Here is a 55,973-nt window from a genome sequence, read left to right on the forward strand (position 1 = left end):
TGACTTCCTGCGCCGGCTGGGCTCGCGGGCGCACCGCCTGCAGCCGATTCGCGAGGAGCTGGACGCCGGGCTGGCGCCGGCGCTGTCCAGCGACTCGTTCGTGTCCAGCCTGCGCCCGCTGGAGACGATCACCAACGCCGTCACCCGCCGCACCCGGGAGGGCGGGGACATCGGCGCCGAACAGGCCATGACGCTGCCGGAGGCGCTGCGCGCGCACACCCTGGACGCGGCGTACGCGCTGGGCATGGAGGACCGGATCGGCTCGCTGACCCCGGGCAAGCTGGCCGACATCGTGGTCCTGGACGCCGACCTGGAGGCGCAGCCGCCGGACCGGATCCGCGAGCTGGGCGTCCGGCTGACCGTCCTCGACGGCCGGGTCGCCACCGAGTGACTTCGGCCACTCCCGGCGGCCCGCGCGGTCGTGGTTGTCGGGGTCGCGCGGCAGGCTGAGCGGCGTGGGGGAGCCGCGAACTGAGAACGCCGGCGCGCGCGAGGTGCTCCGGCTGGCGGTGCCGGCGCTGCTGGTGCTCGCCGCCGAGCCGCTGTACCTGCTGGTGGACACGGCGGTGGTGGGGCACCTGGGCGCGGTGCCGCTGGCCGGGCTGGCGATCGGCGCGGTGCTGCTCGCCCAGGTGTCGACCCAGCTGACGTTCCTGTCCTACGGCACCACCGCCCGGGCGGCGCGGCTGCACGGCGCCGGGCGGCGCACCGACGCGATCGTGGAGGGCGTGCAGTCGACCTGGCTGGCGCTGGGCATCGGGGTGCTGCTGGTGGTCATCGGGCAGCTGGTGGCCGGCCCGGTCGCCAGGGGGCTGGCCGGTGGGACCGGTCCGGTGGCGGACGCGGCGATCTCCTGGCTGCGGGTGGCGCTGTTCGGCGCGCCGCTGGTGCTGGTCACCATGGCCGGCAACGGCTGGATGCGCGGGCTGCAGGACACCGCCCGCCCGATGCGCTACGTGCTGGTCGGCAACGGGCTCTCCGCGCTGGCCTGCCCGCTGCTGGTGTACGGGCCGGGGCCGCTGCCGGAGCTGGGGATGGTCGGCTCGGCGGTGGCCAACGTGGCCGGGCAGGTGGTCGCGGCCGTGCTGTTCGGCAGGGCGCTGCTCTCCGAGCGGGTGTCGCTGGCGCCGGTGCCGGCGGTGCTGCGCGGCCAGCTCACCATGGGCCGCGACCTGGTGCTGCGCAGCCTCGGCTTCCAGGCCTGCTACCTGTCCGCCGCCGCGGTCGCGGCCCGCTTCGGCGCCGCCCCGGTCGCGGCGCACCAGGTGGTGCTGCAGCTGTGGAACTTCCAGGCCCTGGTGCTGGACTCGCTGGCCATCGCGGCGCAGTCGCTGATCGGCGCGACGCTCGGGGCCGGCGGCGCGAGCCGGGCGCACGCGCTGGCCTGGCGGGTGACCCGCTACGGGCTGGTGCTGGGGTGCGCGTTCGGAGTGATCTTCGCCGCGCTGGCCGGGGTGCTGCCGCGCGCGTTCACCAACGACCAGGCGGTGCTCGACGCGATGCCGGTGGCCTGGTGGTTCTTCGTGGCGCTGCAGCCGATCGCGGGCGTGGTGTTCGCGCTGGACGGGGTGCTGCTCGGCGCCGGGGACGCGGGCTTCCTGCGTACCGCCACGCTGCTCGGCGCCGGCCTCGGTTTCCTGCCGCTGATCTGGGCTTCCCTGGCGTTCGGCTGGGGGCTGGCCGGCATCTGGACCGGCCTGGCTATGTTCATGCTGGTCAGGCTGGCCAGCGTGGTCGCGCGCACCCACTCCGGATCGTGGGCGGTGCTCGGCGCGGTGCGCTCCTGACCAGTCGGAGCGCCCCGTCTCGGTACCGGAGTGATCATGTCGCTGACCAGCTACGTTCGTCGGCTCGCGGCGGGAGAGCGGCACTGCAAGGTGATCGTCGAGGTGGCCGACCTCGGCGCGGCGGGCTGGCGTCGGCTCACCGCCGACCCGGAGCTGCGCTGGCGTCGGATCACCGGCGCCCGGCTGGGCACCGCCGCGCTGCGCCGCCGCCGGGGGCGGGCCGAGCCGGCGCCCAGGACCGACGCCGCCGCACCGGTCCCCGCCCTGCTGGAGGCCTCCGGGGTGGCCACCGGGAGCGCCTCGGTGGCCAAGCAGCGGCTGGCCGCCAAGGCGGTGGCCCGATTACACGCCGCAGGCCTGGACGGCACGGTGGTCGGCGCGGCCACCGCCGACCCCGCCACCGCCCGGCCCGAGCCGGCCGCCGAGGAGCTGGCCTGGCCGGCCTCGCCGGACGTGCTGATCTTCGGCCCGGCCGAGCCGGACGAGCTGAACCGGCGGTTCGCGGTGGCCGCGTCGGCCTGGTCGCTGGACGTCGACGCCGCGCGCCCGCCGGTGGTCCCGGAGCCGGGCGAGCGCCGCCGCCGCGCCCGGATCGACGTGCTCGCCGGGCTGTGCGTGCTGCCGCTGCTGGTCATGCTGGTGGCCACCGTCGGGCCGTGGCTGGACCAGCGGACCTGGGTGCTGCTGCTGGCCGCGTCGATGCTGTGCGTGCTGGTGGCCCTGCTGGTTGTGCACCTGCTGGCCGGCCGGCGCCGGTCGCTGGCGCGGGTGCGCGGGCGGGCGCTGGCGCTGTCCGTCGCGCTGCTGGTGTTGCTGGTGGCGGCCAGGGTGGCGGCGCGCATCCCGGTGCCGCCGTTGGTTGTGATCATCTTCTCGGCGGTGCTGCTGGCCGTGCTCACCCCGGTCGCGCTGCGGCTGCTGCCGGCCGAGGTGCCGGTGCGGGCGGTGGCCGTCGGCGTGCCGTTGGCCCTGGTGCTGGTCGCCGCGCCGGTGGGGGACCTGCTCGACGCCGTCTACCTGGACCGGCTGGGACTGCGCGCCACCGACGTCTCCCTCACGTTCGCGCAGCGCTGGTGGTCCGGGGCGTTCTTCGCGGTCACGGCGCTGGCCGGGCTGGCGCTGGCCGGGGCGTTCTGGGGGTGGCTGCGCGGGCTGGACGCGACCGGCCGGCGGCGCGAGCTGCCGCCGGCCTCGATGGTCGCGCTGTTCGGGACGGTGTACGCGGCGGCGCTGCTGGCGCTGTCCGCGAGCGTGGCCTGGCACCAGGCCGGCCCGGCGCCCGGCGAGCTGCCCGGCCGGTGGGGCGGCATCGAGCCGGTCTGGGTCTGCTGGTCGCCCCCGACCCCGACCCCGCCACCGGGCGCGGGCGCGGTGCCGTATGCGGGATGGGCGCCGCCGCCGACCCGCACGGCGGTGGCCTGGGTGGGCAGCGCCGACGGCCGGCAGGCGCTGTGGTCCCCGGAGGCGGGCGGGGCCACCGTGGCCGACCCGATCCAGCTGCGCCTCCACGACGGCCCCGGCCCCTGCTGAGAATCACAGCTCGCCTGTGTAGTTTCTAACGCCTTTCGTCAAAACTGCACAGCTAAGCTGTGTATATGACCGCCGCACTGCAGGCCGAAACCGCCCACGAGCTGCGCACCAGCGTGATGCGGCTGGCCCGGCGGCTGCGACACGAGCGGCGGGCCCACGGCCTAGGGCTGACCAAGGTGACCTTCCTCGGCCACCTGGACCGCTCCGGCCCGGCCACCACCAGCGAGCTGGCCGCCGTGGAGGGGATCGCCCAGCAGTCCGCCGCCCGCGCCGTGGCCGACCTGGTGGACGCCGGCCTGGTGATCCGCGAGCCGGACCCCCGCGACGGCCGGCAGGTGCTGCTGCGGGTGAGCCAGGCCGGCCGGGAGCTGCTGGAGTCCGACCGGGCACGGCGTGACGCCTGGCTGGCCACCGCGATGGCCGAGCGGCTGACCGACGTGGAGCGCGACCTGCTCGCGCTGGCCGGCCGGCTGCTGGACCGGCTGGCGGCGGAGCCGGAGTGACCCGCGCCGCCACCAGGACCGGAACGACGGCGAGGCCGCTGTTCCTCGCGACGATCCTGCTCGGCACCGTGCTGCAGCCGCTCAACTCGTCGATGATCGCCGTCGCGCTGGTGTCCATCCGCACCGAGTTCGACGCCGGCGCGGCGGCGTCCTGGCTGGTCTCCGGCCTGTACATCACCACCGCGGTGGCCGCGCCGGCGATGGGCCGGCTCGCCGACCTGGTCGGCGCCAGGAGGGTGTACCTGGCCGGCATGACGCTGGTCGGGCTGGCCAGCGCGGCCACCCCGTTCGTGCCCGGGCTGGGCTGGCTGATCGCGATCCGGGTGCTGCTCGGCGTGGGCACCGCCGCCCAGTACCCGGCCGCCGTCGCGCTGCTGCGTGCCGACACCGACCGGCGCGGCGGCTCGGCCACCGGCACGTTGGGCCTGCTGGCGGTCAGCGGTCAGGTCACCGTGGCGCTGGGCCCCAGCCTGGGCGGGGTGCTGGTCGGCGCGTTCGGCTGGCAGGCGGTGTTCCTGGCCAACCTGCCGATGGTGGCGCTGGGCAGCGCGCTGGCCCTGCGCGCGCTGCCTCCGGGCCGCGCCCACCCGGGCGGGCACCTGCTGCGGCGGCTGGACATACCGGGGATGGCGGCGTTCACCGTCGCGATGACCGCGCTGATGGCGCTGCTGCTCTCGCTGACCACCGGCGTGCGGTGGTGGCTGCTGCCGGTGTTCCTGGCCGCGCTCGCGGCGCTGGTCTGGCGCGAGCTGCGCGCCGCCGAGCCGTTCCTGGACCTGCGCGCCCTGGCCGGCAACACCGCGCTGACCGGCACCTACCTGCGCGTCGGCCTGACGTACACGGCGTTCTACCTGATCTTCTACGGGCTGCCGCAGTGGCTGGAGCAGGGCCGGCGCCTTGACGTCACGCTCACCGGCCTGGTGATGCTGCCGCTGGCCGCGTTCGGCGCCGCCACCGTGCTCGCGGCCACCCGGCTGGAGCGCCGGCGCGGCCCCCGGCCGTTGCTGATCGTCGGCTCGGCGGCGCTGCTGCTCGGCGGGCTGCTGCTGGCCGGGCCGCTGCACTCCGGGACCGCGCTGTGGCTGCTGGTCGCGGTGAGCGCGCTGCTCGGGCTGCCGAACGGGTTCAACAACGTGGGCAACCAGACCGAGATGTTCCGGGCGGCAGACCGACGGTCGGTCGGTGCCGCGTCCGGGCTGTACCGGACCTCCCAGTACATAGGCGCGAACCTGGCCGCCGCCGTACTCGAACTGACCTTCGCCGGCCCGCCCTCCGACCCCGGCCTGCACCGGATGGGCCTGGTGGTGGCCGCCGCCTCCGCCGTCCTCCTGACCGCCGCGATCCTCAACCGCCGCCGATAACGCCGGCCCCGACCACGACTCCGCCGCACCAGCCGCTCGCGTTCGTACCGCTCCTTTCCCATGATCATCAGGTCATCACGGTTGTTATAGCGGCCTCGAAACAACGCTGGTGGCCTGATGATCAAGGAGCTGGTGCGGACGGTGCGTGTGGTACGGGCGAAGTGCTCAGGTGTGTGCGGGCTCGGTTGCGGTGTCCCGCGTGGAGCCGTGGCTGAGCGCGAGCATCGCCTCGTCCACCAGCCGTGGGTCGTCCAGCACCGCCTGGAACCGGGCGTCGTCCCGCTCGCCCTGCAGCTTCGCGATGACCATGGTGGCCACCCCGTTGCCGATGCAGTTGGTCAGCGCGCGGCCCTCGCTCATCACCCGGTCGATGCCGACCACTATCGCGATGCCGATCGAGATCGCCTCCGGCGGGAAGAACTCGCCGCCGAAGGCCTGCAGCGAGGCGGCCAGGGTGACCAGGCCGGCTCCGGTGATGCCCGCGGCGCCCTTGGAGGTGAGCACCATCAGCGCGAGCAGCGCGATCTGGGTGCCGACCGGCATGTGCACGCCGCCCGCCTGCAGGATGAACAGCGCACCCATGCTCAGGTAGATGCAGGTGCCGTCCAGGTTGAACGAGTAGCCGGTGGGAATCACCACGCCGACCGTCTGCCGCGACGCCCCGGCGGACTCCAGCTTGGTGAGCAGCCGGGGCAGCACCGTCTCCGAGGACGAGGTGCCCACGATGATCAACAGCTCGTCCTTGATCAGCCGGATGAACTTGAAGACGTTGAACCCGCTCCACGCGGCCACCGCACCCAGCGCCACCACCACGAACACCGCGCAGGTCGCCCAGAACGTGACCATGAGCTTGAGCAGGTTGCCCAGCGCCCCGCCGCCGAAGACGGCCACCGTGTAGGCCATCCCGCCGAACGCGCCGACCGGGGCCGCCCACATGATGATCCGGATCAGCGCGAAGATGACCTTGCTGATCAGGTCGACCGCGCCGACCACCCGCTCGCGCAGCGCCGGCGCGAGCATCGAGATCGCGCACGCGGTGAGGATCGCCAGCACCACCACCTGCAGCAGCTGGTTGCTCACGAACGGGCCCAGGAAACTGCTGGGGAACAGGTCCTTGCTGATGAACTCGACCACGCCGGCGTCCTGGGTGGCGTTGCCCATCTGGGACTGGGCCTGCTTGAGGTCCGCCGGGCTGGGCGCGGCGGCGAACCCGGCCCCCGGTTGGACGATGTTGGCCACCACCAGGCCGAGCGCCAGCGAGACGATCGTGGCGAGCAGGAAGTAGACCAGCGCGCGCAGCGCCAGCCCACCGGCGCGGGCCAGGTTGCCCAGCGAGGCGATGCCCACCACGATGGTGCAGAAGATCACCGGCCCGGTGATGATCTTGATGAGCTGGACGAAGAGATCCGCCAGCCACTTGGTGTTCTTCGCCACCCCGGGCGCGACGAGGCCGAGCACGATGCCGCCCGCGATCGCCACCAGGATCCAGAACCACAGCTTGCGGTAGGCGCGGCCGCCGGGGGTTGGCGTCGCGGAAGCGTCGGTGGTGGCTTGGTCGGACATGCCGCCTCCTCGTGGCGTGGTTGCGGTCACATTAGGTAATCGAACGGTCGCGCGCGAGCATTCTTTACCGCCACCGAAGGTCCCTGCCACACCTAGTGCAGCATGGCGGCATGACGATCGCGCCCGGTCTCGTGGTGGTGGACAAGCCGGCCGGCATGACCTCGCACGACGTGGTCGGCCGGCTGCGCCGGCTGCTGGGCACCCGCAAGATCGGGCACGCCGGCACCCTGGACCCGATGGCCACCGGCGTGCTGGTGCTCGGCGTCGGCAGGGCCACCCGGCTGCTCGGCCACCTCGCGCTGGACACCAAGGCGTACGCCGCGACCGTCCGCCTCGGCGTCACGACCAGCACCGACGACGCCGAGGGCGACGAGCTGGCGCGCGCGGACGCCGGCGCGGCGGCGAACGTCGGCGAGGGCGCGGTCCGGGCCGGGATGGCCGAGCTGACCGGCGCGATCGAGCAGGTGCCCAGCGCGGTCAGCGCGATCAAGGTGAACGGCGAGCGGGCCTACGCCAGGGTGCGCGCCGGCGAGCGCGTCGAGCTGGCGGCCCGGCCGGTCACGGTCGCGGAGTTCGCCCTGGACGCGATCCGCCGCGGCCCCGACCACACCGACCTGGACGTGCGCGTCGAGTGCTCCTCCGGCACCTACGTGCGCGCGCTCGCCCGCGACCTGGGCGCCGGCCTCGGCGTCGGCGGCCACCTCACCGCGCTGCGCCGCACCCGGGTCGGCCCGTTCCACCTGGACGCCGCGCGCACCCTGGACCAACTGGCCGAGCGGCCGGAGCTGACCCATCCGCTGGACGCCGCGGTGGCCACCGCCTTCCGGCTGCGCACCGCATCCCCCGACGAGGCGGCCGCCCTGTCCCACGGCCGGCCGCTCGACACGGCCGGCATCGACGGCGTCTACGCGGTGATCGATCCGGACGGGCGCGCGCTGGCGCTGGTCAAGGAGGCGGACGGGCGGGCGAAGCCGGTGCTGGTGCTGGCCCCGGCCGGGGCGTCGCAGGCGCCTGCGTAGGCTCGTTGTCGTGCTGCGCTGGCGAGGCCTGGAGGACGTGCCCACTGGCTGGGGGCGCAGCGTGGTCACCGTCGGAGTGTTCGACGGGGTGCACCGGGGGCACCAGAAGCTGATCAGGCGCGCGGTCTCGGTCGCGGCCGAGCGAGGGCTGCCGTCGGTGCTGGTCACCTTCGACCCGCATCCCACCGAGGTGATCCGCCCCGGCCACCACCCCGCGCAGCTGACCACGCTGGCCCGCCGTGCCGAACTGGTTGCCGAGCTGGGCGTCTCGGCGTTCTGCGTGCTGCCGTTCAGCACCGAGATGGCCAAGATGCCCGCCGACGAGTTCGCCCACGAGGTGCTGGTGGAGCGGCTGCACGCGGCGGCGGTCGTGGTGGGGGAGAACTTCACCTTCGGGCACGGCGCGCGCGGTGACGTGCCGCTGCTGCGCCAGTACGGGCGGCGGTTCGGCTTCGGCGTCGAGGGCCTGCAACTGATCACGGACACCAACGACCCGCACGACGGCGTGACCTACTCCTCGACCTACATCCGGTCCTGCATCGACGGCGGCGACGTGGCGCTGGCCGCGCAGGCGCTGGGCCGCCCGCACCGGGTGGAGGGCGTGGTGGTCCGGGGCGACCGGCGGGGGCACGAGCTGGGCTTCCCGACCGCGAACGTGGAGCCGCCGCGCTACTCCGCCGTGCCCGCCGACGGCATCTACGCGTCCTGGTTCGTGCACGGCGGCCGGCGGCTGCCGGCGGCCACCTCGATCGGCACCAACCCCACGTTCTCCGGCCGCCAGCGCACGGTGGAGGCGTACGTGCTGGACGTGGACGAGGACTACTACGGCCACCACGTGGCGCTCGACTTCGTCGACCGGCTGCGCGGCATGGACCGCTTCGACAGCGTCCCCGCGCTGGTCGAGCAGATGGGCCGGGACGTGGCCAGGGTCCGCGAGCTGCTCGCTCCCTGAGATATCGGCCCCGGTTTCCCCGTTTCGCCCCGCCGGGCCGGTCGCGGCTGCGAGCATGCAGGTGCGCGGGGGCGTGGAGGAACGGGGTCAGTGTGACACTGGACAACCGGGCACATCACGACCCGCTCCGGCCGGCGGCCAAGGCCACCGGGGAGCCGGCCGAGCGCGCCGTGTTCGCGCGCAACATGGCCAGGCAGCGGGAGATCTACGGCGAGCCGCTGGGCGACCGGATCCGCCGGATGCAGACGGTGCTCGGGGTGTCCCAGGCCCGGCTGGCCGACGGGCTGGGCCTGAGCACCGCCATGCTCAGCCAGCTGGTGTCCGCGCGCCGGGTCAAGATCGGCGACCCGGCGGTGCTGGCCAGGATGGCGCTGCTGGACCGCTACGTGCGGCGGCTCTCGCCCGGCGAGCAGGTGCGGGCCGAGGAGCTGCTCGCCCACGTCAAGCAGAGCCGCCCGCACCTGGGCATGCCCGGGTCGGCGGCGCCCAGGGACCCGGCCGAGATGCTGCGCGCGGTGGCCGAGCCGGCCCAGCTGGCCGCGGCCGCGAGCGTGCTCGGGCCGCGCTTCCCGGCGATCGCCGAGCTGTTGCGCCGCGCGGCCGTCACCTCCTCGGACCGGCGGTCGGGATGAGGCTGTTCACCGCGCTGTGGCCGCCGCCCGAGGTGACGGCCGGGCTGGCGGCCGAGCTGGACGGCCACCCGGACTGGCCGCCGGAGGGATGGCGCCCGGTGCCGAGCGAGGACTGGCTGGTCACGCTGCACGTCCACGGCGCCGCCGAGCCAGGTGTGCTGGCCCGGCGGCTGGAGTCGGCGGCCGTCGGGCTCGCGGCGCCGGCGCTGCGGATGGCCGGCGTGGTGTCCTTCGGCGGGGTGGCGGCGCTGCGGGTGCTGCCCTCGGGCACGGCGGACGCCGACGCGCTGGCCGCGCTGGTGCTGGCCGCCGGTGGCGACCCCGCCGGCTTCCGGGGCCACATCACGCTGGCGCGCACCTCCCGGCGCCGGGACGCGCCGCCGGCCCGGGGTCCGCTGGCCACCCACCGGGGCCCGTGGTGGCGCCCGGCCGAGGTGTGCCTGGCATACTCCGAGCTCGGCGTCGGCCAGCCCCGGTACGCGGTGCTGCACCGCGTACCACTGGCGGTCCCACTGGCGGTCCCACTGGGGGAGGCGCCGCGCCACGCCGCCCCGAGCCGGTCCGCGTCGGCGGGCGGATAGCACCTGCTAGCCTTGACATTCGGGTACGGCTGCGGTCCGTGGCGGCCGACCTCGGCATCGACATCGAGATGCCCCGCGCCGGCCGAGTCCGGGCGCGGACCGCACGGCACAGCACAGAATCGAGGAGTACCCCGCCCGTGGCACTTTCCGCCGCCGAGAAGAAGACCATCCTCACCGACTACGGCGTGCACGAGTCGGACACCGGTTCGCCGGAAGCCCAGGTCGCGTTGCTGACCAAGCGCATCGTCGGCCTCACCGAACACCTCAAGCAGCACAAGCACGACCACCACTCGCGTCGAGGCCTGCTGCTCATGGTCGGCCGCCGCCGGCGGCTGCTGCAGTACCTCAGGAAGGTAGACGTGTCCCGCTACCGCTCGCTGATCGAGCGGCTCGGGCTGCGTCGATGACGTAACCGGTGGGGGGAGCGCGGGCAAGCGCTCCCCCCACCGGCATAAAGAACTACACAAGGCCAACGGGCCGCCGCGGTCTCCGGACGGACACATCCGATCCGCCGGTCCTCGGTAGTGGTCTCCGGAAGGCGGTACGACACCGCGCGGGGACTTCGATCGAAGACCGGCCTCGCTCCGGACCTCGCGGTCGGCCTCAGCACAGAGGAGCGATCGCTTCATGTCAGATCCCACCCGAGAAGGGGTGCACGAGACCACCGCGGTCATCGACAACGGCAGTTTCGGCACCAGGACCGTCCGGTTCGAGACCGGCCGGCTGGCCCGCCAGGCCGCCGGCTCCGTCGCCGCCTACCTGGACGACGAGACCATGCTGCTGTCCGCCACCACGGCGTCCAAGCAGCCCAAGGAACAGTTCGACTTCTTCCCGTTGACCATCGACGTGGAGGAGCGGATGTACGCGGCCGGGCGCATCCCCGGCTCGTTCTTCCGCCGCGAGGGCCGCCCGTCCACCGACGCCATCCTGGCCTGCCGGCTCATCGACCGGCCGCTGCGCCCGACCTTCGTGGACGGCCTGCGCAACGAGGTCCAGGTCGTGATCACGGTGCTCTCGCTGCACCCGCAGGACCCCTACGACGTGCTGGCCATCAACGCCGCGTCGGCGTCCACCCAGATCTCCGGGCTGCCCTTCTCCGGGCCGGTCGGCGGCGTCCGGGTGGCCCTGATCGACGGCCAGTGGGTCGCCTTCCCGACCTACGAGCAGCTCGAGCGCGCCGTGTTCGACATGGTCGTGGCGGGCCGCATCGCCGACACCGATGTGGCGATCATGATGGTCGAGGCGGAGGCCACCGAGCGGACGATCGAGCTGGTCGAGGGCGGCGCCACCGCGCCCACCGAGGAGGTCGTGGCCGCCGGCCTGGAGGCCGCCAAGCCGTTCATCCGCGTCCTGTGCGAGGCGCAGCAGGAGCTGTACCAGGCCGCCGCGAAGCCGACCGCCGAGTTCCCGACCTACCCGGCCTACCAGCCCGACGCGCTGGAGGCCGTCTCCGACGCGATCTCCGGCGAGCTGGCGCAGGCGCTGACCATCGGCGACAAGCAGGCCCGCGAGGCCCGGCTGGACGAGCTCAAGGCCGAGGTGCTGGACCGGCTCGGCGAGAAGTTCGAGGGCCGGGAGAAGGAGCTGGGCGGCGCGCTGCGGGCGGTCACCAAGAAGCTGGTCCGCCAGCGCATCCTGCGCGAGAAGGTCCGCATCGACGGGCGCGGCATCACCGACATCCGGCCGCTGTCCGCCGAGGTCGAGGTGGTGCCCAGGGCGCACGGCTCGGCGCTGTTCGAGCGCGGCGAGACCCAGATCATGGGCGTCACCACGCTGAACATGCTGCGCATGGAACAGCAGCTGGACACGCTGTCCCCGGAGACGCGCAAGCGCTACATGCACAACTACAACTTCCCGCCGTACTCCACCGGTGAGACCGGCCGGGTCGGCTCGCCCAAGCGCCGCGAGATCGGCCACGGCGCGCTGGCCGAGCGGGCGCTGCTGCCGGTGCTGCCCAGCCGGGAGGCGTTCCCGTACGCCATCCGCCAGGTCTCCGAGGCGCTGGGCTCGAACGGCTCGACGTCCATGGGCTCGGTGTGCGCGTCCACGCTGTCGCTGCTCAACGCCGGCGTGCCGCTGCTGGCCCCGGTGGCCGGCATCGCCATGGGCCTGGTCTCCGACGAGGTGGGCGGCCAGAAGGAGTTCGTCGCGCTGACCGACATCCTCGGCGCCGAGGACGCCTACGGCGACATGGACTTCAAGGTCGCCGGCACCAAGGACTTCGTGACCGCGCTGCAGCTGGACACCAAGCTGGACGGCATCCCGTCCGAGGTGCTGGCCAAGGCGCTGGCGCAGGCCCGCGACGCCCGGCTGACCATCCTGTCCGTGCTCGCCGAGGCGATCGACCAGCCGGACGAGATGAGCCCGTACGCCCCGCGGGTGACCAGCGTGAAGATCCCGGTGGACAAGATCGGCGAGGTCATCGGCCCGAAGGGCAAGATGATCAACTCGATCACCGAGGAGACCGGCGCGGACATCTCCATCGAGGACGACGGCACCATCTACGTGGGCGCGGCCGACGGCCCGTCCGCCGAGGCCGCCATCGCCAAGATCAACGCGATCGCCAACCCGCAGCTGCCGAAGGTGGGCGAGCGGTTCCTCGGCACGGTGGTCAAGACCGCCGCGTTCGGGGCGTTCGTCTCGCTGGTGCCCGGCAAGGACGGCCTGGTGCACATCTCCAAGCTGGGCAACGGCAAGCGCATCGGCAAGGTCGAGGACGTGGTCAAGGTCGGCGACAAGCTGCGCGTCGAGGTGGTGGACATCGACAACCGGGGCAAGGTCTCGCTGGTCCCGGTGGTCGAGGAGACCGCCTCTGCCGAACCAGCCGTGGAGTCGACCGAGCCGGCCGCCGCGGAACCCAGTGAGGGGACGCCGGTCAGTTGACGCTGCTCGCACCGTCGGGATCGACGCCCGGCGGCGCGGGCACCCCGGAGCCCGACTCGGTCACCCGGAGCACGCTGGACGGCGGGCTCCGGGTGGTCACCGAGCGGGTGCCGGGGGTGTGCTCGGCGTCGGTCGGGGTCTGGATCGCGGCCGGCTCCCGGCACGAGACCGTCGGCGAGGCCGGCGCCGCCCACTACCTGGAACACCTGCTGTTCAAGGGCACCGCCCGCCGCTCCGCCATCCAGATCGCCGAGGAGATCGACGCGGTCGGCGGTGAGCTCAACGCGTTCACCGCCAAGGACCACACCTGCTTCTTCGCCCACGTGCTCGACTCCGACCTGCCGCTCGCGGTGGATCTGCTCTCCGACGTGGTGACCGCCGCGACCATGGCGCCCGCCGCGGTCGAGCTGGAGCGCGCGGTGGTGCTCGAAGAGATCGCGATGCGCGCCGACGACCCGGAGGACCTGCTCGGCGAGGTGTTCGACACCGCGCTGTTCGGCGAGCACCCGCTGGGCCGGCCGGTGATCGGTACCCAGGCCTCCATCGAGGCGATGACCAGGGACCGGCTGCACGCGTTCTGGCGCCGGCACTACACCCCGCCCCGGATGGTGGTGGCCGCCGCCGGGAACGTCGAGCACGAGCGGATGGTGGAGCTGGTCTCCGACGCGTTCCCGGCCGGCGTTGATCCGGCCGCGGACACGCCCGCCGACTTCGGTGGCCCGCCGACCACCCGGCCAGGGCTGACCCTGCTCGGCGAGGACACCGAGCAGGCGCACCTGATGCTCGGCGTGCCCGGCCTCGGCCGCGACGACCCGCACCGGGTGGCCCTCGACGTGCTCAACACCGCGCTCGGCGGAGGGCTGAGCTCACGCCTCTTCCAGGAGGTCCGCGAGCAACGCGGCCTGGCGTACTCCGTCTACTCCGGGACCACCAACTACGCCGATGCCGGCCAGCTCGCGGTCTACGCCGGCTGCCAGCCCGACCGGCTCGGCGAGGTCGTCGAGGTGACCCGCCGCGTCCTGTCCGAGGTGGCCGGCGGCGCGCTCACCGCCGCCGAGGTGACCAGGGCCAAGGGCGCGATGCGCGGCGGCCTGGTGCTCGGGCTGGAGGACACCGGCTCCCGGATGAACCGGATCGGACGCCTCGAGATCGACCACGGCCGGCAGCGCTCGCTGCGGGAGAGCCTGGACCGGATCGACGCCGTCGACCTCGACGAGGTGGCCACCGTGGCCGCCGAGGTCCTGACCCGCCCGCTCACCGCCGCCGTGGTCGGCCCTTACCGCACAGTCGACGACCTGCCGAATGCGCTGACGCTCCTCTGACCCCTAGCCACAGCTGTGATCACAGTCGATGATGATCTGTGGCGCACGCCACAAGGGGCGGGATCGGACGGGGGCCGGGCATGGCACGGTCGGTCGGGATCATCGGGGCGGGTCAGGCCGGCATCGTGTTGGGCGCCGAGCTGTTGCGCCGCGGTTTCGCCGTCACGCTGTACTCCGACCGCACGCCCGAGGACTACCTCGCGGACCGGGGCCGGCCGACCGCGTGCCTGTTCGGCGAGCAGGTGGTGCACGAGCGTGAGCTGGGGCTGAACTTCTGGGAGGGCACCGCGCCCAGCATCGAGCGCATCCACCTCGACCTGTGCGCCCCGGACAAGCTGATCCTGTTCTCCGTCATCGCCTCGCCCCGGCTGCCGGCATTGGCCGTCGACCAGCGGCTGAAGTTCTCCCGGGGCCTGCGCGAGCTGGCGGCCCGGGGCGCGTCGGTGGTGGTCGAGAAGGTGTCGGTGGAGCGGCTGGACGCGCTGGCCGCCGAGCACGACCTGGCGGTGGTCACGGTCGGCCACGGAGGCGGCCCGTCCCTGTTCGCCCGCGACCCGGCGCGCAGCGTGCTCGACAGGCCCCGGCGCAACGTGTTCATGGTGAACATCCGCGACTACGACCTGGCCGCCGGGGTCGGCCACAAGCAGCTGAAGTTCTCGTTCGTCCCCGGCGTGGTGGAGATGTTCTGGGTGCCGTTCCTGGACAAGGACGCGGGCGTCTGCCTGAGCATCGTGCTCGAGGCCGTGCCCGGCGGCGCGGCGGACCGGTTCACCGCCGTCGAGTCGGCCGACCAGGGCGTGGACGTGCTGCGCGGCCTGGTCCGCGACCTGTTGCCCTGGGAGGCCCGGTTCCTCGCGCCCGCCTCGGCGACCAGCCCGGTCACCTGGCTGACCGGCGCGATCACGCCGACCGTCCGTGACCCCGTCGCCCGGCTGCCGTCCGGCCGGCACGTCCTGGGCCTTGGTGACGCGGTCATCCTGAACGACCCGCTGGCCGGGCAGGGCGCGAACAACGCCACCCGGATGGCGCGGTTCTTCGCCGAGCGGCTGGAGGAGCGGGGGGACGAGGCCTTCGGCGCCGACTGGCTGGCCTCCACGTTCGACCAGTTCTGGGCGTACGGCCGGTTCGTCAACCTGTTCTCCAACGCCATGCTCGAGCCGCTCGCCGGCTTCCAGCGCGAGCTGCTGCTCGCGGCCTCCCGCCACCCCGACATCGGCACCGCGTTCTTCGACGGCTTCGGCGACCCGACCGCGCTGTTCCCGTGGTTCGCCGAGCCCGGCGCGGCGCGGGCGTTCCTGCGCGAGCACGGGGTGCGCGGTTCGGACCTGCTGCGCTACAAGCTCGGCGTGGCCCGCAAGGTCATCGGGCACAAGATCGCGAGCGGGGCGGCATACTCCCGGGCATGAGCGTATGGCCGACGGTGGTGGCGGCGGTGCTGGTGGCCGTCGGCCTGCTGGGGATCGTGGTGACGGTGATCCCCGGCCTGCTGCTGGTGGTGGCCGGCATCGCGGTGTGGGCGGTGCCCCGCAACGACGTGGTCGGCTGGACGGTGCTGGGCGCGGCGGTCGGCATCGCCGTGCTCGGCACCATCGCGAAGTTCCTGCTTCCCGGGCGCGCGCTGCGGGCGGCCGGGGTGCCGGGGCGCACGCTGCTGGCCGGCGCGGTGCTCGGCATCGTCGGGTTCTTCGTGATCCCGGTGATCGGGCTGTTCCTCGGCTTCGTGCTCGGGGTCTACCTGGCCGAGCTGGCCCGGCCGCGGTCACACGACCAGGCCTGGCCGTCCACCAAGGAGGCGCTGCGCGCGGTGGGCTGGAGCATCCTGATCGAGCTTGCCGCCGGGCTGCTGGCCACCGCGGCCTGGATCGTCGGGATGGTCGTCGGGTGACGACTAGGCTGCCGGGATCGTCGGCGGATGTGGAGGTGTGCGGGTGAGCGAGGACCCGATCCAGGTCGCGGTGCTGGGCGCCCGGGGGCGGATGGGCGTCGAGGTCTGCCGGGCGGTGGAGGCAGCCGAGGGCCTGGACCTGGTCGCGATGGTGGACGTCGGCGACTGGCTGTTCAACGTCGCCGACGCGGGCGCCCAGGTGGTCGTCGACTTCACCCGCCCGGACGTGGTGCTGGACAACATCAGGTTCTGCATCGACCACGACATCGCGTGCGTGGTCGGCACCAGCGGTTTCGACGCGGAGAGGCTGGCCACCGTGCGCGGCTGGCTGGAGCACAAGCCCGCGCTCGGCGCGCTGGTCGCGCCCAACTTCGGCGTCGGCGCGGTGCTCGGCATGCACTTCGCCCGCCTCGCCGCCCGGTTCTTCGACTCCGCCGAGGTGATCGAGCTGCACCACGCCGGCAAGGTCGACGCCCCCTCCGGCACCGCCGCGCACACCGCCTCCCAGATCGCCGCCGCCCGCGCCGCCGCCTCCTCCCCACCCATGCCCGACGCCACCACCCAAGAACTCCCCGGCGCAAGAGGCGCCCTGGTAGACGGCGTGCACGTGCACTCCGTCCGCATCCCCGGCCTGGTCGCCCACCAAGAAGTCGTGTTCGGCACCGAAGGCGAGACCCTGACCATCCGCCACGACTCGTTCAACCGCTCGTCCTTCATGCCCGGCGTCCTCATGGGCATCCGCCACGTCCTCACCCACCCCGGCCTGACGGTGGGGCTGGAGCCCATACTCTTCGGCGAGTCGGGGATTTCGTCAGGGTGAGTCGGGATATTTGTCAGGCGCGGGGCCGGCTCAAGGCGGCCGCCGTAGATCGTGTAGGCAAGAGCGATGGCAGTCGCCTCCGTCCGTCCCGCGACCGTCGATGACGTCGACGAGATAGTCCGCATCCAGGCCATCACCTGGCGTACCGCGTACGCCGAGTTCGTCCCCGAGCAGGCGTTGGCGCGGCTGTCCGACCCGGCCGCCCGCGAGGCGTGGACGGCGGCGCTCGCCGCGGGGGAAGGACACCACGTGCTGGTGGCCACCGAGGGCGAGTGGACGGTCGGGTTCTGCGCCGCGGCGCCGGCCCGGGCGGACGACCCGGAGGCGCCGGCCGGTCGCGGGCAGATCGTGACGGTTCTGGTCGAGCCGAGGTGGGGGCGGCGGGGCCACGGCCGGCGGCTACTGGGCGCGGCCTTCGAGGCGCTGGCCGCCGGCGGGGCCACCGAGGGCGTCGCGTGGGTGCCGGAGCCGGACGTGGCATCGCGGGCCTGCTACGACCGGATCGGCTGGGACCCGGACGGCATGGTCCGCACCCTGGATGCCGGCGACCGCGAGCTTCGGGAGATAAGGCTGGCCGGTCCGCTGCGGATCGAGAACCGCGACCCTCGCCGGCACGCGGCGCAGGGCTGACAGAACTCCCGACTCACCCTGACAAAATCCCCGACTCGCGGACGGGTTTTGTCGGGGTGGGGTGTGAGGATGGCGGGCGTGGATACGATCACCGCGGGGGCGGCGAAGCGGAGTGTGCTGGCCGCTCAGGGGTTCGCCGAGGGGCGGCCGGTGGGGGCGGTCACGAGGCGGCATCTGGGGCGGTTGCTCGGGCGGCTGCGGTTGCTTCAGTTGGACTCCGTGAATGTGGCGGTGCGGGCGCATTACATGCCGGTGTTCAGTCGGCTCGGCGGGTATTCGAGGGAGCTGTTGGACGGGGCGGCGTGGGCGCATTCGGCGCGCCGGCCTCGGCTGCTGGTGGAGTACTGGGCGCACGAGGCGTCGCTGCTGCCGGTGGAGGACTGGCCGCTGCTGTTGTCCAAGGCGAAGCGGCCGGGCTGGTGGCGGCACTACCGCGAGCTGGTGGAGCGGGAGTCCGCGCTGGTCGACGAGGTGCTCGCGGCGGTCAAGGAGGTCGGGCCGGTGGGCGCCGGCACGCTGGAGGAGCTGCTCGGCGGGCCGGGGCAGGCGCGGGTCAAGGGCGGCTCGTGGTGGAACCGGTCGGACGTCAAGCGGATCTGCGAGTACCTGTTCGGCACCGGCGAGCTGACCACCGGCGCCCGGGTGAACTTCCAGCGGCTCTACGACCTGCCGGAGCGGGTGCTGCCGCCGAGCGTGCTGGCCGCCGCGCCGGTCGACCCAGACGAGGCGGCCCGGCAGCTGATCGCGCAGGCGGCCGCCGCGCTCGGTGTCGCGACGGAAACCGACCTGCGCGACTACTACCGCCTCGGGCCGGAGGTGAGCCGCCGCGCGGTGCACGACCTGGTCGCGGACGGCCAGTTGGAGCGGGTCGAGGTCCGGGGCTGGGCCAAGCCCGGTTACCGGACGCCGGGCGCGCGGATGCCACGCAAGATCAGGGCGAGGGCGCTGCTGTGCCCGTTCGACCCGCTGGTCTGGGAGCGCTCGCGCACCGAGCGGATCTTCGACTTCCGGTACCGGATCGAGATCTACACCCCGGCGGAGAAGCGCGAGCACGGGTACTACGTGTTCCCGTTCCTGCTCGGTGACTCGCTGGTCGGGCGGGTCGACCTGAAGGCCGACCGGGCCGCCGGCGTGCTGCGGGTGCCCGGCGCGTTCAGCGAGCCGGGCACGCGGACCGAGGAGGTCGCCACCGAGCTGGCCGAGGAGCTGCGGCTGATGGCCGACTGGCTGGAGCTGGACGACGTGCTGGTGGGCGAGCGAGGCGATCTGATCGCCCCGCTCGCCCGGGCGTTGGCCACTCGGCCGGCTGGCTAGCCGGCCGCCCCCGTCGGGCTCAAAGCCCTGGTCACCAGGACGTCGCCGTTGCCGGTCCGGCCCCGGATGCGCAGCTTCGCCGGGCCGGTCGCGGGCGCGGTGTCCTCCACCTGCAGCTCGCTGCGGACCCGGCCGGAGCCCGAGCTCAGGTCCAGCTCCGCCGCCGCCCCGGGATGCACCCCGACCCGCAGGTTGCCCGAGCCGGTGGTCAGCTCGAGCTGGCCGGCCTCGGCGTCGTCGACCACCAGGTCGCCGGAGCCGCTCTTGGCGAACACATCGCCCCGGACCACGCCCAGCCGCAGGTCACCGCTGCCGGCGCGGACCTGCCCGGGGCCGTCGATCCCGGCCAGCGACAGGTCGCCGGACCCGGTCCTGGCCTGGGTACGGCCGGCGATCGGGCCCACGGTGGCCCGCCCCGAGCCCGTCTTCAGGTCGACGTCGCCGTCCACGGCACCGAGCGTGATGTCGCCGGATCCGGTCTGGACGGTCGCCGCGCCGGCGCGCCCGGTCACGGTGATCTCGCCGGCCCCGGTCCGCAGCGTGAGCCCCGACCCGGCCGGCGCGCGCACCGTGACCACCAGCGGCACCACTCGCAGCGGCAGCGACGTGGGCGAGCGCACCACCAGCCGTCGCCCGGGCTCGGACCAGGTCACCTCGCACGCCCGCACCGCCTCGACGTTCAGGTCCTGCCCGGACAGCCCGCGCAGGTCGACGTCGCCGAGACCGCCGAACGGGAAGTCACGCCCGCTCAGGTCGAACTCCCGGCCGCCGATCCGGATCGACCCGGACGAGGTGGTCGCCCCGCCGATCCAGTTCAGCAGCCCGGACAGGCCCTTGGTCCAGCTGCCCCGGCTCTCGTCCGCGCGGATCTCCACCGCGACCTGGTCGGCGTCATCGTCGAGGTTCACGGTGAGCTGCCCGATGTCGACGGACAGGTCCAGCTCGGCCGGGCCCGCGCACGGCCAGCTCTCGGAGCGGACCTCGGTCGTGTTGGCGCCGTCGGTTGCCGTGTCGTCGGGGTTCTCGTCTTGTGGAGCGTTCTCGGTCATGATCCCGCCTCTCAGCCCTGTACCCAGCCGCGCAGCCGGCGCTCGTCGTCGCGCTTGCGGCCTCGACTCCAGTCGCCCCAGTCCTGGGGCGGCGCGCCGTGCAGCGCGCCCTGCACCGCCTGCGAGATCCAGGCATTGAGCGACATGCCCTGCGCCGCGGCCGCGTGCTCGGCCCGGTTCTTGATCTGTTCCATCAGCCGGAGCGTGATCCGGCTGATGTCGCCGACGTCCGCGGTAGGCGGCGGTGGCGGTGCGTCCGTCGGGGTGGGCCGGGTCGGCTGGGTCACGGCGACCCGAACCTGGCGGCCATCCAGCCGGACCTCCACCACCTGGTCGCCATCCAGAGCCTCGGTGACCTCCGCGGCCAGGTCGGCCAGCGCGTTCATCACGGCCAGCCGGGCGGCGGGTTCGATCGCGGCGGCCAGCAGCGCGGCGGTGCGTTGGGTCTGCTCGTCGCCGGCCGCGGCGGCGGACACGAGATCCTCCCGCAGCGCCGTGACGTAAGGCGTGACATCCATGACACCACTATGGCGTCACGGATGACGTCATGCAACCAAATTCCGACGTCTCATTGATGTCAAGCTCCCGGGGGATACGCTGGCCCGCATGCCTGACACAGCTCCGTTGAGGGTCCAACTGGTCGCCAAGACCGAGTTCATGCCGCCGGCCGACGTGCCGTGGGAGACCGATGCGGATGGTGGCCAGGCGCTGTGTGAGTTTGCCGGGCGGGCCTGTTACCAGTCATGGAAAAAACCCAACCCGGCCACCGCCACGAACGCCGGGTACCTGCGGCACATCCTGGAGGTCGGGCACCTGAGCGTGCTCGAACACGGGACCGTCACGTTCTACCTGACCGGAGTGTCCCGCTCGCTGACCCACGAGCTGATCCGGCACCGGCACTTCTCGTACTCCCAGCTGTCCCAGCGGTACGTGCCAGGGCGCGGCGCCGCCGTGGTCGAGCCCGAGGTGATTGCCTCCGACCCGGAGCTGCACGCCGCGTTCGTCGAGGCCGCCGAGGCCGCCGAGAAGGCGTACGACCAGCTGCTCACAGGGCTGAACCAGCGGTTCGCCGACGTGCCGAACGCGACGCTGCGTCGCAAGCAGGCTCGCCAGGCCGCCCGGTCCGTGCTGCCGAACGCCACCGAGACCAAGATCGTGGTGACCGGCAACTACCGCGCCTGGCGGCACTTCATCGCGATGCGCGCGACCGAGCACGCCGACGTGGAGATCCGCGAGCTGGCCATCGAGTGCCTGCGCCAGCTCCAGCACGCGGTGCCCAACGTGTTCGCCGACTTCGAGATCGGCACCCTGGAGGACGGCAGCGAGATCGCCTCTAGCCCGCTCGTCACCGAAGGCTAAGGGCGTGTCACCGAGACCGGGCGTAGTGACCGAGGAGAGCCGCGAGCGGGCCGCGCTGTGCGTGACGTTCGAGCGGGTCGGGCCGGGGGCGCCCACGCTGTGCTCCGGCCGTAGCACCGGCGAGCTGCTGGCGTACCTGCTGGTCGGGGAGCGGCGGTTCGTGACCAGCCTGCTCGGCCTGGTGATCCCGCCGCTGGCCCGCCGGGCCGAGGCGAGGATGTACCGCCGCCCCTGGCTGGAGATGGTGGAGCTGCTGCGCACCGGGCCGGCGTGGCTGTTACCGGGGGGTCGGCCGGGCGACGGGCTGGACTTCCTCAAGCTGTTCGTGCACCACGAGGACGTCCTGCGCGCGAGGCGGGGATGGACGCCCCGACCGGTCGACCCGCATCGGGACGAGGTGCTCTGGCGCGCCGCGATCCGCCTCGCCCGGCTGGCCTACCAGCGCAGCAACGTCGGCGTGGTGCTCCGGCGCCCGGACGGGGCATCCCAACAGGTGCGCAAGGGGACGAAGATGGTCACCGTGGTCGGTGAGCCGGGGGAGCTGGTGCTGCACATGTGCGGGCGGTCGGAGGCGCTGGTGAGCTTCGACGGCGACCCGGTGCACATCGCGGCCTCGCTCGGGGCGCGGCCGAGGACGTTGTTCGGCGGGGCGTCGCGTCCGGCGCGAGGGGTGCCGGGATGAGGCTGGTACCCGCCGAGCGGGCGGCGCTGTGCGACCTGTTCGAGACGACCGGCCCGGACGCGCCGACCGTGCTCCCCGGCTGGGACGCCCGCGAGCTGTTGGCCCACCTGCTCGTGCGAGAACGGCAGCCGCTGGCCGCGCCGGGCATCCTGCTGCCGCCGCTCGCCGGGCTCACCGAACGGGCCATGCGCGGCTACGACGACGTGCCGTGGCAGCGGCGGGTGGAGATGTTGCGCGCCGGCCCGCCGCCGTGGTCGCCGTACCGGATCGGGGCGGTGGACGAGCAGGCGAACCTGGTCGAGTTCGTGGTGCACCACGAGGACCTGGCGCGCGCGCAGCCCGAGTGGCGGCCGCGCCCGTCCGACCCGGACCGGGAGGAGGCGCTGTGGTCGCGGCTGCGGCTGATGGCGCGGGTCATGTACCGCAAGAGCCCGGTCGGCGTGCGGCTGCGTCATCCCACCCGGGAGCGCGGGGCGGAGATCGCGGCCAGGCCCGGCCGGGGCCGGGTGACGGTGACCGGGCCGCCCGGTGAGCTGATCCTGCACGCGTTCGGACGGGGCATGGCCCGGGTCGAGCTGGACGGCGCGCCCGCCGACGTGGAGGCGCTCGGCCGTACTCCGCGCGGGCTCTAGCCGCCGAACTCCCCAGCCCGAACCCCATCCGCGAGTCGGGCGTGCTGGCACACGGTTCGAGACTGGTCGGTGGCCTCGAGGTGTGCCGAAAACCGCGACTCACTGTGCTGGGACGCCCGACTCGCCGGTGTGGGGAGCGGTGGTCGGGGGCGGGCGGTATCATGTAAGTCAATGCGCGCCTTCAGGTGGACTGGCGGCGCGGCGTGTGGCGGGGCGCCCCGACGTCCTCGGCCGCACCCAGACCACGTCGCCGCTGCTGAGCTGGCGACACCGAGCCGGCCGGTGAAGCCGGTTACGACACGGCCGGCACACGCCGGCTCCGACCCGGCCGGCATGACGCCGGCCATGAGGTGGCCAGCACAGCCGGCCATGAGACGGCCGGTACCACCGGCCAGGACATGGCCGACACCGCGGGCGACGACATGGCTGGCTCACCGGCTACGACACGGCCGGTCACCCCGGCCACGAAAGTTGTTGCCCAGTGACACGTTCTTCCACATCTGACAGGCGATCCGCCCGCCAAGCCGCCGACCCGGAGCCCGACCGGCTGCCGGTCGCCGCACCGCCCGAGCTGCCCGAGGGCGGCCTGCGGGTGGTCGCGCTCGGCGGCATCGGCGAGATCGGCCGCAACATGACGGTCTTCGAGTACGCGGGCCGGTTGCTGATCGTCGACTGTGGGGTGCTCTTCCCGTCCGACGACTCGCCGGGCGTCGACCTGATCCTGCCCGACCTGCGCGCCATCGAGAACCGGCTCGACGACATCGACGCGCTGGTGCTCACCCACGGCCACGAGGACCACATCGGCGCCGTCCCGTTCCTGCTGCGGCTGCGCCCCGACCTGCCGATCGTCGGATCCAAGTTCACGCTCGCGCTGGTCGCCGCCAAGTGCAAGGAGCACCGGCTCACCCCGCACCTGCGCGAGGTGCGCGAGGGCCAGCGGACCCGGCACGGCGACTTCGAGTGCGAGTTCTTCGCCGTCAACCATTCCATCCCGGACGCGCTCGCGGTGGCCATCCGCACCCCCGCCGGCTTGGTGCTGCACACCGGGGACATCAAGCTCGACCAGCTTCCCCTGGACGGCCGGCTGACCGACCTGGCCGGCTTCTCCCGGCTCGGTGACGAAGGTGTCGACCTGTTCCTGGTCGACTCCACGAACGCCGACGTCCCCGGGTTCGTCATCTCCGAGCGGGAGATCGGTCCGGTGCTGGACGGGGTGTTCGACAAGTCCCCGCAGCGGATCATCGTGGCCTGCTTCGCCAGCCACGTGCACCGGGTGCAGCAGGTGCTGGACGCGGCAGCGGCGCGGGGCCGGCGGGTCTGCCTGGTCGGGCGCTCGATGCTGCGCAACATGTCGCTGGCCGCGGACATGGGCATCCTGCGGGTGCCGGACGGGCTGCTGGTCGACCTGGACGAGGCGATGCTGCTGCCGGACCGCGAGCTGGTGCTGGTCTCCACCGGGTCGCAGGGGGAGCCGCTGTCCGCGCTGTCCCGGATGGCTCGCGGCGAGCACCGGCAGGTGCGGATCAAGCCGGACGACACGGTGATCCTGTCCTCGTCGCTGATCCCGGGCAACGAGACGGCGGTGTTCGGCGTGATCAACGGGCTGACCCGGCTGGGCGCGCGGGTGGTGCACCAGGGCACCGCGAAGGTGCACGTGTCCGGTCACTCGCCGGCCGGTGAGCTGCTGTTCCTCTACAACGCGGTGCGGCCGAGCAACGTCATGCCGGTGCACGGCGAGTGGCGGCACCTGCGCGCGAACGGCGCGCTGGCCACCCAGACCGGGGTGCCGGAGGACTCCGTGGTGCTGGCCGAGGACGGCGTGGTCGTCGACCTGGTGGACGGCAAGGCTCGGATCAGCGGGCGGGTCGAGGTCGGCCGGGTGTACGTGGACGGGCTGGCCGTGGGCGACATCGGCGAGTCCACGCTCGGCGACCGGCTGGTGCTCGGCGAGGGCGGGTTCATCGCCATCACGGTGGCGGTGGACAGCACGTCAGGGCGGGCGGTGACCGTGCCGACGGTGTCCGGGCGGGGGTTCTCCGACGACCCGAAGGCGCTGGACGCGGTGGTCCCGCTGATCGAGGCCGAGCTGTCGCGCACCGAGGCGGAGGGCATCACCGACACGCACCGGATCGCGCAGGCGGTGCGCCGCGTGGTCGGCAGGTGGGTGTCGGACACCTACCGGCGGCGTCCGATGATCGTTCCCACCGTCATCCCGGTCTGACGTCAAAACCCGGGCGCGGGCTCCGACCCACCGGTGACGGCGCCCGCCCGGGGTGCCGAAGAGGAGACGGACCATGCAGTTCCTACTGATCATGCACGTGAACCCGGCCATCTGGGAGTCGCTGACCGAGGACGAGCGCAACGCCGTGATGACCGGGCACGGCAAGTTCATCGAGACGGTCAAGGCCAGCGGCGAGATGATCAACACCCAGGCCCTGGCCGGCCCTGAGGAGAGCGCCGTGGTGCGGGTCAAGGACGGCAGGCAGGTGGTCACCGACGGGCCGTACCTGGAGGCCAAGGAGCACCTCGGCGGGTTCTACCTGATCGAGTGCGCCAGCCGGGAGCGCGCCTACGAGCTGGCCGCGATGATCCCGGACGCCGCCGTGCCCGGGCTGGGCGTCGAGGTGCGGCGGGTGATCTTCGCCGACGGACAACCGGTGTGACCAGCGGCCGGCGCCTCGAGGACCTGGTGCGGGAGGCCGCGCCCAAGGTCCTCGGGGCGCTCGTCCGCCGCTACGGGCACTTCGACGAGTGCGAGGACGCGGTGCAGGAGGCGCTGCTCGCGGCCAGCGTGCAGTGGCCCCGCGACGGCGTGCCGGACAGCCCGTCCGCCTGGCTGACCGCCGTGGCGTCCCGCCGGCTGATCGACCAGGTCCGGGGCGAGGCGGCGCGGCGGCGGCGCGAGGAGACGGTGGCCGCCCGCTCGCCCGTCGTCGACACAACTGACGAGCCCCGGCCCGGCGACCGGGACGACACGCTGACCCTGCTGTTCCTGTGCTGCCACCCGGTGCTCACCCCGAGCACGCAGATCGCGCTCACCCTCCGCGCGGTCGGCGGCCTGACCACCGAGCAGATCGCGCGGGCGTTTCTCGTCCCCGAACAGACCATGGGCGCCCGGATCAGCCGGGCCAAGCAGCGGATCCGCTCCGCCGGCGCCGAGTTCCGCCCGCCACCTCCCGAGGAGTGGCCCGAACGGCTGCGGGTGGTGCTGCACGTGCTCTACCTGATCTTCAACGAGGGCTATACGGCCAGCTCGGGGCCGTCGCTGGAGCGCCACGAGCTGGCCGCCGAGGCGATCCGGCTGACCAGGGCGCTGCACCGGCGGTTGTCCGAGGACGGCGAGGTCGCCGGCCTGCTGGCGCTGATGCTGCTCACCGACGCGCGGCGCCCGGCGCGCACCGGCCCGGACGGCGGCCTGGTCCCGCTGGCCGAGCAGGACCGCGACCTCTGGGACCGCGCGCTCATCACCGAGGGCACCGGGCTGGTCACCAACGCGATGTCGCGCGGCCCGCTCGGCCCGTACCAACTGCAGGCCGCGATCGCCGCCGTGCACGTGGACGCGAAGAGCGCCGAGGACACCGACTGGCGCCAGATCCAGGTGCTGTACCAGATCCTGGAGCGGATCGCGCCCAACCCGATGGTCACGCTCAACCGGGCCATCGCGGTGGCCATGACCGACGGCCCGGCGGCCGGGCTCGCGCTGCTGGCCACGCTGGACGAGGACGGCCGGCTGGCCGGCCACCACCGGCTGCCCGCCGTGCGCGCCCACCTGCTGGAGATGGCCGGCGACCGCGACGCCGCCCGCGACAGCTACCAACTGGCCGCCCGGCGCACCGCGAGCCTGCCCGAACAGCGCTACCTGACCGCCCGCGCCGCCCGCCTCACCTGAGGTTGCGTCGACCACTCGGGTGGGGGTTGCGGGCGTTCTGGCTAGGCTGTCCGGGTGGTGGACGCGAACAAGCCCGTGTTGATCCTGGTGGGGCCGCCGGGCTCCGGGAAGAGCACGGTGGGTCGGCGGGTGGCGCACCGGCTGGCGTGCGGTTTCAAGGACTTCGACGACGACCTGCAGGAAGCCCACGGGCTGGCCGCCGGTGAGCTGGTGGTCGAGCTGGGTCGGGAGCGGTTCCAGGAGCTCGAGGTGGAGCTGCTGCGCACCGTGCTGACCGAGTTCGACGGCGTGCTGGCGCTGGGCGGTGGCACCCCCACCGCGCCGGGCGCCGCCGAGCTGCTGGCCGGGCACCGGGTGGTGTTCCTCGACGTCGACCTGGAGAACCTGCTCAAGCGCGAGGGCCTGGTTCCGCTGCACCCGTGGCTGCTGCCGAACCCCCGCGCGCACCTGCGCCAGCTGCTCACCGAGCGCCGGCCGGTGTACGAGTCCGTCGCCACCGCCACCGTGCCCACCAGCGGCCGCGACCCACAGGACGTGGTGGACGACGTGCTGCGGGCGCTGTCCGTGGCCGGCCACCCGATCGCGCCATGATTGCCACCGAACCCGCCCGGATCCAGGTCAACGCCGAAAGCCCGTACCAGGTCGTCATCGGGCGCGGCATCCCCGACGGCGAGCTGCTGGCCGCGCTGCCCGGCGCCGCCCGCGCCGTGATCGTGCACCAGCCCCCGCTGGCCGAGCGCGCCGAGGAGCTGCGCGCCCGGCTGGCCGAGGCCGGCCTGGACGCGCACCGCGCCGAGGTGCCGGACGCGGAGGAGGGCAAGACGCTCGGCGTCACCGGGTTCTGCTGGGAGGTGTGCGGCCAGGTCGGGTTGTCGCGGCGGGACGCGGTGATCGGGCTCGGCGGCGGCGCGGTGACCGACCTGGCCGGGTTCGTCGCGGCCACCTGGATGCGCGGCATCAGGGTGGTGCACGTGCCGACCACGCTGCTGGCCATGGTGGACGCCGCGGTCGGCGGCAAGACCGGCATCAACACCGGCGCCGGCAAGAACCTGGTGGGTGCGTTCCACGAGCCGGCCGCCGTGCTCGTCGACCTGGACACGCTGCGCACGCTGCCGCCGCACGAGCTGCGCCCGGGCATGGCCGAGGTGGTCAAGGCCGGTTTCATCGCCGACCCCGCGATCCTGGAGCTGGTCGAGGCCGACCCGGAGCGCGCCCTGGACCCGGCCGGCGACGCGCTGCCCGAGCTGGTCCGCCGCTCCATCCAGGTCAAGGCCGACGTGGTGTCGGCCGACCTGCGCGAGTCCAGCCTGCGCGAGATCCTCAACTACGGGCACACCCTCGGCCACGCCATCGAGCGCCGCGAGGACTACCGCTGGCGCCACGGCGACGCGGTGAGCGTCGGGCTGGTGTTCGCCGCCGAGCTGGCCCGCGCCGCCGGCCGCCTGGACGACGCCACCGCCGACCGGCACCGCACCGTGCTGCGCGCCCTCGGGCTGCCGGTCGGCTACCGGCCCGACGCGCTGCCCGAGCTGGTGGACAGCATGGCCCTGGACAAGAAGGCAAAGGCCGGGATGCTCCGGTTCGTGGTGCTCGACGGCCTGGCCAAGCCGGGCCGGCTGGAGGGACCCGACCCCGAGCTGCTGGCCGCCGCGTACGCCGCAACCTGTGGAGAGGACTGATGAACGGCCCGATGATCGGGCGCGCGCTCGTGCTCAACGGCCCCAACCTCGGCCGCCTGGGCACCCGCGAGCCGGATGTCTACGGCAAGACCACCTATGACGACCTGGCCGAGATGTGCCGGCGGGTGGGGAACGACCTGGACCTGGCCGTCGCGGTCCGGCAGACCGACGACGAGTTCGAGATGCTCCAGTGGCTGCACGAGGCCGCCGACTCGGGCACGGCGGTGGTGCTCAACGCGGGGGCGTGGACGCACTACTCGATCGCCGTGCGCGACGCCTGCTCCATGCTCACCGGCCCGCTCATCGAGGTGCACATCAGCAACGTGCACGCCCGCGAGCAGTTCCGCCGGCACAGCGTGATCAGCGACGTGGCCACCGGCGTGATCCTCGGCCTGGGCGTACGCGGCTACGCGCTGGCGCTGCGCTGGATCGCCGAGCACTACCACGCGACCACCGCCCAGGCCTGAACACGGCCTAGCCGAACATCGACCGGAACTCGTCCAGCGTGCTGGCCCGGAACACCATGTTGGTCCGGCGCACCTCGGACAGCGCCGCCCTGGGCTCCGCGGAGTACAGGTGCCCGGGGTGCACGATCGGGTCGCCGGTGAGCTCGGCCAGCCGGCGCAGGCTGGTGTACATCGCGTCCGGGTCACCGCCCGGGAAGTCGGTGCGCCCGCAGCCCTGCAGGAACAGGGTGTCACCGGCCACCAGCTTGCCGTCCACCAGGAAGCACTGGCTGCCCGGGGTGTGGCCGGGGGTGTGCAGCAGCCGGATCGGCAGCTCACCGACGCGGATCTCCTCGTCGTTGTCGTGCTCGGTGAGGTCGGAGGCGGACACCCCGGTGGAGCGGCGCACCCACTCGGCCTCCTCGCGGTTGACGTGCACCGGCACCGGCTGCTTGCCGAGCAGCTCGGCCAGCCCGGACAGCGGGTGACCCATCAGGTCGCCGCCGACGTGGTCCGGGTGGTGGTGGGTGACCAGCACGCCGGCCAGCGTCATGTCGTCGGCGGCGAGCGTGTCGAGCAGCTCCTCCGGCGCGTACGCCGGGTCGACGACCACCGCCTGCCGGGTGTCCTCGTCGCCGATCAGGTAGGAGAAGTTGACCATCTGGGTGGCGACCGGGTCGCCCACCGCGAAGTCCCGCCCGGACAGCAGTTGCCGGAAGTACACGCCCATGCGCCTCAGCTTAGGGTCGGCCGCCCGTACGCCGCGCGCACCTCCGGGGTGTAGAACTCGTCCCACCCGGGCGCCCGCGGCGCCTCGCCGAGGGCGTGCGCCAGCCGGTCCAGGTACCAGTGCCAGCCGGGGCCGGCGTCGGCGGCCTGGTCGGCCCCGAACAGCGACTGGACGAACAGCAGGCTGCTCCCGGTCTCGGTGGCCGACAGCTCGAGCTCGATCCGCCACGGCCCGTCCGGCGACGGGAAGTCCACCGCGAGCAGCCGTGGCGGGTCGCAGGCCACGATCGTCACGTCCTCGGGCTCCATCGGCTCGGGCTCGTGCAGGAGCTGGAACTTCACCGTGCCACCCACCCTGGGCTCGCCGCTCCAGGTCCCGACCCACCGGGCCAGCCGATCCGGCTCGGTGACCGCCGACCACAGGTCCTCGACCGGCACCGAGTGGTCCCGCCGAAACTCCAGCCGAGTCTGACCGTCCGTACCCACCACCCGCCCGAGCGGGCTGCTTCTCTCGTCCACCACGCATCCTCCCTGGTCAGGACCCGTGAGTGGTTAGAGGTGCCATAGCACCTCTAACCACTCACGGGTGGTGTAGTGCAGTTTTAAGGTACGACTTATATAGGTGTCAACTTAGGATACGGTAGTCTGGGTCGGTGGAGCGGCTGCCGAAGAAGGTGTACGAGCGCGAGCTGTTGCGGCTTCAGGGGCAGTTGGTCGAGCTGCAGGAGTGGGTGCGTGAGAGCGGCGCGCGGTTGGTCGTGGTGTTCGAGGGGCGGGACGCGGCGGGCAAGGGTGGAGCGATCAAGAGGGTCTCGCAGTACCTGAACCCCAGGGTGTGCCGGATCGTGGCGCTGCCGGCGCCGACCGAGCGCGAGCGCACCCAGTGGTACTTCCAGCGCTACATCGAGCACCTGCCGGCGGCCGGCGAGATCGTGCTGTTCGACCGGAGCTGGTACAACCGGGCCGGCGTGGAGCGGGTGATGGGGTTCTGCACGCCCCGGGAGTACACCCGGTTCCTGCAGCAGGCGCCGGTGTTCGAGCGGCTGCTCGTGGAGGACGGCATCCTGCTGCGCAAGTACTGGTTCTCGGTCAGCGACGGCGAGCAGGAGCGGCGGTTCCAGTCGAGGCTGGACGACCCGATGCGGCGGTGGAAGCTCTCCGCGATGGACCTGGAGTCGGTGACCCGGTGGGAGGACTACTCCCGGGCGAAGGACGAGATGTTCTTCCACACCGACATCCCGGAGGCGCCGTGGGCGGTGGTGGAGTCCGAGGACAAGCGCTCCGCGCGGATCAACATGATCGCCCACCTGCTGTCCACCGTGCCGTACCACCACGTCGAGCACCCGAAGCTCACGCTGCCGCCGCGCCCGCCCGGCACCGGCTACCAGCGCCCGCCGCGCGACATGTTCACCTCCGTGCCCGACCACGCCGCGAGCTTGCTGGACTAGGCATATCCGGGCCTAGGCTGGCTGGCATGACTGCCGCCGCGCGCCGGGACGCGCTCCGTGAGCTGGTACGGGCCGCCGAGCTGGACGCCCTGCTGGTCACCGACATCGTCAACGTGCGGTACCTGACCGGGTTCACCGGGTCGAACGCGGCGCTGCTGGTCTCCGCCGAGGGCGACACGAGCACCCGGCTGGCCACGGACGGCCGGTACACCACGCAGGCCGCCGCCGAGGTGCCCGACCTGGAGCGGGTGATCGACCGGGCCTGCGACCGCGCGCTGGTGACCTCGGCGGGGGAGGCGGGGGTGCGCAGGTTGGGGTTCGAGTCGGGGCACCTGACGGTGGACGCGCACGCGGCGCTGGTCGCGGTCGCCTCCAAGGAGACGGAAGGGCTGGAGCTGCGCCGCGCGCCCGGGCTGGTGCAGCGGCTGCGCGCGGTGAAGGACGAGGACGAGATCGACGCGCTGCGCGACGCCTGCGCGTGTGCCGACGCCGCGCTGGCCGACCTGATCGCGGCCGGCGGGCTGCGGCCCGGGCGCACCGAGCGGGAGGTCGCCATCGACCTGGAGCGGCGGATGCGCGAGCACGGCGCGGACGGCCCCTCGTTCGACACCATCATCGCGGCCGGCGCGAACTCCGCGATCCCGCACCACCGTCCCACCGACGCCGTCCTCGCCCAGGGCGACCTGGTCAAGATGGACTTCGGCGCGCTGCGCGGCGGCTACCACTCGGACATGACCCGCACGGTCGTGCTGGGCCCGCCCGCCGACTGGCAGCGCGAGCTGTACGACCTGGTCGCGGCGGCGCAGGCGGCCGGGCGCGAGGCGCTGGCGGTCGGGGCCGAGGTCGCCGGCGTGGACGCCGCCGCGCGCACCGTGATCGCCGACGCCGGCCGGGGCGCGGAGTTCTCCCACGGGCTCGGGCACGGGGTGGGCCTGCAGATCCACGAGGCTCCGGCGCTGTCCGCCACCGGCGCGGGTACCCTGGTTGCCGGCATGACGGTCACCGTCGAACCGGGCGTCTATCTCGCCGGCCGGGGTGGTGTCCGTATCGAAGACACGCTCGTGGTCCGCGCGGACGGTGCCGAGCTGCTCACCCGAACCGGCAAGGAGCTGCTCGCGCTGTAGCGCGCCCGAACTTCTGGAGGAGATGAACCGGTGAGGGCGCGGACGAAGGCCCGCAAGCGCGCGCTGGACATCCTCTTCGAGTCCGAGGCGCGCGGGGCGGACCCCCTGGAAGTGCTCGCCGAGCGGCGCGCCACCGAGGACGCGCCGCCGGTGTCGGACTACGCCGCGCTGCTGGTCGAGGGCGTCACCGGGCAGCGGGAGCGGATCGACCAGCTGCTGGCCGAGCACTCCGAGGGCTGGTCGGTGGCGCGGATGCCGGCGGTGGACCGGGCGCTGCTGCGCATCGCGCTCTACGAGCTGCTCTGGGTCGACGAGATCGACGACCCGGTGGCCATCACCGAGGCGGTGGAGCTGGCCCGCACGCTGTCCACCGACGACTCGCCCCGGTTCGTCAACGGCGTGCTCGGCCGGATCGCCGACCTGGCCGAGCACATCCGCCCCGGCCTGGCACCCCACACGCCGGAGAACTACCCCGTCCCGCCCGCCTGACGGGGCTCCTGCAGCCCGGCGAGCATCTCGTCGCGGTAGTAGGCGAGGTGGGTCCGCCAGACCTCCGACGCCGCGTCGGCGTCCCCCTCGGCAATGTGTTCGATCACTTGACGCACCTCGTTGACGTGGCCTTCGCGGGCCGACGCCGGCATCAGCGCGTGCCTGCGGAGCTCGACCCAGCGGGGGGACTCCGTGTGCTTGAGGGCGTCCTCGAGGGCGTCGGCGAGGATCGGGTTGCGGGCGGCGCGCGCGATCGCCCGGTGGACCGGGAGGTCGCTGTGGTACTGCGCGGTCCGTTCGTACTCGTCGTCGAGCGCCCGGCCGGCGGCGCGTAGCTGCTCCAGGTCCTCCGGGTAGCGCTTCCGCGCGGCCAGCGCGGCGAGCTGTGGCTCGATGGCCAGGCGCGCCTCGAACACCTGGGTCGGCGTGACCTCGACGCCCCAGGTGGCCACCTGCTCGGGCACCGCGATGACGACGGTCCCGCGACCCTGGTGCGACTCGACGACGCCGGCCAGCTCGAGCGCGGCCAGCGCCTCGCGCACCGTGGGGCGGCTGACCTTGAGCTGCCTGGCCAGCTCGCGTTCGGGCGGCAGCCGCTGGTGCTGCTTGACGCTGCCGTGGCGCAGCGCGTTGACGATCTGGTCGGCGGCCTGCGCGGCGGCGCTGCGCACGGCGACGGGAGTGAACACGCCGTCGCTGTCTTCCTGGTCGAGCATGGGAAAAGTATAGAGCACTTGACAGGTGGCCTGGCCAATATTCATGCTCATCTCCATGAATTGGTCAGGCAACCTGTCAAGCCTGGATGCGAACGGTGACGAGGACGGCGCGCTGTACGGCGCGCAGACCCGGCGAGCCCTGGCCAACTTCGCCGTCGGCGGTCCCCGGCTGGCGGACTTCCCCGACCTGGTGCGGGGCCTGGCCCTGGTCAAGATGGCGGCCGCCTCGACGAACGCCCGGCTGGGCGTGCTGGACCGCGAGGTCGCCGGCGCGATCGTCGCGGCGGCGGAGCGGGTGTCGCGGGGCGAGCACCTCGGCGAGTTCGTCGTGCCGGTGGTTCAGGGCGGGGGCGGCACGTCGACGCACATGAACGCGAACGAGGTGCTCGCCGGGCTGGCGTCACGGGAGCTGGCGCGGCGCGGGATCGATCGTCCGGTGCACCCGAACGACCACGTCAACGCGGGTCAGTCGACCAACGACGTGATGCCGACGGCGATCGCGCTGGCGGTGCGAGCGGTCGCGGACCGGGCGGCTCCCGAGCTGTGGCACCTGATCGAGTCGCTGGAGGCGAAGGCGGAGCAGTTCGCCGGCCTGGAGCACCTGGGCCGGACCTGCCTGCGCGACGCCGTCGCGGCACCGGTCTCGGCGGTGCACCGGTCGCACGCCTTCGGTGTCCGCCGGGGCGTCGAGGCGCTGGCCGGCGCGGTGGACAAGCTCCTGGCGGTGCCGCTGGGCGCGACGGCGGTGGGGACGGGTGTGGGCGCCGAGGACGGGTTCGGGCCGGCCGCGGTGGCGGAGCTCGCGCGGCTGTCCGGCTACCCGTTGACCGAGGCGCCGGACCGGTTCTACGCGCTGTCGTCGCTGGAGCCGCTGGTGGGCGTGGCGGAGGCGGTGGACCACTGCGCGCGGGCGGTCGCGCGGGTCGGGGCCGACCTGCGGCTGCTGTCCTCGGGTCCGGTCGGCGGGATCGGGGAGGTGGAGCTGCCGGCGGTCCAGGCGGGCAGCTCGATCATGCCGGGCAAGGTCAACCCGGTGCTGCCCGAGCTGGTCATGCAGATCTCCTTCCAGGTCGCCGGCGAGGCGACCAGCGCGCGCCTGGCCGCCGGGGCCGGAGAGCTCGACGTCTCGGCGATGGCGCCGGTGGTCACCGCCGGCCTGCTCGGCGGGCTGGAACGGCTCGGGGCCGGGGCGCGGCTGTTCGCCGACCGCTGCGTGGCCGGCCTCGGCTGGAACGCCGAGAACGTCCGGGCGAACCTCGCGGGCTCGCTGACCGCCGCGGTCGTGGCGGCCAGGGCCGATGGCTACGACGTTGTTGCCAACCGAGGGCGTGATGCGAACGCCCGCAGATCCCACCTGGAGTAGCGATGTCAGCTCGGAGAATTGCGCTCGTCACAGCCGTGCTCGCCGTGCTCGGCATGCTGGGCGCGGCGGCCTGTGCCGACCCGGGAACCGGGCCGGCGAGCCCCGGTGCGGCCGGCCCGGCCGCGCCGCCCGCCGTGCGAGCCGATCCGAGCGTGGTCGCGCTGGTGCCCGACGACATCAGAACCCGAGGGTCGCTGGTGTTCGCGACCAGCGCCCCGTCGGCGCCGATCGTGTTCTTCAAGGAGGACAACACGACGCTCACCGGCTACACCATCGACCTCGGCAACGCCATCGCCGCCACGATGGGGCTGCGGATGGACTGGCGGAACGTCTCGTTCGACTCGATGCTGCCGGGCCTCGCCGGCGGCAAGTACGACGGCGCGATGACGTCGCTGAGCATCGAGCACGAGCGGCTGCGCAGCGTCGACTTCGTGTCCTACTACCTGTCCGGCGGCGGCTTCCTGATCAAGAAGGGATCCGGCATCGCGATCAACTCGTTCGAGCAGCTCTGCGGGTACCGGGTCGCCGTCAAGAAGGGCGTCAGCCAGCTCGACGCGCTCACCAAGACCAACGAGCACTGTGCCGCCAGTGCCAAGAAGCCGATCGAGATCCTGCAGGTTCCCACCGACAACGCGCTCGCGCTGGCCATGCAGTCGGACCGGGCGGACGTGGGCGTGGCCGACAAGCCCCAGGCCCTCTACATGGCGACCCAGTCGCGGGGGAACCTCTGCGTGGTCTCCACCTACCAGACGCCGCACAGCATCGCGGGCATCGCCGTGCCCAAGGGCTCGCCGCTGCGTCCGGCGCTGCGCGCCGCGGTGAACTCGCTGCTCAGGTCCGGCGCCTACGAACAGGTCTCCAGGGCCTGGGGCACCGGTGCCGCGGACGCGGGGGCCACGCTCTCGGCCGAGTACCAGCAGGTCGCGGCGCCGTGGGGGGTCGGACCGGACGGCGTCGTCATCGAGTCGAAGATCTTCACCGATCCGGCCGCGATCCCGCCCGGCCACTCGCGCTACTACTACCAGTCGGTTCGCCAGGGATGTGCGTGAGCGATGGGACACGTTGAGCAGAGCCTGCGTTCGGATCCGCGTGACCTGAGCATTCGGGCGGTCCCGCTGCGGCGGCCCTGGCGGCGGCTGGCCGCGTGCGTGCTCGCGGTGCTGATCGCGTCGGGCCTGTGGTCGGTGGTGACGAACCGCAGGTTCGGGTGGGACGTGGTCGGCGAGTGGCTGACCGCGCGGACCATCATGCGCGGGCTGTTGGTGACCCTCGAGCTGACGGCGATGGCGATGGCGGCCGGCATCGCGCTCGGCGTGGTGCTGGCGATCATGCGGGGCTCGCGCAACCGGCTGCTCTCGGGGTTCTCCGCCGGGTTCATCTGGTTCTTCCGGGGCACCCCGTTGCTGGTCCAGCTGCTGTTCTGGTTCAACCTCAGCGCCGTGTACCCCCGGATCGGGATCGGTGTCCCGTTCGGCGGCCCCGACTTTGTCTCGGTGAACGCCAACGACGTCATCACCCCGATGATGGCCGCGTTCCTGGGCCTGGCCCTGCACGAGGCCGCCTACATGGCCGAGATCGTCCGGGCCGGCATCCTCTCGGTGCCCCGGGGCCAGGTGCAGGCGGCCACCGCGCTGGGCATGTCCGGCCTGCAGACGATGTGGAAGATCGTGCTCCCGCAGGCCATGCGCGTGATCGTGCCGCCCACCGGGAACCAGACGATCTCGATGCTGAAGACCACGTCGCTGGTCAGCGTGCTGGCGATCCCCGACCTGCTCTACAGCGCGCAGATCGTCTACGCGCGCACGTTCCAGACGATCCCGCTGCTGATCGTCGCGACGATCATCTACCTGGTCGTGGTGTCGCTGCTGACGGTCGTCCAGTCACGGATCGAACGGAAGTTCTCACCCGACGGCGACTCCGTGCGCCCCCGGCCGAGCGTGGTGGCGCCGTGAACGGGGCCGAGGTGCTGGTCCGGGCCGAGCAGGTGCGGATGAGCTACCAGCGCCACGAGGTGCTCAAGGGGATCGACCTGGAGGTGCATCGCGGCGAGGTGATGTGCATGGTCGGGCCCTCCGGGTCGGGCAAGAGCACGTTCCTGCGGTGCGTGAACCACCTCGAACGGATCCAGCACGGCCGGATCTGGGTCGACGGCACGCTGGTCGGCTACCGGCAGCACGGCGACACGCTGCACGAGCTGCCCGAACGCGAGCAGTGCGCGCAGCGGGCGGAGATCGGGATGGTGTTCCAGGAGTTCAACCTGTTCGGGCACTACACCGCGGTGGAGAACGTCATGGCCGCGCCGATGCTGGTCCGGCGTGAGTCGAGGGAGGCGGCGCACGCCAACGCGGTCCGGTTGCTGCGCCGCGTCGGGCTCGGGGACAAGGTCGACGCCTACCCGCGCTGGCTGTCCGGGGGCCAGCAGCAGCGGGTGGCCATCGCCAGGGCGCTGGCGATGCGGCCCAAGCTCATGCTGTTCGACGAGCCCACCTCGGCGCTCGATCCCGAGCTGGTCGGCGAGGTCCTCGACGTGATCAGGGACCTGGCCAAGGACGGGCTCACGATGATCATCGTCACGCACGAGATCGGCTTCGCGCGCGAGGTCGGTGACTCGCTGGTGTTCGTGGACGACGGCGTGGTGGTCGAGGCCGGCCCGCCGGCGCAGGTCATCGGCTCGCCGCGACACCAGCGAACGCAAGCATTCCTTTCCAAGGTCATCTGAGGAGTCCATCGGTGCGGAACACGAACAGCTACGACATCGCGGTGCTCGGCCTGGGTGCGGTCGGGTCCATGGCCGCATGGCGGGCGGCGGCCAGGGGCGCCAGGGTCATCGGGTTCGAACGCTACGACATCGCTCACGCCCACGGCTCGTCGCACGGCGGGTCCCGGATCTTCCGGCAGACCCTGTTCGAGGGCACGGAGTACGTGCCGTTGGTCAACCGCGCTCGGCCGCTGTGGAACCGGCTGGAGCGGGAGTCGGGCGCCGCGCTGTTCCAGGTCTCGGGCGGGCTGTGCATCGGGCCGGAGGACAGCGCGCTGATCGCCAACGCGCTGGCCTCCGCGCGCATCGGCGGGTTCGAGCACGAGCTGTTGGAACCAGACGAGCTGGCCGGGCGGTTCCCCCAGCACGCCGCGATCCCGGAGGACTTCGCGGTGTTCGAGCCGGGCGCCGGGGTGCTCGACCCGGAGGCGTGCATCCGGGCGGCGGTGCGGCTGGCCACCGGGCACGGCGCCGAGATCGCGCCGCGCACCGAGGTGACCGCGATCGAGCACGACGAGTCGGGGGTCAGCATCCGGACCGGCGCGGACAGCTTCCGGGCCCGGCGCGCGATCGTCGCCACCGGCGCCTGGTTCACCGACCTGCTTCCCGACCTCGCGTTGCCGTTGAAGGTGCAGCGCTCGCCGCTGGTCTGGTTCACCGGCGCGGACCGGCCGGCCTATCGCCCCGAGCGGTTCCCGGTGTTCATCCGGCGCAGCGGCGAGCTGGACGGCTGGGGCATCCCGGACGTCGACGGCAACGGGGTGAAGATCGGGGCCGGGCCGTCCGCGCCGAAGCCGTGGCTTCAACGCCCGGAGGACAACGGCTATCCGATCGACGAACGCGACACCGACCCGGTGGAGAAGTTCTGCGCGGCGGCGTTCCCCGGGCTCAACCCGGTGGCGGCCTCGGCGGCGCCGTGCATGAACTCCCGCACCACCGACCGCGACTTCGTGCTCGGCGTGACCCGGCGCGCGCCGTCGCTGGTGCTCGCCGGCGGGTTCTCCGGGCACGGGTTCAAGCACGCGAGCGCGAGCGCGGACGTCTGCGTGGACCTCGCGCTGGACGGCGCCAGCGACGTGCCGCTGAGCCGGTTCTCGCCGGACCGGTTCTCGTCCGGCCAGGGGGAGGGGCAGTAGTGGAGTACCGCACGCTCGGCCGCACCGCGCTGCGGGTCAGCCCGATCGGGTTGGGCACCATGAACTTCGGGCCGGTCACGCCCGAGGACGAGGCCCGTGCGCTGCTGAGCGCGGCGCACGACGCCGGGGTCAACCTCATCGACACCGCCGACGTCTACGGCGCGGACGCCAACCGCGTCGTGGGCGACGTGTCCGAGCGCAAGGGCCTCACCGAGCGGATCATCGGCGGCTGGCTCGCCGAGGACCCGGGCCGCCGCGACGACGTCGTCCTGGTCACCAAGGCGTACGGCCGAACCGGCCCCGGCCCGAATGACATGTACCTCTCGGCCAAACACCTGCACAGCGCGTGCGAGGCCTCCCTGCGGCGGCTGCGGACCGACCACATCGACGTGTTCATGCTCCACCACGTCGATCGCGCGGCACCGTGGGACGAGATCTGGGAGGTTCTCGACGACCTGCGCCGGCAGGGAAAGATCCGCTACGCGGCGACGAGCAACTTCGCCGGCTGGCAGCTCGTCCAGGGGCAGGAGGCCGCGATCCGGCGCGGCCTGCTCGGCATCGTCGCCGAGGAGTCGATCTACAACCTGATGGAGCGGACGGTCGAGCTGGAGCTGCTGCCGGCCTGCGCGGCCTACGGCATCGGTGTTCTCCCGTACAGCCCGCTGAACTCCGGCCTGCTGGCCGGCATCCTGGCCAAGGCTCAGTCCGCGCAACGCAGCGCCAGCGCACGCGCCGTGGACGGCCTGGCCCGCCACCGCGACGGCCTCGGCGAGTACGAGAAGCTCTGCCGGGAGCTCGGCGCCGACCCGGCGGTCGTGGCGCAGGCATGGCTGCTCACCCGGCCCTCGGTGACCGCGCCGATCGTCGGCGCGCGCACCATGCGCCACCTCACCGACGGCATCGCGGCCGCCGAACTCGCGCTCACCGCTCCGGAGCTGGCCCGGCTCGACGAGATCTTCCCGGGCCCGGGCCCTGCGCCGGAGGCGTACGCCTGGTAGCCCGGTGGGCGGCCACCCGGTGCCGGGTGCCGCACGCCGCGGCCGAGCACCAGCGCCGGGGCCGGGGGCCGGTGTCCAGGAACAGCTTGCGGCAGTCCGGCGCGTCACAGCGGCGGACCCGGCCGATCAGCTCGCCCCCGACCAGGTCCATGCCGTCCCGCACGATCACGCTGAGCAGCGGGCTCAGCTCGGCCGGCCGGCTCCACTCGACGACCGCGCCGACCCTGCCGGCCGTGACGCTCGGCGACGGCGGTGCGACCGAGGCCACCCGGTTGAGCAGCGCGACATCGCCGCCGGGCGGAGCGCCGTCGACCTGGGCGGCGATGAGCCCGTACAGCGCCTCCCGGACCTCACGCGCCGCGGCCAGGTCACCGTCCGTGGGCGCCAGCCGCTGCGCCGGCAGGCCCGCCTCCAGCAGCCAGCGGCGCAGCGCGGCCGGATCGGTGAGCCGCTCGACGTGCTCGGCCGGCCGGTGACCGACGGTGCCCAGGAAGTCGAGGCTGAGCCGGCCGGCGGTGAACAGCCAGCCCGAGAGGTCTGCCTTGCGCGGGGCCATGCTCGCAATGTAACACTTTAAAGCGTTACATCAGTCGTGAAGGGACCCGATCATGCCGATCGAGCACATGGCCGACGAGTACGGCCGGGACGCGCGCAACCGCCTCGCCGATGCCGCCGACCCCTCGCCGGACGGGGCCGGGGCCGCGCTGGAGTCGTTCTACTACGCGCTGAACAACCGCGACGCCGACGCACTCGCCCAGGTCTGGTCCAACCACCCGTTGGCCCAGCTCAACAACCCCGTGGGCGGCATCCTGCGCGGCGGTGACGCCGTCACCGGGCTGTACCGGAAGATCTTCACCGGGCCGGTGCGGTTGTGGGTGCGGTTCGCCGACATCGTGGCGTACACCGGCGGCGAGCACGCCGTCTTCGCCGGCCGGGAGACCGGTGAGTACACCGACCCGGCCGGCGTGGCCGCGCCCGTGGCAATCCGGACCTCCCGGTACTTCCGCTACGAAGACGGCCGCTGGCGCCAGTACCACCATCACGGCAGCATCGACGATCCTCAGATGCTGGCTGCGTACCAGCTCGCGATCAGTCCTCCCTGATCGGACGGGCCTCTGGAGGGAGCACGCCCCAGTCGACGAGCTGCTCGGTGAGCTCGCCCGGGGACATGTCGTAGATGATGGCCAGTGACCGTAGGTCTTCGGTGCGGATGGACAACACCTTGCCGTTGTAGTCCCCGCGCTGGCTCTGGATCGCCGCCGCGTAGCGCGCCAGCGGGCCGACCTTGTCCGCGGGCAGCTGCTGCAGCCGCTCCAGGTTGATCACGATCTTGGTGGCCGGCTCGGCGCCCGACGGGACACGGCCCTCGGGCAGCAGTTCGGCGACCGGCACCCCGTAGAAGTCGGCCAGCTCGGCCAGCTTCTGCACGGTGACCGCTCGGTCGCCGCGCTCGTAGGACCCGACGACCACGGCCTTCCAGCGGCCGCCAGACTTCTGCTCGACGCCGTGCAGCGACAGGCCTTGCTGCTGCCGAATGGCACGGAGCTTGGAGCCCAGTGCCTTGGCGTAGTCGCCCATGTGGCGAATCTCCGTTTCAGATTGCCCCGGCTGGCCATCCTGGCGGTGGAGCGTGGGGCATAGTGATCGATACGCAGAGTAATCATGCGCTCGTTTCCGTCACTAGGTCAAGCTGGTCTCTGTCCGGCCCCTGGCGTTGTGTCGGACTCCACCCGGTCGGTTGATTGCCAACGGCCGCGTGCCGCCCGAAAGGGTGGCCCGTCCTGGTAGCGTCGAGGCGTCCTTTAAGGCCCGTCCCGTGAGGCGGGAAAGGGAAGGAGTTTCCGCGTGGCGTCTCCCCGGCGCGCGCGCGGCGCGAAGTCGACGACGGCGGGCACCGAGCTGCTCTCCGCGTCCGACGTCGCCCGCACCGTTGCGCGCATCGCCCACCAGATCATCGAGAAGACCGCGTTCGAACCGGCGCGCGCCGACACAGTGGTGCTGCTCGGGCTGCCCACCCGGGGCGCCCCGCTGGCCCGCCGGCTCGGCGCCGCGATCGCCGAGTTCGCCGGCGCGGCGCCCGCCGTCGGCACCCTCGACGCCACCCTCTACCGCGACGACCTGCGCCGTCGCCCGGCCCGCTCGCTGGAGCCCACCTCCATCCCGGACGGCGGCGTGGACGACCGGCTGGTGGTGCTGGTCGACGACGTGCTGTTCTCCGGGCGGACGGTGCGGGCCGCGCTGGACGCGCTGCGCGACCACGGCCGCCCGCGCGCGGTGCAGCTGGCCGTGCTGGTCGACCGGGGCCACCGCGAGCTGCCGATCCGCGCGGACTACGTGGGAAAGAACGTGCCGACCTCGCGCGCGGAACAGGTGGACGTGCTGCTGTCCGAGGTGGACGGGCGGGACGCGGTGTTGCTGCGTCGTGGTGAGGGGGGCTCGGAATGAAGCACCTGCTGTCCATCGCGGACCTGGACGCGGCCACCGCCACCCTGCTGCTGGACACCGCCGACCGGCTCAAGCAGGCGCTGCTCGGCCGCGAGGTGCGCAAGCTGCCGACGTTGCGGGGACGCACGGTGATCACGCTGTTCTACGAGGACTCGACGCGGACCAGGGTGTCCTTCGAGATCGCCGGCAAGTGGATGAGCGCGGACGTGATCAACGTCAGCGCGCGCGGATCGTCGGTGTCCAAGGGGGAGTCGCTGCGGGATACTGCCGCCACCCTGGCCGCCGCCGGCGCGGACTGCGTGGTGATCCGTCATCCGTCATCGGGCGCGGCACATCGGATCGCGGCGTGGGCGGGGCGCGACGGCGGGCCGGCGGTGGTGAATGCCGGTGACGGCACGCACGAGCATCCGACCCAGGCGCTGCTGGACGCGGCCACCCTGCGGGACCGGTTGGGGTCCGTGGCGGGCAAGCGGATCGGGATCGTCGGCGACGTCACGCACAGCAGGGTGGCGCGGTCGAACGTGCTGTTGCTGGCCACCTTGGGCGCGGAGGTGGTGCTGGTGGCGCCGCCCACGCTGCTGCCGGTGGGGGTGGCGGACTGGCCGTGCCGGGTGAGTCATCACCTGGACGCCGAGCTGCCCGCGATGGACGCGGTGATGATGCTGCGGGTGCAGGCGGAACGCATGAGGGGCGGGTTCTTTCCGTCCGCGCGGGAGTATGCGATCGGGTACGGGCTGTCCGAGCGGCGGCTGGCGATGCTGCCGGAGGACGCGGTGGTGCTGCACCCCGGGCCGATGGTGCGCGGGATGGAGATCGCGCCGGCGGTCGCGGACTCGCCACGGGCGGCGGTGCTGGAGCAGGTGCGCAACGGGGTGCACGTGCGGATGGCCGTGCTCTACCACCTGCTGGCCGGCGCTCCGGAGGTCGCGGCGTGAGTGTGTTGATCAAGAACGCCCGGCCGTACGGCGAGGGCGAGCCGGTGGACCTGCTGCTGCGTGACGGGCTCATCGCGGAGATCGGTTCCGGTCTCGACGCGGACGACGATACCGAGGTGATCGACGCCGACGGGCTGGTCGCGCTGCCCGGGTTCGTCGACCTGCACGTCCACCTGCGCGAACCGGGCGGGGAGGACGCCGAGACCATCGAGACCGGATCGGCGGCGGCCGCGCTGGGCGGGTTCACCGCCGTGTTCGCGATGCCCAACACCGACCCGGTGGCGGACAACGCGGTGGTCACCGAGCACGTGTACCGGCGCGGCGCCGAGGTCGGGCTGGTGGACGTGCACCCGGTCGGCGCGGTGACGGTCGGGCTGGCCGGCGAGCGGCTGGCCGAGCTGGGCACCATGGCCGCGAGCGCGGCCGGGGTGCGGATGTTCTCCGACGACGGGCACTGCGTGCACGACCCGCTGCTGATGCGCCGCGCGCTGGAGTACTCCACGGCGCTGGACGCGGTGATCGCCCAGCACGCCGAGGACCACCGGCTGACCGACGGCGCGCAGGCCCACGAAGGGGTGGTCGCCGCCCGCCTCGGCCTGGCCGGCTGGCCCGCCGCCGCCGAGGAGACCATCGTGGCCCGCGACTGCGCGCTGGCCCGCGACGCCGGCGCCGCGCTGCACGTGTGCCACGTCTCGTCGGCGCGCACCGTGGAGGTGCTGCGCGCGGCCAAGGCGGCGGGCACCAGGGTCACCGCCGAGGTGGCCCCGCACCACCTGCTGCTCACCGACGCCGCGCTGACCAGCTACGACCCGGTGAACAAGGTCAACCCGCCGCTGCGCACCGGGGCGGACACGGCGGCCATGCGCCGGGCGCTGGCCGACGGAGTGATCGACTGCGTGGCCACCGACCACGCCCCGCACCCGCCGCAGGCCAAGGACTGCGAGTGGGCGGCGGCGCGGCCTGGCATGCTCGGACTGGAGACGGCGCTGTCGGTGCTGGTGCACACGATGGTGGAGCCGGGCTTGCTGGACTGGCGCGGGGTGGCGAGGGTGCTCTCCGAGCGGCCCGCCGAGATCGGCGGGCTGGCCGGGCAGGGTCGCCCGGTCGAGGTCGGCGAGCCCGCCACGCTGACGTTGGTGGACCCGGACGCCCAGTGGACGGTGCGGGGCGCCCGGCTGGCCAGCCTGGCCGACAACACGCCGTACGAAGGCATGCGGCTGCCGGCGCGGGTGGTGGCCACGGTGTTGCGCGGACGAGTCACGGCGCGCGACGGGGAGGTGAGGAAGTGACCGACGCGGCACTGTTGGTGCTGGAGGACGGCCGGGTGTTCACCGGGGAGCCGTTCGGCGCGCGCGGCGCGGCGCTCGGCGAGGCGGTGTTCACCACCGGGATGACCGGCTACCAGGAGACCCTGACCGACCCGTCCTACCACGGCCAGATCGTGGTGCAGACCGCCCCGCAGATCGGCAACACCGGGTGGAACGACGAGGACGACGAGTCCAGCGGCATCCAGGTCGCCGGCTACGCGGTGCGCGACCCCGCCCGCGCCCCGTCCAACTGGCGGGCCACCGGCAGCCTCGGCGACGCGCTGGCCCGCCAGGGCGTGGTCGGCATCGCCGGCATCGACACCCGCACCCTCGTCCGTCACCTGCGTGAACGGGGCGCGATGCGCGCCGGGGTGTTCTCCGGAGACGCGCTGGACACCACCGACCGGCTGGTGGCGCGGGTCAACGACAGCCCGAAGATGGAGGGCGCCGACCTCTACGGCGCGGTCACCACGAAACAGACCTACGTGGTCCCGGCGGACGGCGAGCGCCGGTTCCGGGTGGCCGCCCTGGACGTCGGGATCAAGTTCAACACCCCGAGGATGATGGCCCAGCGCGGCATCGAGACCCACGTGCTGCCGGCCGACTCCCCGCTGGCCGCGATCGAGGAGATCCGCCCGGACGGCGTGTTCATCGCCAACGGCCCCGGCGACCCGGCCACCGCCGACAAGCCGGTCGCGCTCACCCGCGAGGTGCTGGAGCGGGGGACGCCGGTGTTCGGCATCTGCTTCGGCAACCAGATCCTGGCCCGCGCGCTGGGCCGGGGCACGTACAAGATGCGCTACGGCCACCGCGGCATCAACATCCCGGTGGTCGAGCACGCCACCGGCCGGGTGGCGATCACCTCGCAGAACCACGGGTTCGCGGTGACCGGCGAGGCGGGGGAGGAGTTCGACACCCCGTTCGGTCGCGCGCGGGTCACCCACACCTGCCCGAACGACGGCTGCGTGGAGGGCCTGGCGCTGGACAGCGGCCGGGCGTTCAGCGTCCAGTACCACCCGGAGGCGGCGGCCGGCCCGCACGACGCGGCGGATCTCTTCGACAGGTTCGTCGACCAGATGGCGGGTGCTCGCTGATGCCCAGACGAGACGACCTGCGGCACGTGCTGGTGATCGGCTCCGGGCCGATCGTGATCGGGCAGGCCTGCGAGTTCGACTACTCCGGCACCCAGGCCTGCCGGGTGCTGGCCGAGGAGGGCATCCGGGTCAGCCTGGTGAACTCCAACCCGGCCACGATCATGACCGACCCGGAGTTCGCCGACGCCACCTACGTCGAGCCGATCACCCCGGAGTTCGTGGCCAAGGTGATCGCCGCCGAGCGCCCGGACGCGCTGCTGGCCACCCTGGGCGGGCAGACCGCCCTGAACACCGCCGTGGCACTGCACGAGCAGGGCGTGCTGGAACGCTACGGCGTTGAATTGATCGGTGCTGATATCAATGCGATCCAGCGCGGCGAGGACCGGCTGAAGTTCAAGGACATCGTGCTGTCCATCGGCGGCGACGTGCCGCGCAGCCGGGTCTGCCACTCCATGGAGGAGGTGCGGGCGGCCACCGAGGAGCTGGGGCTGCCGGTGGTGCTGCGGCCTTCGTTCACCATGGGCGGGCTCGGTTCCGGGCTCGCGCACACGCCCGACGAGCTGGAGCGCCTGGCGTCGATCGGCCTGGACGCATCGCCGGTCACGGAGATCCTCGTCGAGGAGAGCGTGCTCGGGTGGAAGGAGTACGAGCTCGAGCTGATGCGCGACCGCAACGACAACGTGGTGGTCATCTGCTCGATCGAGAACGTCGACCCGATGGGCGTGCACACCGGCGACTCGATCACCGTGGCGCCGGCCATGACGCTGACCGACCGCGAGTACCAGCGCATGCGCGACGTGGGCATCGCGGTGCTGCGCGCGGTGGGGGTGGACACCGGCGGGTGCAACATCCAGTTCGCGGTGCACCCGGAGACCGGCCGGCTGGTGGTCATCGAGATGAACCCGAGGGTGTCGCGCTCGTCCGCGCTGGCCTCCAAGGCCACCGGGTTCCCCATCGCCAAGATCGCCACCAAGCTGGCGGTCGGCTACAGCCTCGACGAGATCCGCAACGACATCACCGGCGAGACCCCCGCCAGCTTCGAGCCGGCGCTGGACTACGTGGTGGTCAAGGTGCCCCGGTTCGCGTTCGAGAAGTTCCCCGGCGCGGACCCGAGGCTGACCACCACCATGAAGAGCGTCGGCGAGGCGATGGCGCTCGGCCGCTCGTTCGGCGAGGCGCTGGGCAAGGCGCTGCGCTCGATGGAGACCTCGGCCGCCGGGTTCTGGACCAGGAAGGACCCGGACGGCGCGACCGTCGAGGAGGCGCTGGACGCCGTCACCGTCGCCACCGACGGGCGGCTCTACGCGGTGGAGCGCGCGTTGCGGCTGGGCGCCTCGGTGGCGGACGTGGCCGGGCGCAGTGGCATCGACCCGTGGTTCGTGGACGAGATCGCGGCGCTGGTGGAGCTCCGCGGGGAGATCGAAACCGCGCCCGTGCTGGACGGCGGGCTGCTGCGCAGGGCCAAGCGGGCGGGGCTGTCCGACCGGCAGGTGGCCGCGCTGCGCCCCGAGCTGGCCGGGGAGAACGGCGTGCGGCTGCTGCGCCACCGGCTGGGCGTGCGCCCGGTGTACAAGACGGTGGACACCTGCGCCGCCGAGTTCGCCGCCCGCACCCCGTACCACTACAGCGCCTACGAGACCGACCCGGCGGCCGAGTCCGAGATCGCCCCGCAGACCGACCGCCCGAAGGTGCTGATCCTGGGCTCCGGGCCGAACCGGATCGGGCAGGGCATCGAGTTCGACTACTCGTGCGTGCACGCGGTCATGGCGCTGCGCGAGGCCGGCTACGAGACCGTCATGGTCAACTGCAACCCGGAGACGGTGTCCACCGACTACGACACCGCCGACCGGCTCTACTTCGAGCCGCTCACCTTCGAGGACGTCCTCGAGGTGGTGCACGCCGAGCGGGAGTCCGGCGCCGGCGGGCCCGGCGTGGTCGGGGTCATCGTGCAGCTCGGCGGGCAGACCCCGCTCGGGCTGGCACAACGGCTGGCCGACGCCGGGGTGCCCGTGGTCGGCACCTCGCCGGAGGCGATCAACCTGGCCGAGGACCGGGGCGCGTTCGGCGCCGTGCTCGCCGAGGCCGGGCTGCCCGCGCCCCGGTACGGCACCGCCACCTCCTTCGAGGAGGCGCGCCGGATCGCCACCGAGATCGGCTACCCGGTGCTGGTCCGGCCGTCCTACGTGCTGGGCGGGCGCGGCATGGAGATCGTCTACGACGAGCAGACCCTGCGCGGGTACATCGAGCGGGCCACCGAGGTCAGCCCGGAGCACCCGGTGCTGGTGGACAGCTTCCTCGACGACGCCATCGAGATCGACGTGGACGCGCTGTGCGACGGCGAGGACGTCTACCTCGGCGGCGTGATGGAACACATCGAGGAGGCCGGGGTGCACTCCGGCGACTCGGCGTGCGCGCTGCCGCCGGTCACGCTCGGGCGGGCCGACCTGGACGCGGTGCGGCACAGCACGGCGGCGATCGCGCACGGCATCGGCGTGCGCGGGCTGCTGAACGTGCAGTACGCGCTGCACGGCGACACGCTGTACGTCCTGGAGGCCAACCCCCGCGCGTCGCGCACCGTCCCGTTCGTGTCCAAGGCCACCGCCGTACCCCTGGCCAAGGCGGCCGCCCGCATCATGCTCGGCGCCACCATCGCCGAGCTGCGCGCCGAAGGCCTGCTGCCGGCGACCGGGGACGGCGGCGCGCTGCCCGACGTGGTGGACGGCCCGGTCGCCGTCAAGGAGGCCGTGCTGCCCTTCCACCGGTTCCGCACCCCGGAGGGCCAGGGGGTGGACTCGCTGCTCGGCCCGGAGATGAAGTCCACCGGCGAGGTGATGGGCATCGACGTCGCCTTCGGCACCGCGTTCGCCAAGTCGCAGGCCGCCGCCTACGGCTCGCTGCCGACCGGCGGGCGGGTGTTCGTCTCGGTGGCCAACCGGGACAAGCGCGCGATGATCTTCCCGGTGAAGCGGCTGGCCGACCTCGGCTTCGAGGTCCTGGCCACGGTCGGAACGGCCGACGTCCTGCGCCGCAACGGCATCGCCGTGACCGTGGTCCGCAAGCACTTCGAAGGCCCGGACAACATCGTCGACCTGATCCAGGACGGCGGAGTCGACATGATCATCAACACCCCCTACGGCAACCCCGGCCCCCGCGTGGACGGCTACGAGATCCGCACCGCCGCCGTAGCCCGAGGCGTCCCCTGCCTAACCACCGTCCAAGCGGCCGCCGCCGCCGTCCAAGGCATAGAGGCCCTGACGAGAGGCGAACTAACCGTCCGCTCGCTCCAAGACCTCCACGCCGCCCTAGGCAAGGCGCGCACCTGATGGGCTCGCACACCCGGTTCGTGCCTCGCACACCGGTTCCAGCACGTGTGCGGCGTACACAGTGGGTGTGCGAGCCCCCTGGAAACGAGCGCCCATGAGCGCGAGCGCGAGCTTTGGGGAGCGGCTGGTGGCGGCGGTGGCGCTGTACGGGCCGCTGTGCGCGGGCATCGACCCGCATCGGGAGCTGCTCGCGGCGTGGGGGCTCGGGGACGATCCGCGCGGACTGGAGCGGTTCTCGCGGGCGGTGGTGGCCGCGCTGGCCGGGCAGGTGGCGCTGGTCAAGCCGCAGTCGGCGTTCTACGAGCGGCACGGCTCGGCGGGCATCGCCGCGCTGGAGCGCACGCTCGCGGACGCTCGCGACGCCGGCCTGCTCACCCTGCTGGACGTCAAGCGCGGCGACATCGGCTCCACCATGGGCGGCTACGCGGACGCCTACCTGACCGACGGCGCCCCGCTGGCCGCCGACGCGGTGACCCTCTCGCCGTACCTCGGCTTCGGCTCCCTCCGTCCGGCGCTGGATGCCGCGCAAGCCTCCGGGCGCGGGGTGTTCGTGTTGGCCAGGACGTCGAACCCGGACGGGGCCGAGGTGCAGCTGGCCCGGTCGGAAGCGGGCCGGGTGGCGCAGGTCATGGTGGACGCCGCCGCTGCGGTGAACGCCGGGCGAACACCGCTCGGCGACGTGGGTGTGGTGGTCGGCGCCACCATCGACCACGGATTGGCGCTGAAGGACCTGAACGGGCCGGTGCTGGCGCCGGGCCTGGGCGCGCAGGGCGCCACCCCGGCCGACCTCAGAGAACGATTTTCCCAGGTCAACGGCCTGATTCTGCCGGCGGTGTCCCGCTCGCTGCTCGGCGCGGGGCCCGACGAGACAGCCTTGCGCGAGGCCGCCGCGCGGTGGCGGGAGGAACTCGCCGGCATCCCGCTCAGCGGGTCGAACGGCGCGCCTGGTTGACGGCGAAGGCGCTGGTCACCGACGATGCGGGGCGTGGGGGAATCCACAGTGACGTTGTGCGCTCCGAGCCCGAATTGTTTACCGGAAAAGTTCCGGGCGGGCATCGTGAGTGATGGGTCTCGGCGTTTGCGCCGAGGCCACGGACGTATGCGCCGAATGGCGTGCAGGCCGCTGACCTGGCTCTCAGGGGTACCCCCGTTGCGAGCCGGTCGAGGTCTGTGAGTACGTTCGAGTCCACCTAGAAGAGCACTACCAGCTTGTACATCACGGAGGAGATCGTGGCCCTTCCCCAGCTCACCGAAGAACAGCGGGCCGCCGCTTTGGAGAAGGCCGCGGCCGCTCGCAAGGTTCGGGCCGAGCTCAAGGACCGCCTCAAGCGCGGCGGGACCAACCTCAAGGAGGTCCTCGACCAGTCCGACTCGAACGAGGTGCTCGGCAAGATGAAGGTCTCGGCACTGCTCGAGGCCCTGCCGGGCGTGGGCAAGGTCCGTGCTCAGCAGATCATGGAGCGCCTGGAGATTGCCCCGAGCCGCCGGCTGCGCGGCCTCGGCGAGCGGCAGCGCAAGGCTCTGCTCGCTGACTTCGACTCGGAGTGACCGAAGGAGCCGTGAGGGGCCGGCTGGTCGTTCTGGCCGGCCCCTCCGGCGTCGGGAAGTCGACGGTGGTGGCTGCACTGCGTCGGGAACTTCCCAGGCTGTACTTCAGCGTGTCCGCGACGACACGTGCGCCGCGCCCCGGCGAGGTCGAGGGGCGCGACTACCACTTCGTCGACGACGCCGAGTTCGACCGCATGGTCGCCGAAGGCGCGTTGCTGGAGTGGGCGGAGATCCACGGCGGCCTGCACCGTTCGGGCACACCGGCCCGGCCGGTGGACGAGCACCTCGCTGCCGGTGACCCGGTCCTCGTCGAGGTCGACCTGACCGGGGCGCGGTCCGTCAAGGCCGCCCGCCCGGACTCGGTGACGGTGTTCCTCGCCCCGCCGAGCTGGGACGACCTGGTCCAGCGCCTGTCCGGGCGGGGGACCGAGCCGCCCGAGGTCGTCCGGCGCAGGTTGGCCACCGCGCGCGAGGAACTGGCCGCTCGCGGCGAGTTCGACGTGTCGGTGGTCAACGACGAGCCGGACCGGGTGGTCCGGCGATTGGTAAACTTGGTGACAGGCGTCCCCGACGGGGGACCTGCCCGCCTCAGTTCTTGACCCCCTGCAGGGAGCCTTTGTAGTGAGCATGCCGCTGACCGACACCTCGACGCTGAGCGCGCCCGAGGGCATCACCAACCCACCGATCGACGAACTGCTGAACAAGGCGAGTTCGAAGTACGCCCTGGTCATCTACGCGGCCAAGCGCGCCCGCCAGATCAACGACTACTACTCCCAGCTCGGCGAGGGCCTGCTGGAGTACGTCGGCCCGCTGGTCGAGCCGGGTCCGCGGGAGAAGCCGCTGTCCATCGCCATGCGCGAGATCCACGACGGGCTGCTGGAACACACCGAGGGCGAGTGACCACAGAGCCCCGGAATCTCATCCTGGGCGTAGCCGGCGGGATCGCCGCCTACAAGGCGTGCGAGCTGCTCCGCCGGCTCACCGAGTCCGGGCACCGGGTTCGGGTCATCCCGACCGAGTCCGCGCTCAAGTTCGTCGGCGCCGCCACCTTCGAGGCACTGTCGCACCAGCCGGTGCACACCGGCGTGTTCCACGACGTGCCCGAGGTGGCGCACGTGCGCCTGGGCCAGCACGCCGAGCTGGTCGTGGTCGCCCCGGCCACCGCCGACCTGCTGGCCAGGGTGGCGCACGGGCGCGCCGACGACCTGCTCACCGCGAGCCTGCTCACCGCCCGCTGCCCGGTGCTGCTGGTGCCCGCCATGCACACCGAGATGTGGGAGCACCCGGCCACCCGGGACAACGTGGCGCTGCTGCGCTCCCGGGGCGTGATCGTGATGGAGCCCGCGTCCGGCCGGCTGACCGGCGTGGACACCGGGCCGGGGCGGCTGCCCGAGCCGGTGGAGATCGCCGAGCTGGCCAGGCTGCTGCTGGAGCGGCCGGACGCGCTGCCCCGGGACCTGACCGGGCGCCGGGTGGTGGTGTCCGCCGGTGGCACCCGCGAGCCGCTGGACCCGGTGCGCTTCCTCGGCAACCGCTCGTCCGGGCGGCAGGGCTACGCGCTGGCCGCCGTCGCCGCGCAACGGGGCGCCGAGGTCACCCTGGTGGCCGCGCACACCGACGACCTGGTGGCGCCGGCCGGGGTGCGGATGGTCGGCGTGGGCACGGCCGCCGAGCTGCGCGACGCCATGCTGGCCGAGGCCAAGCGGGCCGACGTGCTGGTCATGGCGGCCGCCGTGGCGGACTTCCGGCCCGCGAGCCTCACCGACCACAAGATCAAGAAGACCGACGCGGGCCCGCCGAGCGTGGAGCTGGTGACCAACCCGGACATCCTGGTGGAGCTGGTCGGCCTGCGCCGCGAGGGGCAGCTGGTGGTCGGGTTCGCGGCGGAGACCGGCGACGCGTCCGGCGACGTGCTGCACCACGGCCGGGCCAAGCTCGCCCGCAAGGGCTGCGACCTGCTGGTGGTCAACGCCGTGGGGGAGGGCCGCACGTTCGGCCAGCCCGACAACGCCGGCTGGCTGCTGGGCGGCGGCCCGGGGATCAGCACAGAGGTGGAGCTGCCCGCCGGGTCCAAGGCGCTGTTGGCCTCGCGGGTGTGGGACGCGGTCGCGGCGCGCCTGAGCTGAACGAACGACGGCCCCGCCGGTGCTGGTCACCGGGCGGGGCCGTCGGATGTTTCGAGCGGGGGCGGACTACAGGCCGCCGAGAGCGCCGCCCGAGTCATCGTCGTCGTCGTCCTTCTTCTTCTTGCTGTCGCTCGGCTTGGCGCTGCCGCTCGAGCCGACCTCGCGCTTCTTGCCGTTGATGTAGTCCATGGAGATCCACCCCTGCTTGTTCACGGAGTGGGCGAAGTTGCTGCGCGTCTCGTCAACGGTGATCTTCTCGTTGGGCGCGCAGGACCCGATCACGGGCGCCGACAGGTTCGGCTGGGACCGCACCCGTACCTGGTCGGTGCACGACACCTCCTGGGTGCCCGCCGCCATCGCCGGCCAGGCGGTCACCACCAGCGCGGTGGTCGCGGCGACGGCGCCCGCGCCGGTCAGCGCGGCCAGGCGTCCTGTCACTCGAAGCTTGGGCATGCTCGTTACCTCTCTCGGAAACGTCGCGGGGTCCGCGTTCACTCGCTTCAACGACGCCGCTCGCGTTGGGTAACGCCCCTATCTCGTTCAGTGTTCATTTGGGGCTGGCCCCAAGCATGTCGGTTGTGATACCGGCTTCGTGCCCAACGACGATCACGCGCGGGTCGACTAGGCTCGGTGCCTGGCGGACTGGTCACAACAGGACAGGGGTATCGGAGTGGCGAGCGGCAGCCGGCGGTTGTTCACCAGCGAGTCGGTGACCGAGGGTCACCCGGACAAGATGTGCGACGCGATCAGCGACTCCGTACTGGACGCGTTGTTGGCCCAGGACTCGCGCAGCCGGGTCGCCGTTGAGACAATGGTCACAACCGGTCAGGTGCACGTGGCCGGCGAGGTCACCACGTCCGGTTACGTGGACATTCCCACGCTGGTGCGCGAGCGCATCCTGGACATCGGCTACGACTCCTCGGCGAAGGGGTTCGACGGCCACTCCTGCGGCGTGAACATCGCGATCGGCGCCCAGTCGGCGGACATCGCGCAGGGCGTGGACACCGCCTACGAGGCGCGGGTCGAGGCGGCCGAGGACCTGATCGCCCGGCAGGGCGCGGGCGACCAGGGGCTGATGTTCGGCTACGCCTGCACCGACACCCCGGAGCTGATGCCGCTGCCGATCGCGCTGGCGCACCGGCTGGCCCGCCGGCTGGCCGAGGTGCGCAAGTCCGGCATGCTCGACTACCTGCGCCCGGACGGCAAGACGCAGGTCACCATCGAGTACGCGGGCGACCAGGCGGTCCGGGTGGACACCGTGGTGGTGTCCAGCCAGCACGCCGAGGACGTCGACCTGGACGGCGTCATGGTGGGCGACATCCGCCGGCAGGTGGTCGAGCCGGAGCTGGCCGAGCTGAAGCTGGACACCTCCGACGCCCGGCTGCTGGTCAACCCGACCGGCCGGTTCGTCATCGGCGGCCCGATGGGCGACGCCGGGCTGACCGGTCGCAAGATCATCGTGGACACCTACGGCGGGATGGCCAGGCACGGCGGCGGCGCGTTCTCCGGCAAGGACCCGTCGAAGGTGGACCGCTCGGCCGCGTACGCGATGCGCTGGGTGGCCAAGAACGTGGTGGCCGCCGGGCTGGCGCAGCGGGTCGAGGTGCAGGTGGCCTACGCGATCGGCAAGGCCGCCCCGGTCGGGCTGTTCGTGGAGACCTTCGGCACCGAGGTGGTGGACCCGACGAAGATCCAGGGCGCCATCGCCGACGTGTTCGACCTGCGGCCGGCCGCGCTGATCCGGGACATGGACCTGCTGCGCCCGATCTACGGGCCGACCGCCGCGTACGGCCACTTCGGCCGCGCCGACCTGGACCTGCCGTGGGAACGGGTGGATCGGGCCGACGCGCTGAAGTCCGCCGCCGGGGCGTAGCGCGCGCTCTGGTAAACCGAGAGGTGTGACGGCGGCCCGGACCAAGCGGCGAGGTGAGCGGCGGGAGGCGGCCGAGCTCCCGGTGGCGCAGGTCGCCGTGGACGTGCCGCTGGCGCACCTGGACCGGCCGTTCGACTACCTGGTGCCGGACACCATGGACGCCGACGTGAGCCCGGGTGTCCGGGTTCGGGTGCGGTTTTCCGGGCAGTTGGTGGACGGCGTGGTGCTGGGCCGGCTGGCGCGCTCGGAGCATCAGGGCCGGCTGAGCTGGCTGGAGCGGGTGATCTCCGCCGAGCCGGTGCTCTCCGAGGAGATGGTCGCGCTGTGCCGCACCGTCGCCGACCGGTACGCCGGTACGTTCGCCGACGTGGTGCGCCTGGCGGTGCCGCCCCGGCACGCCCGCACCGAGGCGGAGCAGGTCGCGCCGGTCGCCGTTCCGACACCGGCGCCGCCGAACCCGGACGCTTGGGCCCGGTACGGCCACGGCGAAGCGCTGCTGGCCGCCGTGGCCGCCGGCCGGGGGGCGCACGCGGTCTGGCAGCCCACGCCGGGGGAGGACTGGCCGGCCCGGCTGGCCGAGCTGGCCGCCGCCTCGGTGGCCGCCGGCCGGGCTGCGCTGTTCGTCGTCCCCGACCAGCGCGACGTGGCCCGGCTGCAGGCCGCCTGCGCCGAGCGGATCGACCCGGCGGCGGTGGTCACGCTGACCGCCGAGCTGGGCCCGGCGCGGCGCTACCGGAGCTGGCTGGCCGCGCGCCGGGGGCAGGCCCGGGTGGTGGTGGGCACCCGGGCGGCCGCGTTCGCTCCGGTCACGGACGCGGGCCTGCTGGTGATCTGGGACGACGGCGAGGACGTGCACGCCGAGCCGCGCGCGCCGTACCCGCATGCGCGCGACGTGCTGGTCTACCGGTCGCACCAGACCGGGGCCGCGCTGCTGGTGGCCGGTTTCGCCCGGACCGCGGAGGCGCAGCTGCTGGTGGAGTCCGGCTGGGCGCGCGAGGTGCGGGCGGACCGGGCGCGGGTGCGCGCGGTGGCGCCCCGGATCGCCCCGGTGGGGGACAGCGAGGCGGAGCTGTCCCGCGACCCGCTGGCCCACGCCGCCCGGCTGCCGAAGGTCGCCTTCGATACCGCCCGGGCCGCGCTGGCCAGGGACGAGCCGGTGCTGATCCAGGTCCCGCGCGCCGGGTACGTGCCCGGGCTGGCCTGCGGCGCCTGCCGGGAGACCGCCCGCTGCCGGCGATGCGCCGGGCCGCTGGGCCTGCCCGTCTCGCCCCGGGCGATGACGCCCGACGACCGCGAGCAGGCCGCCTCGCCGACCTGCCGCTGGTGCGGCGTGGCCGAGCCGGCGTTCCGGTGCTCGGCGTGCGGCTCGCGGCGGCTGCGGGCCACGGTGGTCGGGGCCCGGCGCACCGCTGAGGAGCTCGGGCGGGCCTTCCCCGACACGCCGGTGCGCGGCTCCGGCGGCGGCACCGAGGTGCTGTCCACCGTGCCGGCGGGCGCGGCGCTGGTGGTGGCGACGCCCGGCGCGGAGCCGTGGGTGGACGGCGCGGCGGGCGGCGCCGGCTACGGCACCGCGCTGCTGCTGGACGGCTGGGCGCTGCTGTCCCGGCCGGACCTGAGGGTGGCCGAGGAGACGCTGCGCCGCTGGATGGCCGCCGCCGCCCTGGTGCGGCCGGCCGACGCCGGCGGGCGGGTGGTGGTGGCCGCCGACGCCGGGCTGGCCCTCGTGCAGGCGCTGGTCCGCTGGGACCCGGCCGGCCACGCCGCCGCCGAGCTGGCCGCCCGAGCCGAGGTCGGGTTCCCGCCCGCCGTGCGGATGGCCGCCGTGGACGCGATCCCCGACGCGCTGGCCGAGTTCCTGGAGACCGTCGAACTGCCCGCGTCCGCCGAGGTGCTGGGCCCCGTCGAGCTGGACGAGCGCGCCGCCGACCCGCCCAAGGAGCGGGCGCTGATCAGGGTGCCCCAGGCCGACGCCCGCGCGCTCGCCGCCGCGCTGGTCGCCGCCCAGGCCGCCCGCACCGCCCGCAAGGCCCCCGACCCGGTCCG

At 73.1% G+C, this 55,973-nt stretch carries 57 protein-coding genes (2 of these 57 cut by a window edge); 48 read left to right on the top strand and 9 right to left on the bottom strand.

What is annotated here, in order from left to right:
- The 5 genes from N912_RS0113970 to N912_RS0113990 all read left to right on the top strand — a co-directional run.
- Positions 1-391 carry the 3' end of an amidohydrolase gene (locus tag N912_RS0113970; protein ID WP_028922918.1) on the top strand. The gene continues 1,211 nt to the left of window position 1, outside the view, so the window shows 391 of its 1,602 coding nt (coding positions 1,212-1,602); its start codon lies beyond the left edge, outside the window; it ends in the stop codon at positions 389-391.
- Positions 392-446: 55 nt separating this feature from the next.
- Positions 447-1,787, top strand: coding sequence for an MATE family efflux transporter (locus N912_RS0113975; RefSeq protein WP_051580298.1), 1,341 nt, complete (start codon positions 447-449; stop codon positions 1,785-1,787).
- 36 nt (positions 1,788-1,823) lie between these two features.
- Entirely contained in the window at positions 1,824-3,317 is a 1,494-nt protein-coding gene (locus tag N912_RS0113980; protein WP_156993545.1) for a hypothetical protein, read from the top strand.
- Positions 3,318-3,382: 65 nt separating this feature from the next.
- The gene (locus N912_RS0113985; protein ID WP_028922921.1) at positions 3,383-3,820 is read left to right on the top strand and encodes a MarR family winged helix-turn-helix transcriptional regulator; all 438 of its coding nucleotides are present in this window, start codon (positions 3,383-3,385) and stop codon (positions 3,818-3,820) included.
- Complete coding sequence (locus N912_RS0113990) at positions 3,817-5,181, top strand: MFS transporter (RefSeq protein ID WP_028922922.1); 1,365 nt, start codon at positions 3,817-3,819, stop codon at positions 5,179-5,181. Before N912_RS0113985 ends, N912_RS0113990 begins: the two co-directional genes overlap by 4 nt.
- 165 nt (positions 5,182-5,346) lie before the next feature.
- On the opposite strand, the gene N912_RS51775 is transcribed toward N912_RS0113990, so the two are convergent.
- Positions 5,347-6,744 (bottom strand): cation:dicarboxylate symporter family transporter, encoded by a 1,398-nt coding sequence (locus N912_RS51775; RefSeq protein WP_037064359.1) that lies wholly within the window; start codon positions 6,742-6,744, stop codon positions 5,347-5,349.
- A 110-nt stretch (positions 6,745-6,854) separates the two neighbouring features.
- On the opposite strand from N912_RS51775, the gene truB reads away from it, so the two are divergent.
- The 12 genes from truB to N912_RS0114055 all read left to right on the top strand — a co-directional run bounded on the left by truB (position 6,855) and on the right by N912_RS0114055 (position 18,782).
- A complete protein-coding gene (truB, locus tag N912_RS0114000) occupies positions 6,855-7,763 on the top strand; it encodes a tRNA pseudouridine(55) synthase TruB (RefSeq protein WP_037064361.1) in 909 nt (302 codons plus the stop codon).
- A gap of 10 nt (positions 7,764-7,773) precedes the next feature.
- A complete protein-coding gene (locus tag N912_RS0114005; protein WP_028922924.1) occupies positions 7,774-8,715 on the top strand; it encodes a bifunctional riboflavin kinase/FAD synthetase in 942 nt (313 codons plus the stop codon).
- A 92-nt stretch (positions 8,716-8,807) separates the two neighbouring features.
- On the top strand, positions 8,808-9,347 hold the full coding sequence (locus N912_RS0114010; protein ID WP_051580152.1) for a hypothetical protein: 540 nt from the start codon (positions 8,808-8,810) through the stop codon (positions 9,345-9,347).
- Complete coding sequence (locus tag N912_RS60300) at positions 9,344-9,928, top strand: 2'-5' RNA ligase family protein (protein ID WP_051580153.1); 585 nt, start codon at positions 9,344-9,346, stop codon at positions 9,926-9,928. The genes N912_RS0114010 and N912_RS60300 overlap by 4 nt, the downstream gene beginning before the upstream one ends.
- A 137-nt stretch (positions 9,929-10,065) precedes the next feature.
- Positions 10,066-10,335, top strand: a complete 270-nt coding sequence (gene rpsO / locus N912_RS0114020; protein ID WP_028922926.1) for a 30S ribosomal protein S15 — start codon at positions 10,066-10,068, stop codon at positions 10,333-10,335.
- Between the two features lie 220 nt (positions 10,336-10,555).
- A complete protein-coding gene (locus tag N912_RS0114025; protein WP_028922927.1) occupies positions 10,556-12,811 on the top strand; it encodes a polyribonucleotide nucleotidyltransferase in 2,256 nt (751 codons plus the stop codon).
- Complete coding sequence (locus N912_RS0114030) at positions 12,808-14,133, top strand: M16 family metallopeptidase (RefSeq protein WP_037064363.1); 1,326 nt, start codon at positions 12,808-12,810, stop codon at positions 14,131-14,133. Before N912_RS0114025 ends, N912_RS0114030 begins: the two co-directional genes overlap by 4 nt.
- 80 nt (positions 14,134-14,213) lie before the next feature.
- Positions 14,214-15,539: a styrene monooxygenase/indole monooxygenase family protein gene (locus N912_RS51785; protein WP_051580154.1), complete on the top strand. Its 1,326-nt coding sequence runs from the start codon at positions 14,214-14,216 to the stop codon at positions 15,537-15,539.
- Positions 15,536-16,018: a DUF456 domain-containing protein gene (locus N912_RS0114040; protein WP_028922929.1), complete on the top strand. Its 483-nt coding sequence runs from the start codon at positions 15,536-15,538 to the stop codon at positions 16,016-16,018. Before N912_RS51785 ends, N912_RS0114040 begins: the two co-directional genes overlap by 4 nt.
- A 43-nt stretch (positions 16,019-16,061) precedes the next feature.
- Complete coding sequence (gene dapB / locus N912_RS0114045) at positions 16,062-16,838, top strand: 4-hydroxy-tetrahydrodipicolinate reductase (RefSeq protein WP_211261233.1); 777 nt, start codon at positions 16,062-16,064, stop codon at positions 16,836-16,838.
- A gap of 66 nt (positions 16,839-16,904) precedes the next feature.
- On the top strand, positions 16,905-17,468 hold the full coding sequence (locus N912_RS0114050) for a GNAT family N-acetyltransferase (protein ID WP_028922931.1): 564 nt from the start codon (positions 16,905-16,907) through the stop codon (positions 17,466-17,468).
- Positions 17,469-17,546: 78 nt separating this feature from the next.
- Positions 17,547-18,782: a winged helix-turn-helix domain-containing protein gene (locus tag N912_RS0114055; protein ID WP_028922932.1), complete on the top strand. Its 1,236-nt coding sequence runs from the start codon at positions 17,547-17,549 to the stop codon at positions 18,780-18,782.
- Here N912_RS0114055 and N912_RS51790 read toward each other — a convergent pair.
- Together N912_RS51790 and N912_RS0114065 are read right to left on the bottom strand one after the other, a co-directional pair.
- Entirely contained in the window at positions 18,779-19,831 is a 1,053-nt protein-coding gene (locus N912_RS51790) for a DUF4097 family beta strand repeat-containing protein (protein ID WP_051580155.1), read from the bottom strand. The two genes, N912_RS0114055 and N912_RS51790, sit on opposite strands and share 4 nt — an antisense overlap.
- 11 nt (positions 19,832-19,842) lie before the next feature.
- Complete coding sequence (locus tag N912_RS0114065) at positions 19,843-20,349, bottom strand: toxin-antitoxin system HicB family antitoxin (protein ID WP_028922933.1); 507 nt, start codon at positions 20,347-20,349, stop codon at positions 19,843-19,845.
- Positions 20,350-20,437: 88 nt separating this feature from the next.
- Between N912_RS0114065 and thyX the strand changes: the two genes are divergently transcribed.
- The 9 genes from thyX (at position 20,438) to aroQ (ending at position 28,539) form a co-directional block, all read left to right on the top strand.
- The gene (thyX, locus tag N912_RS0114070; protein WP_028922934.1) at positions 20,438-21,190 is read left to right on the top strand and encodes an FAD-dependent thymidylate synthase; all 753 of its coding nucleotides are present in this window, start codon (positions 20,438-20,440) and stop codon (positions 21,188-21,190) included.
- 25 nt (positions 21,191-21,215) lie between these two features.
- Positions 21,216-21,872: a TIGR03085 family metal-binding protein gene (locus tag N912_RS51795; RefSeq protein WP_051580156.1), complete on the top strand. Its 657-nt coding sequence runs from the start codon at positions 21,216-21,218 to the stop codon at positions 21,870-21,872.
- Positions 21,869-22,504 (top strand): TIGR03085 family metal-binding protein, encoded by a 636-nt coding sequence (locus N912_RS0114080; protein WP_028922935.1) that lies wholly within the window; start codon positions 21,869-21,871, stop codon positions 22,502-22,504. The genes N912_RS51795 and N912_RS0114080 overlap by 4 nt, the downstream gene beginning before the upstream one ends.
- A 547-nt stretch (positions 22,505-23,051) precedes the next feature.
- Positions 23,052-24,725: a ribonuclease J gene (locus N912_RS0114085; protein WP_028922936.1), complete on the top strand. Its 1,674-nt coding sequence runs from the start codon at positions 23,052-23,054 to the stop codon at positions 24,723-24,725.
- 73 nt (positions 24,726-24,798) lie between these two features.
- Positions 24,799-25,167: a YciI family protein gene (locus N912_RS0114090; protein WP_028922937.1), complete on the top strand. Its 369-nt coding sequence runs from the start codon at positions 24,799-24,801 to the stop codon at positions 25,165-25,167.
- Positions 25,164-26,393: an RNA polymerase sigma factor gene (locus tag N912_RS0114095; protein WP_028922938.1), complete on the top strand. Its 1,230-nt coding sequence runs from the start codon at positions 25,164-25,166 to the stop codon at positions 26,391-26,393. Before N912_RS0114090 ends, N912_RS0114095 begins: the two co-directional genes overlap by 4 nt.
- A 54-nt stretch (positions 26,394-26,447) precedes the next feature.
- Entirely contained in the window at positions 26,448-26,984 is a 537-nt protein-coding gene (locus tag N912_RS0114100) for a shikimate kinase (protein ID WP_051580157.1), read from the top strand.
- Entirely contained in the window at positions 26,981-28,072 is a 1,092-nt protein-coding gene (aroB, locus tag N912_RS0114105; RefSeq protein WP_028922940.1) for a 3-dehydroquinate synthase, read from the top strand. Before N912_RS0114100 ends, aroB begins: the two co-directional genes overlap by 4 nt.
- Positions 28,072-28,539, top strand: coding sequence for a type II 3-dehydroquinate dehydratase (aroQ, locus tag N912_RS0114110; RefSeq protein ID WP_245645275.1), 468 nt, complete (start codon positions 28,072-28,074; stop codon positions 28,537-28,539). The genes aroB and aroQ overlap by 1 nt, the downstream gene beginning before the upstream one ends.
- A 7-nt stretch (positions 28,540-28,546) precedes the next feature.
- Here the strand turns inward: aroQ and N912_RS0114115 are convergent, their stop codons facing one another.
- Both N912_RS0114115 and N912_RS0114120 read right to left on the bottom strand, forming a co-directional pair.
- The gene (locus N912_RS0114115; RefSeq protein ID WP_037064368.1) at positions 28,547-29,248 is read right to left on the bottom strand and encodes an MBL fold metallo-hydrolase; all 702 of its coding nucleotides are present in this window, start codon (positions 29,246-29,248) and stop codon (positions 28,547-28,549) included.
- A gap of 5 nt (positions 29,249-29,253) precedes the next feature.
- Positions 29,254-29,766: an SRPBCC family protein gene (locus N912_RS0114120; RefSeq protein ID WP_245645276.1), complete on the bottom strand. Its 513-nt coding sequence runs from the start codon at positions 29,764-29,766 to the stop codon at positions 29,254-29,256.
- Between the two features lie 134 nt (positions 29,767-29,900).
- Between N912_RS0114120 and ppk2 the strand changes: the two genes are divergently transcribed.
- The 3 genes from ppk2 to nusB are packed head-to-tail and all read left to right on the top strand — an operon-like array spanning position 29,901 to position 32,308.
- On the top strand, positions 29,901-30,695 hold the full coding sequence (gene ppk2 / locus N912_RS0114125; RefSeq protein ID WP_037064370.1) for a polyphosphate kinase 2: 795 nt from the start codon (positions 29,901-29,903) through the stop codon (positions 30,693-30,695).
- Positions 30,696-30,721: 26 nt separating this feature from the next.
- A complete protein-coding gene (locus tag N912_RS0114130) occupies positions 30,722-31,819 on the top strand; it encodes a M24 family metallopeptidase (protein WP_028922945.1) in 1,098 nt (365 codons plus the stop codon).
- Between the two features lie 30 nt (positions 31,820-31,849).
- Positions 31,850-32,308 carry a transcription antitermination factor NusB gene (gene nusB, locus N912_RS51800; protein ID WP_051580159.1) on the top strand — a complete coding sequence of 153 codons (459 nt, stop codon included), beginning with the start codon at positions 31,850-31,852 and terminating at the stop codon, positions 32,306-32,308.
- Here nusB and N912_RS0114140 read toward each other — a convergent pair.
- A complete protein-coding gene (locus tag N912_RS0114140) occupies positions 32,287-33,024 on the bottom strand; it encodes a FadR/GntR family transcriptional regulator (protein WP_028922946.1) in 738 nt (245 codons plus the stop codon). The two genes, nusB and N912_RS0114140, sit on opposite strands and share 22 nt — an antisense overlap.
- Positions 33,025-33,079: 55 nt before the next feature.
- On the opposite strand from N912_RS0114140, the gene N912_RS51805 reads away from it, so the two are divergent.
- The 6 genes from N912_RS51805 to N912_RS0114170 are packed head-to-tail and all read left to right on the top strand — an operon-like array spanning position 33,080 to position 39,279.
- A complete protein-coding gene (locus tag N912_RS51805; protein ID WP_064745293.1) occupies positions 33,080-34,387 on the top strand; it encodes a lyase family protein in 1,308 nt (435 codons plus the stop codon).
- A 2-nt stretch (positions 34,388-34,389) separates the two neighbouring features.
- Positions 34,390-35,436 carry an ABC transporter substrate-binding protein gene (locus N912_RS0114150; protein WP_156993551.1) on the top strand — a complete coding sequence of 349 codons (1,047 nt, stop codon included), beginning with the start codon at positions 34,390-34,392 and terminating at the stop codon, positions 35,434-35,436.
- A gap of 3 nt (positions 35,437-35,439) precedes the next feature.
- Positions 35,440-36,339: an amino acid ABC transporter permease gene (locus N912_RS51810; protein WP_051580161.1), complete on the top strand. Its 900-nt coding sequence runs from the start codon at positions 35,440-35,442 to the stop codon at positions 36,337-36,339.
- Positions 36,340-36,377: 38 nt separating this feature from the next.
- Entirely contained in the window at positions 36,378-37,106 is a 729-nt protein-coding gene (locus N912_RS0114160) for an amino acid ABC transporter ATP-binding protein (RefSeq protein WP_084210935.1), read from the top strand.
- A gap of 11 nt (positions 37,107-37,117) precedes the next feature.
- Positions 37,118-38,281, top strand: coding sequence for an N-methyl-L-tryptophan oxidase (gene solA, locus N912_RS0114165; protein WP_028922949.1), 1,164 nt, complete (start codon positions 37,118-37,120; stop codon positions 38,279-38,281).
- Positions 38,281-39,279 (top strand): aldo/keto reductase, encoded by a 999-nt coding sequence (locus N912_RS0114170; protein ID WP_028922950.1) that lies wholly within the window; start codon positions 38,281-38,283, stop codon positions 39,277-39,279. The genes solA and N912_RS0114170 overlap by 1 nt, the downstream gene beginning before the upstream one ends.
- Here N912_RS0114170 and N912_RS60305 read toward each other — a convergent pair.
- On the bottom strand, positions 39,203-39,835 hold the full coding sequence (locus tag N912_RS60305) for a CGNR zinc finger domain-containing protein (RefSeq protein ID WP_051580162.1): 633 nt from the start codon (positions 39,833-39,835) through the stop codon (positions 39,203-39,205). The genes N912_RS0114170 and N912_RS60305 overlap by 77 nt on opposite strands.
- Before the next feature lie 52 nt (positions 39,836-39,887).
- Between N912_RS60305 and N912_RS0114180 the strand changes: the two genes are divergently transcribed.
- The gene (locus N912_RS0114180) at positions 39,888-40,382 is read left to right on the top strand and encodes a YybH family protein (RefSeq protein WP_028922951.1); all 495 of its coding nucleotides are present in this window, start codon (positions 39,888-39,890) and stop codon (positions 40,380-40,382) included.
- Here N912_RS0114180 and bldD read toward each other — a convergent pair.
- Positions 40,369-40,857 carry a transcriptional regulator BldD gene (gene bldD, locus N912_RS0114185; protein WP_028922952.1) on the bottom strand — a complete coding sequence of 163 codons (489 nt, stop codon included), beginning with the start codon at positions 40,855-40,857 and terminating at the stop codon, positions 40,369-40,371. The two genes, N912_RS0114180 and bldD, sit on opposite strands and share 14 nt — an antisense overlap.
- A gap of 267 nt (positions 40,858-41,124) precedes the next feature.
- On the opposite strand from bldD, the gene pyrR reads away from it, so the two are divergent.
- The 10 genes from pyrR (at position 41,125) to coaBC (ending at position 52,057) form a co-directional block, all read left to right on the top strand.
- Positions 41,125-41,724 carry a bifunctional pyr operon transcriptional regulator/uracil phosphoribosyltransferase PyrR gene (pyrR, locus tag N912_RS0114190; RefSeq protein WP_028922953.1) on the top strand — a complete coding sequence of 200 codons (600 nt, stop codon included), beginning with the start codon at positions 41,125-41,127 and terminating at the stop codon, positions 41,722-41,724.
- Positions 41,721-42,659, top strand: a complete 939-nt coding sequence (locus N912_RS0114195) for an aspartate carbamoyltransferase catalytic subunit (RefSeq protein WP_028922954.1) — start codon at positions 41,721-41,723, stop codon at positions 42,657-42,659. The genes pyrR and N912_RS0114195 overlap by 4 nt, the downstream gene beginning before the upstream one ends.
- Positions 42,656-43,948, top strand: a complete 1,293-nt coding sequence (locus N912_RS0114200) for a dihydroorotase (protein WP_028922955.1) — start codon at positions 42,656-42,658, stop codon at positions 43,946-43,948. Before N912_RS0114195 ends, N912_RS0114200 begins: the two co-directional genes overlap by 4 nt.
- Positions 43,945-45,060, top strand: coding sequence for a glutamine-hydrolyzing carbamoyl-phosphate synthase small subunit (gene carA, locus N912_RS0114205; protein ID WP_028922956.1), 1,116 nt, complete (start codon positions 43,945-43,947; stop codon positions 45,058-45,060). Before N912_RS0114200 ends, carA begins: the two co-directional genes overlap by 4 nt.
- Positions 45,060-48,383 carry a carbamoyl-phosphate synthase large subunit gene (gene carB, locus N912_RS0114210; protein WP_028922957.1) on the top strand — a complete coding sequence of 1,108 codons (3,324 nt, stop codon included), beginning with the start codon at positions 45,060-45,062 and terminating at the stop codon, positions 48,381-48,383. Before carA ends, carB begins: the two co-directional genes overlap by 1 nt.
- Before the next feature lie 94 nt (positions 48,384-48,477).
- Positions 48,478-49,335, top strand: a complete 858-nt coding sequence (pyrF, locus tag N912_RS0114215; RefSeq protein ID WP_028922958.1) for an orotidine-5'-phosphate decarboxylase — start codon at positions 48,478-48,480, stop codon at positions 49,333-49,335.
- A gap of 278 nt (positions 49,336-49,613) precedes the next feature.
- Positions 49,614-49,931 (top strand): integration host factor, actinobacterial type, encoded by a 318-nt coding sequence (gene mihF, locus N912_RS0114220; protein ID WP_028922959.1) that lies wholly within the window; start codon positions 49,614-49,616, stop codon positions 49,929-49,931.
- Positions 49,932-49,942: 11 nt separating this feature from the next.
- Entirely contained in the window at positions 49,943-50,530 is a 588-nt protein-coding gene (gmk, locus tag N912_RS0114225) for a guanylate kinase (RefSeq protein WP_245645277.1), read from the top strand.
- 28 nt (positions 50,531-50,558) lie between these two features.
- Positions 50,559-50,831 (top strand): DNA-directed RNA polymerase subunit omega, encoded by a 273-nt coding sequence (rpoZ, locus tag N912_RS0114230; protein WP_051580300.1) that lies wholly within the window; start codon positions 50,559-50,561, stop codon positions 50,829-50,831.
- Positions 50,828-52,057: a bifunctional phosphopantothenoylcysteine decarboxylase/phosphopantothenate--cysteine ligase CoaBC gene (gene coaBC / locus N912_RS0114235; protein ID WP_028922962.1), complete on the top strand. Its 1,230-nt coding sequence runs from the start codon at positions 50,828-50,830 to the stop codon at positions 52,055-52,057. Before rpoZ ends, coaBC begins: the two co-directional genes overlap by 4 nt.
- Positions 52,058-52,123: 66 nt before the next feature.
- Here coaBC and N912_RS0114240 read toward each other — a convergent pair whose 3' ends face one another.
- On the bottom strand, positions 52,124-52,510 hold the full coding sequence (locus N912_RS0114240) for an SH3 domain-containing protein (protein ID WP_156993553.1): 387 nt from the start codon (positions 52,508-52,510) through the stop codon (positions 52,124-52,126).
- Between the two features lie 217 nt (positions 52,511-52,727).
- Here N912_RS0114240 and metK point away from each other — a divergent pair, with 217 nt between their 5' ends.
- Both metK and N912_RS0114250 read left to right on the top strand, forming a co-directional pair.
- On the top strand, positions 52,728-53,930 hold the full coding sequence (gene metK / locus N912_RS0114245) for a methionine adenosyltransferase (protein WP_028922964.1): 1,203 nt from the start codon (positions 52,728-52,730) through the stop codon (positions 53,928-53,930).
- Positions 53,931-53,955: 25 nt separating this feature from the next.
- A protein-coding gene (locus N912_RS0114250) for a primosomal protein N' (RefSeq protein WP_028922965.1) crosses the window boundary here: on the top strand, positions 53,956-55,973 show its 5' portion. Its footprint extends 31 nt past the window's final position; only the first 2,018 of its 2,049 coding nucleotides appear in the window; it begins with the start codon at positions 53,956-53,958; its stop codon lies beyond the right edge, outside the window.

Source organism: Actinospineispora acaciae DSM 45401, from assembly GCF_000620785.1.
Taxonomy (GTDB): domain Bacteria; phylum Actinomycetota; class Actinomycetes; order Mycobacteriales; family Pseudonocardiaceae; genus Pseudonocardia; species Pseudonocardia acaciae.

Excerpts from the sequence above, each read along its gene's own strand:
- rpoZ (WP_051580300.1), top strand. The coding sequence starts at position 50,559 with ATGCCGCTGACCGACACCTCGACGCTGAGCGCGCCCGAGGGCATCACC.
- N912_RS0114130 (WP_028922945.1), top strand. The coding sequence starts at position 30,722 with ATGACTGCCGCCGCGCGCCGGGACGCGCTCCGTGAGCTGGTACGGGCC.
- aroB (WP_028922940.1), top strand. The coding sequence starts at position 26,981 with ATGATTGCCACCGAACCCGCCCGGATCCAGGTCAACGCCGAAAGCCCG.
- N912_RS0114140 (WP_028922946.1), bottom strand. The coding sequence starts at position 33,024 with ATGCTCGACCAGGAAGACAGCGACGGCGTGTTCACTCCCGTCGCCGTG.
- N912_RS0114115 (WP_037064368.1), bottom strand. The coding sequence starts at position 29,248 with ATGGGCGTGTACTTCCGGCAACTGCTGTCCGGGCGGGACTTCGCGGTG.
- bldD (WP_028922952.1), bottom strand. The coding sequence starts at position 40,857 with ATGGGCGACTACGCCAAGGCACTGGGCTCCAAGCTCCGTGCCATTCGG.
- N912_RS0114090 (WP_028922937.1), top strand. The coding sequence starts at position 24,799 with ATGCAGTTCCTACTGATCATGCACGTGAACCCGGCCATCTGGGAGTCG.
- N912_RS51805 (WP_064745293.1), top strand. The coding sequence starts at position 33,080 with ATGAATTGGTCAGGCAACCTGTCAAGCCTGGATGCGAACGGTGACGAG.
- N912_RS0114240 (WP_156993553.1), bottom strand. The coding sequence starts at position 52,510 with ATGCCCAAGCTTCGAGTGACAGGACGCCTGGCCGCGCTGACCGGCGCG.
- N912_RS60300 (WP_051580153.1), top strand. The coding sequence starts at position 9,344 with ATGAGGCTGTTCACCGCGCTGTGGCCGCCGCCCGAGGTGACGGCCGGG.
- N912_RS0114025 (WP_028922927.1), top strand. The coding sequence starts at position 10,556 with ATGTCAGATCCCACCCGAGAAGGGGTGCACGAGACCACCGCGGTCATC.
- N912_RS60305 (WP_051580162.1), bottom strand. The coding sequence starts at position 39,835 with ATGGCCCCGCGCAAGGCAGACCTCTCGGGCTGGCTGTTCACCGCCGGC.
- pyrF (WP_028922958.1), top strand. The coding sequence starts at position 48,478 with ATGAGCGCGAGCGCGAGCTTTGGGGAGCGGCTGGTGGCGGCGGTGGCG.
- aroQ (WP_245645275.1), top strand. The coding sequence starts at position 28,072 with ATGAACGGCCCGATGATCGGGCGCGCGCTCGTGCTCAACGGCCCCAAC.
- N912_RS0113985 (WP_028922921.1), top strand. The coding sequence starts at position 3,383 with ATGACCGCCGCACTGCAGGCCGAAACCGCCCACGAGCTGCGCACCAGC.
- thyX (WP_028922934.1), top strand. The coding sequence starts at position 20,438 with ATGCCTGACACAGCTCCGTTGAGGGTCCAACTGGTCGCCAAGACCGAG.
- N912_RS51790 (WP_051580155.1), bottom strand. The coding sequence starts at position 19,831 with ATGACCGAGAACGCTCCACAAGACGAGAACCCCGACGACACGGCAACC.
- N912_RS0114195 (WP_028922954.1), top strand. The coding sequence starts at position 41,721 with ATGAAGCACCTGCTGTCCATCGCGGACCTGGACGCGGCCACCGCCACC.
- carB (WP_028922957.1), top strand. The coding sequence starts at position 45,060 with ATGCCCAGACGAGACGACCTGCGGCACGTGCTGGTGATCGGCTCCGGG.
- N912_RS51775 (WP_037064359.1), bottom strand. The coding sequence starts at position 6,744 with ATGTCCGACCAAGCCACCACCGACGCTTCCGCGACGCCAACCCCCGGC.
- N912_RS0114180 (WP_028922951.1), top strand. The coding sequence starts at position 39,888 with ATGCCGATCGAGCACATGGCCGACGAGTACGGCCGGGACGCGCGCAAC.
- N912_RS0114040 (WP_028922929.1), top strand. The coding sequence starts at position 15,536 with ATGAGCGTATGGCCGACGGTGGTGGCGGCGGTGCTGGTGGCCGTCGGC.
- N912_RS51810 (WP_051580161.1), top strand. The coding sequence starts at position 35,440 with ATGGGACACGTTGAGCAGAGCCTGCGTTCGGATCCGCGTGACCTGAGC.
- N912_RS0114050 (WP_028922931.1), top strand. The coding sequence starts at position 16,905 with ATGGCAGTCGCCTCCGTCCGTCCCGCGACCGTCGATGACGTCGACGAG.
- N912_RS0114160 (WP_084210935.1), top strand. The coding sequence starts at position 36,378 with ATGAGCTACCAGCGCCACGAGGTGCTCAAGGGGATCGACCTGGAGGTG.
- N912_RS0114065 (WP_028922933.1), bottom strand. The coding sequence starts at position 20,349 with ATGGATGTCACGCCTTACGTCACGGCGCTGCGGGAGGATCTCGTGTCC.
- N912_RS0113980 (WP_156993545.1), top strand. The coding sequence starts at position 1,824 with ATGTCGCTGACCAGCTACGTTCGTCGGCTCGCGGCGGGAGAGCGGCAC.
- N912_RS0114150 (WP_156993551.1), top strand. The coding sequence starts at position 34,390 with ATGTCAGCTCGGAGAATTGCGCTCGTCACAGCCGTGCTCGCCGTGCTC.
- N912_RS0114080 (WP_028922935.1), top strand. The coding sequence starts at position 21,869 with ATGAGGCTGGTACCCGCCGAGCGGGCGGCGCTGTGCGACCTGTTCGAG.
- truB (WP_037064361.1), top strand. The coding sequence starts at position 6,855 with ATGACGATCGCGCCCGGTCTCGTGGTGGTGGACAAGCCGGCCGGCATG.
- N912_RS51785 (WP_051580154.1), top strand. The coding sequence starts at position 14,214 with ATGGCACGGTCGGTCGGGATCATCGGGGCGGGTCAGGCCGGCATCGTG.